A 56780-nucleotide genomic window follows, 5' to 3' on the forward strand; every position below is an offset into this window, starting at 1 on the left:
CCGTGGTCAGCGCGACCGGCACGGGCATCGCGGTCCAGCCGGGTCCCGACGTCCCGGAGTCGGTGGCCAAGGCGGTCGTGACCCTCCGCACCGACCCGAGCTACGCGGAGGCCGCGGGCAAGGTTGCCGCCCAGATCGCGACCATGCCGACGCCGTCCGAGGTGGCTGCCCGGCTGACCGAGTCGCTTTCCTGACCCGGCCCCCTGCCCTGACCCAGCCCGGTCCTGACCCAGCCCTCAGGTCGAGCAGCTGGGTCAGGACGGCGCCGGCCCCGTCGAGCCCCGCCAGATGATCGTGTTCAGCGGGCCGCCCGACGCCGCCTCGGCCCCGCGGGCGGTCTCCGCGCCCGGCTGGAGCGTGGCGACCAGCCGCGCCATCGCTGCCCGGCCCAGCTTGCGGTGGTCGACGTTGACCGTGGTCAGCGTGGGCTCCAGGTACGCCCCGAGCTGGTTGTTGTCCCACCCGGTCACACTGAGGCCGCCCGGGATCGTCCAGCCGCGCTCGCGAGCGCCCAGCACCACCCCGGCCGCACCGACGTCGCTCGCGGCGATGACGGCGGTCGGGTGGTCCTCCTCGGGCAGGGAGAGGACGGCCGCGCGTGCGCCCTCGGCCGACCAGTCGCTCTCCAGCACCAGCGCGGGCCCCAGCCCGAGCCGTTCGACCGTGGCGACGAAGACGTCGCGGCGGCCGCGGGCGGAGGCGTAGTCGAGCGCGCCGGTCACGTGCGCGAACCGCCGGTGGCCCAGCTCGGCCAGGCGCACCACGAGGTCCTCGACCGGTGAGCCGTCGGCGAGCTCGCCCACGCCGCGGAACTTGTCGTCGTAGTCCGCGGACACGACGATCGCGGCCCGCTCGGGGAACCGCCCGCCGGAACCGGGCGGCAGCGGCGCGAGCGCGAGCACGCCCTCGACCTGCCCGGAGTCGGCGAGCTCGAGGACCCGCTCGAAGCGGTCGGCCGGCGATCCCTCGACGCTGAAGGCCTCAACGGTGTACCCGTGCTCGTGGGCCACCTCCATCACGCCGCTCAGGATCTGTGGCGGACCGTACGTGGCGACCGCGGGCAGCAGCACCGCGACCCGGCCGCTGCGCCGGGTACGCATGGACCGCGCGGTCAGGTTGGGCCGGTAGTCGAGCTCCTCGACCGCCCGCTGCACCCGGGCCACCGTCTCGGGCCGCATCTTCGCGTCGTTGCGCAGATAGCGCGAGACGGTCTGGTGGGAGACGCCGGCGGCCTTCGCGACCTCCCAGATCGTCGCGCGGCGTCGCCCCGTCGACGTGCTGGTCGAGCCATCCGCCGGGCTGTCCGTCGAGCCGTCGGCCGAGCCGTCCGTCGAGCTGCGCGTCGAGCTGTCGTTCTCCATGCCCCATCCTCGCTGATCATCGGGGCCTTCCGGACACCGCCCGGTGCGAGACCCTTGCGAAGTGATCGATCACCTCCTAGCCTAACCCGCGAACGGTGATCGATCACTCTGCAACGGAGCAGCCGTGGAACAACGATGTACCAGGCCTCCTGCCGTAGTCCACGGCACGGGACCTGCAGCACGCGACAACCAGCAGCGCGCGACGACCAGCACAGCCCGGACCTCGTCCGGGAGATCGTCCGCGCCCGGGGCACGCCCCCGGGCCGCCTGCCCGATCACCGAGGAGCATCACGATGCCCGAACCCTTGCCTGAGAGCGCGCCCGGATACGCGCGGCCGGTCCCGCCACTCGCGGTGCTGCCACTCGCAGCCCTGCCGGTCACAGCCCTGCCGGTCACAGCACTGCCCGGGACTCTGCCGGCAGCGCTGCCCGCGACTCCGCCCGTACCCGGCGTGCCAGGGATCGCGGCATGACCGCGGTCGAGGAGCCCCGCGCGGGGACGCTGCGTTCGAGCTCAGCCGGCCCCGGATCACGCAGCCGGACACCGAACGACGGCTCTCCGCAGCCCGTCCGCCGCCGGCAGTCGTGGTGGCAGCGTCTGGTGCGCGACCGCGCCGTCCTGCTCCTGGCGCTGCCCGGCATGGCTGTCATCATCGTCTTCCAGTACCTGGCGCTCGGCGGCAACGTCATCGCGTTCCAGGACTACCAGCCGTACCTCGGCATCGAGCGCAGCCTGTGGGTCGGGTTCGAGAACTTCCAGATCCTGTTCTCCGGCGACCCGGAGTTCCTGAGCGCGCTGCGCAACACCCTGGTCATCACGCTGCTGCAGACGGTCTTCGTCTTCCCGGCGCCGATCATCCTGGCGCTGCTGCTGCACAGCCTGGTGTCCAACCGGGTGCGGCAGATCGTGCAGTCGGTGCTCTACCTGCCGCACTTCCTGTCCTGGGTGATCGTCGTCGCCGTCTTCCAGCAGGTGCTCGGCGGGGCCGGGCTGCTCAACAACTTCCTGCGGTCGCACGGGTGGGAGCCCATCGACATCATCGGCAACTCCGACGCGTTCTACGCGCTGATCACCTCGCAGGTGATCTGGAAGGACACCGGGTGGGCCACCATCCTGTTCCTCGCGGTGCTCGCCGGCATCGACAAGTCGCTGTACGAGGCCTCGGCCGTCGACGGCGCCTCCCGCTGGCGGCAGACCTGGCACATCACCCTGCCGGGCATGCGGCCGATCATCATCATGCTGCTCATCCTCAAGCTCGGTGACTCCCTGAGCGTCGGGTTCGAGCAGCTCATCCTCCAGCAGCAGGCGGTGGGCCTCGGTGTGTCCGACGTGCTGGACACCTACGTCTACAACCAGGGCGTCCTGGGCGGGTTCTGGGGTGTCGCGGCCGCCGTCGGACTCGTCAAGGGCCTGATCGGGCTGGCCCTGGTCCTCGTCGCCAACAAGACCGCCCACGCCTTCGGCGAGGAAGGGGTGTACCGAGCATGAGCGCGAGCACCACTGCCAGGACCACCACGGCCAGGACCACCACAGCGGGAAGGCCCGGCGCGACAGGACCGGGCGGCGGCCGACGTCAGCGCACGCGCCCCGTGATCGACGGGGTCGCCATGCCCGGCCCGTTCGAGCGCACGGTCAAGGGCGTCGTGCTGACGCTCGCCTGCGCGCTGGTGATCCTGCCGTTCGTCGGCATCATCTCCACGAGCCTGGCCACGCCCGAGCAGGTCACGGAGGCGGGCGGCTTCGTGCTGCTGCCCACCGGTATCGACCTGAGCGCCTACCGGATGATCTTCGCCGGCGGTGTGGTCACGCAGGCGCTCTGGATCAGCATCCTGGTCACCGCGATCGGCACCACGCTGAGCCTGGCCCTGACCACGACGCTCGGCTGGGCGCTGAGCCGCAAGGGCGCGTTCGGCGTGCGGGCGATGCTGCTCGTGGTGCTGATCAGCCTGCTCTTCAACCCCGGGATCATCCCCAGCTATCTCGTGGTCCAGCGGCTCGGTCTGCTGGACACGCTGTGGGCGCTGATCATCCCGACGTCGGTCTCCGCGTTCAACGTGGTGGTCGTGCGGGCGTTCTTCGTGCAGCTGCCGAACGAGGTGATCGACGCCGCCCGGATCGACGGCGCCACCGAGTGGCAGCTCTTCTGGCGCATCGGCCTGCCGCTGTCCAAGCCCGTGCTCGCCGTCGTCGGCCTGTTCTACGGCGTCGGCTACTGGAACGCGTTCTTCAACGCTCTGCTCTACATGTCGGACGCGACCAAGTGGCCCCTGCAGCTCGTGCTGCGCACCTACGTGGTGGACGGCGCCCAGCTCGGCTCGCAGGACCTCGGTATCGACGCCGCCGCCCTGCCGCCCCAGACGTCGCTGCAGATGGCGATCCTCGTGGTCTCCATCGTGCCGGTGCTGCTGGTCTACCCGTTCCTGCAGCGGCACTTCGCCAAGGGCATGCTCACGGGCGCTGTGAAGGGCTGACCCGGCTTTCTCTCCCCGCTTTCCCTTCCCGCTTTCCCTTCCTGCCCTCCCTTCCTGCCTTCCCTTCCCTGCTTTACCCCGCTCGTTTTACCCCGCTCGATGAGGAGTAGTCATGAACCGTTTGCTCACGGAGACCACCATCAGCCGCCGGAGCCTGCTGATGGGCGGCATGGGCCTCGGCGCGTTCGCCGTGCTCGGCCTCGCCGGCTGCAGCAACGAGGGCCGCGGCGGCGGCGCCCTGACCGGCAACGCCACCGTCGCCCTGCCCACGTACGTCCCGTACGACGGCGTGCCGATGGACATCAAGGGCACCGACGGCGTGCCCGACACGATGCTGAAGTACCCCGCCAGCCCCCAGAAGGTGACCAGCGGCCAGCCCGGCGACGGCGAGGACGTCGGCATCTTCGGTCTGACCAACACGCCGGTACCGCCAGGGGCCGACAAGAACGAGTACTGGCAGGCGCTGCACGAACGGCTCGGCTTCGCCCTGACGATCGCGCTCACCCCGGCCGGCGACTACTCGGACCGGTTCCAGACGACGGTGGCCGGCGACCGGCTGCCGGACATCTTCGAGATGTTCCCCGGCGACGTCCCCGGCCTGCCGAGCCTGCTGGAGGAGCGCGCCACCGACCTGACCGAATACCTGTCGGGCGACGCCGTGAAGAAGTACCCGTTCCTGGCGAACATCCCGACCGAGAGCTGGCAGTCCTGCGTCTACAACGGCAAGATCTTCGCCGTCCCGGTGCCCCGCGGCCCCGCGCAGAGCGGCGTGTTCTACGCGCGCCAGGACTGGTTCGAGGCCGAGGGCATCGACCCGAACGTGACCTCCGCCGAGGAGTTCTACGACCTGTGCAAGGAGCTCTCGGGCGGCAACACCTGGGCGCTCGGACGCGTGCCGCTGGGGCACCTGCGCCAGATGTTCGAGATCCCGAACGGCTGGTCCGAGGACGGCGGCAAGCTCACCAGCGCGAACCTGCACGAGCGCCAGCAGGAGGCCCTGGAGCTCGGCCGGCGCCTGGTCGCCGACGGGTTCGTGCACCCGGACGGCGTCCCAGCCACCCAGCCGCAGCGCAAGACCTGGCTCGTGAACGGCACCATCCGGATGCTCGACGACACGTTCAGCGCCTGGCCCGACTTCTCGAACTACCCGATCGACGAGAACTTCCGGCTCTCCGTCGCGGCGCCCCCGCTCGCCGAGGGTGGTGGCACTGCGGGCATCCACCTCGGCGCGCCCGTGCAGAACATCACGTCGATCAGCAAGAAGTCCGAGGGCCGCGTCGAGGCGCTGCTCGACGTGATCAACTACCTCGCCGCCCCGTTCGGCTCCGAGGAGCACCTGTTCCGGACCTACGGCGTCGAGGGCGTGCACCACGAGCTCGACGGGACCGACCCGGTGCTCACCGATCAGGGCCGCACCGAGATCCAGCTCGGGCTCAAGTACGTGGTCGAGGGTCCCTGGGTCAACTTCCAGGCCGGCGACCCCGACGTCGCGCAGGCCGAGCACGACGCCCAGGCCGCCGTCGTACCGACCGCCGTCGCCAACCCGGTGCAGGGCCTGTTCAGCGACACGGCCAGCCGCAAGGGCGGCCAGCTCGGCGAGAAGCTCGCCTCCGTGGAGTCGGACATCCTGGCCGGGCGCAAGCCCGTCACCGCCTGGGCCGACGCCACCAAGGCGTGGGCCAAGGGTGGCGGCGACAAGATCCGCGACGAGTACCAGACGGCGCTGGCCGACCGCCAGGGCTGAACTTGACCCGAGCCGGGACCCGCCTCGCCGCTGAGGCGGACCCAGCAGTCGAACGTAGGGTCCGGGGGGGGCGGGGGGGGCCCGGGGCGCCCGGCCCCCCCCGCGGAACAAACCCGCCGGGCGCGCCGGGGGGGGGGGGGGGGGGCTTTTTTTTCTGGGGGGGTTTCGCTGGCCCCCCCCACCACCTGACATTCTGCCGACCACCCGACGTCTTACCGACCGCCCGCCCCGGTCAGGCGCGGAGCGCCCGGTCCAGGTCCGCCCAGAGGTCCTCGACGTCCTCGATGCCGACCGACAGGCGCAGCAGGTCCTCCGGGACGGTGTGCGCCTCGGTGCCCCAGCGACGGCGGCGCTCCAGCATCGACTCCACACCGCCGAGCGACGTCGCCGGCAGCCACAGCCCCACGGCGTCCACGACGGCGTCGGCCCGCTCGACGGGCCCCACGCCGTCGCGCGGCGCGGGCCGCACGCCGAGGATCGCGCCGAACCCGCTCATCTGCGCCTTCGCGCGCTCGTGCCCCGGGTCGGCGGACAGCGACGGGTGCCGCACCTCGGCGACGTCGGGGTGCTCCGCGAGCCGGCGGGCCAGCTCGGCGGCCGTGGCCTGGGCGCGCTCGAACCGCAGCGCGAGGGTGCGCAGGCCGCGCAGGGCGAGCCACACCTCGAACGGCCCGGCGATGGCGCCGTGCAGCGTGCGGTGCTCGCGCAGGGTGGCGGCCAGCTCGGCGTCCCGCGTGACGAGGGCCCCGAGCACGACGTCGGAGTGGCCCGCGAGGTACTTGGTGACGGAGTGCAGCACGATGTCGGCGCCGTGCTCCAGCGGGTTCTGGCCCAGCGGGGTCGCGAACGTGTTGTCCACCACCGAGCGCACCCCGGCGGCGCGCGCGGCGGCGAGCACGGCGGGCAGGTCGGCGACCTCCAGCATCGGGTTGGTGGGCGACTCGGCCAGGAACAGGTCGGCGCCCTCCAGCGCGGCGACCACGGCGTCGGTGTCCGCGATGTCCACGTACCGCAGCGTCACGCCGTGCCGCTCCGAGATCTGGCGCGCCAGCACCATGCCCGCCTGATAGGCGTGCCGCGGCAGCACGAGCGTGCCGCCGTCGGGCACCAGGGAGAAGACGGCGGCGATCGCGGCCATCCCGGAGGAGAACACGAGCGCCTCGCCGGGCTCGCCCGCCCCCGCCTCGAGCGCGGCCAGCGCCGACTCGAACGGGTGCCAGGCGTCGTTGTCGCCCCGCGCGTAGGAGAGCTCACCGGAGGTGACCACGCCACGCGACACGTACGTCGAGTTCAGCGGCACGGACGGGTTGATGTGCCCGCCCTGCTCGCGCGCCGGGCGCCCGGCGGCGACGACGAGGGTGGCGGGGGCGAGCGCGCTCGGCCCGGTGTGCTGCGCGGCGGTCTGCTCAGGGGTGGTGCTCATGGTCGGGAGAATACGACCGCCCCGCGGCGGGCGCCCCGCCCGTCCGCAGGGCGACCTGTCTCAGACGTCGGCCGGGTGACCTACACGTGCGACACGGGCGGGACGGGCTGGCGGACCCGGCGGATCACCAGCGACATGAGCGCCGCGCCCGCACACAGCGCCCCCGCGCCGTACCAGACGGCGTCGTACGAGCCGGTCATGTCGCGCACCAGGCCGCCCGCGAACGCCACGACTCCTGCACCGACCTGGTGCGACGCGAGCACCCAGCCGAACACGATGGGCGCGTCCTCGCCGTAGAACTCCCGGCACAGCGCGAGCGTCGGCGGCACGGTCGCCACCCAGTCCAGCCCGTAGAACACGATGAAGAACACCATCGGCATCTCCACGTGCGGGGCCATGAGCGAGGGCAGGAACAGCAGGGCCACGCCGCGCAGCGTGTAGTAGACACCGAGCAGCACGCGCGGCGAGTACCGGTCGGTGAGCCAGCCGGACCCGATGGTGCCGATCACGTCGACGACGCCGATCACGGCGAGCAGGCTCGCGGCCACGGTGATGGGCATGCCGTGGTCGTGCGCCCCGGGCACGAAGTGCGTGCGGACCAGCCCGTTCGTCGTCGCGCCGCAGATCGCGAACGCTCCGGCGAGCAGCCAGAACGGTCCGGTGCGGGCGGCATCGAACAGGGCGGTGACGGCGCGGCGGGCTGCGCCCCGCGTCGGTGCGGGCTTGGGCGCGTAGGTGCCACCGTAGGGCGCCAGCCCCATGTCCGCGGGGTGGTCGCGCAGCAGGAAGAGCACCAGCGGGACCGCCACGAGCGACGCGATGGCCACGGTGACCGACGCCGGCCGCCAGCCCTGGTTCTCCACGATCCACGCGAGCAGCGGCAGGAACACGAGCTGGCCCGACGCCGTCGCCGCCGTCAGGACACCGCTGACCAGGCCGCGCCGGGCCACGAACCAGCGCCCCGTCACCGTCGCGGTGAACGCGAGCGCCATGCTGCCGCTGCCCACGCCGACCAGGAGGCCCCAGCCGAGCACGAACTGCCAGGGCTCGGACATCCAGACGGTCGACAGGGCGCCGCCCGTGATGACGACGAGCGCGACGGTGACCACGGGGCGCATGCCGAACCGGTCCATGAGCGAGGCGGCGAACGGCGCCGTCAGCCCGTAGAGCACGGACTGGAGGCCGACGGCGAAGCCGATCGTGGCGCGCGACCAGCCGAGCTCCGCGTTCAGCGGGTCCACGAACAGGCCGGGCGCCGCGGTGAACGCGGCGGCGCACATGACGGTCACGAAGCTGACCAGGGCCACCCACCAGGCGGGGTGGATGCGGGGCGCGGTGCGCCGCGGTGGCCGCGCGGTGTTCTGGCCCGCCGGCACGGGGACGTCTGTCTGGGTCACGGGATCAGCATGCTGGGGCGGGACCCCGGGAAACAGTGGCCGGAGGGACACACAACGCTAGGTTCGGGCCATATGATCGGGACATGGCCCAGCACCCCCCGCCCCGGCATCGTGTGGCCGTCCTGATCCGGCCCGGCTTCATCCCGTTCGAGCTCGGCATCCCGCACCGGATCTTCGGCATCGCGCGCGACGCCGAGCACCGGCCCCTGTACGAGGTCGTGACCTGCACGCCCGGGGGCCCGGGCCTGGTGCGGTCGGACTCCGACGTGCTGGTCCAGGTGGAGCACGGGCCCGAGGTGCTGGAGACGGCGGACACCGTGGTGGTACCGGCGTCGCACACCTCCGGGCCGGACGGCACGGACCCGGCCGTCGGCGACCCGCGGCTCGAACCCGAGCTCGCCGCCGCGGTTGCCCGGATCCGGCCGGGGGCCCGGCTCATGTCGATCTGCACGGGCGCGTTCGTGCTCGCGGCGGCGGGGCTGCTCGACGGGCGCCCCGCCACGACCCACTGGCTGGAGAGCGACCGGTTCCGCCGGCTCTACCCGCGCGTGGTGCTCGACCCGGACGTCCTGTACACCGACGACGGCGACGTGCTCACCTCGGCGGGCGTCGCCTCCGGCGTCGACCTGTGCCTGCACGTGGTGCGGCGGGACCACGGCGCCGCCGTCGCGCAGGACGTCGCGCGCCGCACAGTGGTGCCGCCGCATCGCGACGGGGGCCAGGCGCAGTACATCCGCCGGCCCGTGGGGATCGAACGGGCGGTCGAGCGGGCCGCGTCCTCAGGCGCGGCCGCCGCCGGGAGCCGCGGCACGAGCACCGCCGCCGCACGTGCCTGGGCGCTGGACCGGCTGGACGAACCGCTGACGCTGTCCGACCTGGCGCGGCACGCTTCGATGTCGGTGCGCACCTTCACGCGGCGGTTCCGGGACGAGACCGGGGAGAGCCCGGCCCAGTGGCTGACCCGCCAGCGGATCGAGCACGCGCGGACCCTGCTGGAGACCACGGCGCTTCCGGTCGAGCAGGTCGCGCGGCGCTGCGGGTTCGGCACGGCGCAGTCGCTGCGGGCCCACGTGACCGCGGCGCTGGGCGTGACGCCGTCGGCCTACCGGAGGACGTTCCGCCGGGCGGCGTGACGCCGGTCGAGCGACGCCGCCGGCCGAGCTCGTCGAGATCCCGGGTCTCGACGAGCTCGACCGACGGAGCCCGATCGGTCGGGTCGGTCAGGACTCCGGGACCGGGTAGGGGAACGTGTCCGTCACGCCGATGAGGTCGTACTCCATCTTGCCGGCGTCGAAGCCGTCCTCCCAGTTGCCGTTCGTGACCTCGTTGCACTGGTAGGACTGGTACGACTGGTCGGTCGTCTCGCCCACCTCGATGTTGCTGAACGAGAAGCCGCAGCCGCCCGCGTCCATGTGGACGCCTCGGGTCCCGCTGTCCGGCATGGCGCCTGCCGGGTCCGGGATGACGTCGCCGATGACCATCTGGTCCACGGTGTTCTTCACCGGATGCGGTTCCTGGTTGGCGACGCCGTAGGTGTAGAACGCGCCCATGTCGCCCGAGTCCAGCCCCGCCTCGTCGATCCGGATGTACCGGAAGGTGTTGTTGTCGGTGTACTGCTCACCGTCCTTGACCTCCGGCCGGGACTCGAGGCTGATCCCGTACCGCGCGGAGTTGCGCACGTGGACGTGCTCCACGGTGTTGCCGCCGGTGCTCATCAGCTCGATGCCCGAGGCGTCACCGGGCACCAGCTCACCGACGTGGTGGATGTAGAGGTTGCGGAACGTGTGCCCGTGGGAGAGGTCGCCCTCGCCCGGCCAGCCGCCCTCGACCTTGATGCCGTCCGCGCCCACGTTCTCGAACAGGCTGTTCTCGACCGTGAGGTGGTCGTTGGCGAAGAGGGCGTAGACGCCCATGAACCCGGTGTCGCGAACGTGCATCCCGGTGAGCGTGATGTCGCTCGTGTTCTCCAGGGTGATCGCGCCGAACCTGTTCCGCGGCATCTCGATCTGCCGGTCGTACTCCGGGTACTTGTGCGCGTCCCCGGAGTCGCCCGCGCTGATCCAGCCCGCGCGATACCAGTCGACGAAGTCGGAGTACTGGACGCCGATCCCGTCGAACGTGATGTCGTGCGCACGGTCCTCGGGCGAGGCGCCCTTCACGTCGACCACCTTCGCGACCGTCGGCCGCATGATCGTGACGTCCTCGATGTCACCGCGCGGGATGTAGTACAGCTCGCCGGCCTCCCGGTCCACGTAGTACTCGCCCGGCTTGTCGAGGAACGCCATCGCGTTCTGGAGGTAGTAGCGCGAACCGCTCCGGCTGTTCACCATCGCGTAGCGCGTCCAGTGCTTGAGCGTGGCGAAGTTCTTGCGGTAGTCCTGGCCGATGATCGGGACCGTGTCGGTGAACCAGCTCCAGGAGCCACCCGACCACACGGTGACCTGGGCATCCTTCAGCGGATTGTGCTCGGGGGTGTCGTCCCAGGCCGGGTCCCAGTCGCCGTCCGCCCAGTAGAGCCACGAGCGCACGGCCTCCTTCTCCGGCTCACCGAGGACGGAGAACAGGTAGGGGGCCTGGGTGTCCTCCGACGTCCGGTTGGGGTAGCGCGCCAGCTCGGAGCGCTCGCCGTCCTCGAAGAGGGTGTAGAACTGCTTGCCGGCGTCGAACCGGGTCTTGTAGATGCCGTCCTGGTACTCCTCCCAGCCGGTCACCTCCTCGGCGCCCACGAGGTTGGCCTTGCCCGGGCCGTCGCTGCTGCGGTAGACGATCTGGTGCCCGCCGGCGCCCGAGTCCTCCTGAGTGAACGCGATGGTCTCCGTGACGGGGTAGTCGCCCGCCGCGAGGTTGACCGTGATGTCGCAGCGTTGCCGGCCCTCCTTGTTCAGGCCCGCCTCCCGGATGTACGCGCGGGCGCCGTCGACCGTCCTGAACGGGTCCTTGGGCGTGCCCTTGCCCTGGTCGTCGCCCGTCGGGGAGACGTAGAGCTGCTGACACCTGGCGGACGTCGCCGCGACCGCGGCGTCGGCGAGCCGGTCGAGCGCGACCCCGCCGCCTCCCGCGGCGGCGACCAGGCTCAGCGCGGCGACCGCCACGGTGCTGGTCTGAATCCAATTCCTGGACATCTGTGTCCTCTCGTGGGTGCGGTTCTTGCGGGTGGTTCGGTGAGGCGAGCCGGTCAGGGCGCCGGCTCGACGACGTACGTGGCCCCGCGCCGCGTCCGGAAGACGGCGAGGCCCTCCTCGGGCCGCTCGACGTCGACCGGGCCGCCGGGGCCGGAGACACGGACCGGACCCTGCGTACGCAGGCGGATGGTGTTGCCTGCCAGCGACTGGATCCGGGCGGACCGCAGGACGCCGTCCTGCCAGGTCAGGGCGAGCTCGAAGGCGCCACGCGCGCGCAGCCCGCGCACCTTCCCCTCGGGGAAGGCGGCCGGCAGGCACGGCAGCAGCCAGACCTCGCCGGAGTGGCTCTGCACGAGGGTCTCGTTGATCGCCGAGGTACCCCCGAAGTTGCCGTCGATCTGGAACGGAGGGTGCAGGTCGAACAGGTTCGGCGCGGTGCGGCCGGGCGAGAGGAGCTGCTTCAGGTGGGTGTAGACGCCGTCCCGCTGGAGCAGCCGGGCGCGGATGTTCATCTTCCACGCGAGCGACCAGCCCGCCGTGACCGCGGGACCGCGCAGCTCGAGCGAGCGGTTGGCCGCCGCGGCCAGCTCGGGCGTGCGGCGCGGGGTGATCTGGTCGCTGGGGAACACGCCCCACAGGTGCGAGACGTGCCTGCTGGTCTCCTGCGCGGCCTCCTCCCAGTCGATCAGCCACTCCTGGATCTGCCCCAGGAAGCCGATCTGGTTGGGCGGCAGCTGCTCGCGCGCCGCCAGCGCCTGCGCGGCCATCTCGCGGTCCTGGCCGAGCACGGCGGACGCCCGGTCGAACGCCGTGAACAGGTCCCGCAGGATCTGCATGTCCATGGTCGGGCCCGCGCACATGCTCACGCCCACGTTGTCGATGTCGTGGTGCTTGAGCTCGGGCGAGTGCGAGGGGCTCGTCACCAGGTAGCCGGTCGCGGCGTCCTGCACGAGGGTGTCGAGGAAGAACTCGACCGACCCCCGCAGCACCGGGAAGTACTCCCGCAGCACGTCGAGATCGCCGGTGTACTCGTAGTGCTCCCAGAACAGCAGCGAGAGCCAGGCACCGCCGGTGGGCCAGACGCCGTAGTACGCGAAGTCCACGGGCGCCGACCCGCGCCACAGGTCGGTGTTGTGGTGTGCCACCCAGCCCTTGGCGCCCCACATCTTCTGCGCGGTCCGGGCGCCGGACTCGGCCAGCTCCTCGATCATCGCGAAGAGCGGCTGCCAGCACTCGGCCAGGTTCGCCGGGCCGGCGGGCCAGTAGTTCATCTGGCAGTTGATGTTCAGGGTGTACTTCGACTGCCACGGCGGCAGCATCTGGTCGTTCCACAGGCCCTGGAGGTTGGCGGGCTGGCCCGGCGTCCGCGAGCTGGAGATGAGCAGGTAGCGGCCGAACTGGTAGTACAGCGCCGCGAGCTGCGGGTCCTGGCCGTCGCGGAAGGCGGCGACCCGCTGGTCGGTCGGCAGGTCGACGGACGCCGAGGTGCCCAGGTCGATGTCGACCCGGCCGAACATCTCCTGGTGGTCGCGCACGTGGGCGCGCCGCAGGATGCCGTACCCCTGGTCCGGCGTCCGCTCCAGCGGGGCTAGGGCCGCCGCGAGGTGGTCGCCGCCGACGTCGAGGTAGTTGCGGTGGCTGGTGCCGATGGAGACGACCAGCGTGACGGCGTCGGCGCCTCGCACGTGCAGCCCGGTGTCGTCGCAGGTCACGGCACCGCCCTCGGGCAGGGCACGGGCCAGGCTGACGAACCGCACCTTGCCCTCCAGGCCCTCGGCCTCACCGCTGATGCCCTCCAGGGCGAGCGTGCGAGCGTCGTGCGCGTACGTCGACGTCTCCTGGAGCGACTGGTAGCCGGCGTCGAACGAGATCGCGCCCCGCTCGCTCGCGGTCAGCCGCACGACGATCACCTGGTGGGCGTGGCTGCCGAACACCTCGCGGGTGTGACGCACGCCGTCGGCCACGAACGTGGTGGTCGTGACGGCCGTGCTCAGGTCGAGCGACCGCCGGTAGTCCGTGACGTCGTCGGTCAGTCCCGGGAAGTCGGGCCCGGCGAAGTCGAGGAGCAGGTCGCCGACCGGCTGGTACTGCATCTGCTCCGTGGGACGGCCCATGAACCGCTCGTCGGCGAGGTTCTGGGCCTCGAGCCACTTCTCCTCGCTGATCAGCCGGCGGATCTCCGGAAGCGCCTCGTGCCCGAGCGGGTCGGCGTAGTCGTGCGGGCCGCCCGCCCAGACCGTGTCCTCGTTGAGCATGAGCTTCTCGGCCGCGACACCCCCGAACACCATGGCGCCGAGCCGGCCGTTGCCGATGGCCAGCGCCTGCAGCCACTCCTGGGCCGGAGCCGTGTACCAGAGCCGCATCGGGTTGGTGTCGGGGGCCCCAGGCTCCTCGGTGGGGTCTGCCGGCTCTGCGGCCGCCACCGCCGGGGCGTGCCCGGCGAGCGCGAACGCACCAGCGGTCAGGCCGGTGGTGCGCAGGAGATCTCTTCGCGTGATCGGATTCATCGAGCGACTCCTTTGTCCTCTTGGTCAGCACAGGCGACACAGCCGGCGCTTCGCCATCACCGTTGAACGACGCGGGGCTAAATGTAGTACGTCACATGTATCACAAGTCAAGAGTGCGAGGGCAGGAGCGCAGGGTCAGGAAGTGCGGGCCCGGAGGAAAGTGGCCGTCTCGTGACCCCACCGTCGGCGGACCTGCGCCTACGCTGGGAGCATGGGACGAGCCGGACACCGCACCGCCCTGACCACCACTGCGCTGACCACCAAAGTGCTGACCACCAAAGCACTGACCAGCGCAGCGGCGATCGCCGCATGCGGCCTGCTCCTGGCCGGGTGCACGAGCCCGCAGCAGGGGCCCGGGGGCGACGGGTCCGGGCCGGCGCCGGTCGCCTCGGGGCCCGACGCGTCGCAGGAGCCGACGGAGCCGGCGGGCGGGGGCGACAGCGCGAGCGAGCCCGCCGAGCTGGAGCCCGAGCCGGCGACCTCGGCCACGGAGACCGACTCCGGCCCGGCCTTCGCCGCGAACACCAGGCCCGACACCGCGGAGCCGTCCGGCGCGGGCGACACGTTCCTGACCGTCACGGACGTGCGCGTCGCCGCGCACGAGGGCTACGACCGGGTCGTCTTCGACCTGGACGGCACGGGCAGCGGCAGGCCCGGCTGGCGTGTCGAGTACGTGGACCAGGCCGTCGACGACGGCTCCGGGGACACCGTGCGGGTGGACGGCGACGCGATCCTGCGGGTGTCGATCTCGGGCACCGCGACCCCGACCGACAGCGGCGTCGACGAGTTCTCGGGTGACCGCATCGAGCCCTCGGGCACCAGGGCGATCGACGAGATCGTGTACCGGTACTGGTTCGAGGGGTACACGACGGCGTTCCTCGGCGTGGACGGGGCCGAGCGCCCGTTCCGGGCGTTCCTGCTGGAGGACCCGATGCGCGTGGTGGTCGACGTCCAGCACTGAGCGCCCGGCCGCACGGGCCGGGCGCTCAGGACCGGATCTGGACCGGTGTCCGGCGCCGGACCAGCAGGCTCAGCCCGCGACCTCGGACTTCTGGGGCCGCGCCAGCAGTGTCGCCGCGAGCTCGGAGAGCGGCAGCCGCCCCGCCAGCACCTCGACGACGCCGGCTGTGATCGGCATCTCGACGTCGTGCGCCCGGGCCAGCTCCAGCACCGACTCCGACGACTTGACGCCCTCGGCCGTGCCGCCGGTCGCCTTGATCGCCTCGGCGAGCGTGAGCCCCTCGCCCACGTGCTTGCCGAGCCGGTGGTTGCGCGACAGCGGTGACGCGCACGTCGCCATCAGGTCGCCCATGCCCGCCAGACCGGAGAACGTGGCGGCGTCGGCGCCCAGCGCGAGGCCGAGGCGCGTGATCTCCACCAGGCCGCGCGTGATGAGCGTGGCCAGCGTGTTCCAGCCCAGGCCCTGGCCCTGCGCCATACCGGCGGCCAGGGCGATGATGTTCTTCACCGCGCCGCACAGCTCCACGCCCACCACGTCGGTGTTCGTGTACGGGCGGAAGTACCCGGTCGAGCAGGCGGAGGCCACGAGCTGGGCCGTCGCCTCGCTGCGGGACGCGACCACGGTCGCCGTCGGCTGCCGCTCGGCGATCTCGGGCGCCAGGTTGGGCCCGGAGACGACGGCGACGCGCTCGTCGGGCAGCTCCAGCACCTCGGCCATGACCTGGGTCATGCGCTTGTCCGTGCCGAGCTCGACGCCCTTCATCAGGGAGACGACGACGGCGCCCGGTGCCGCCACCTCGTGCACCAGGTGCCTCATCGACTCCAGCGTGGCGCGGGCCACCTGGGACGGCACGGAGACGACCACGATCGACGCGCCGCGCAGGGCGGTCGCTGGGTCGGTGGTGCCGTGCATCGGGGGCAGCTGCACGCCCGGCAGGTACTTCTCGTTGCGGTGCGTGCGGTCCACGGCGTCGAGCACGGCGGCGTCGCGGCCCCACAGGGTGACCTCGCAGCCGGCGTCGGCCAGCACCATCGCGAACGTGGTGCCCATCGAGCCGGCGCCGAGCACGGCTACCTTCGGCTGCCCCTGCACGGTGCCCTCGGTCTTCGTCACGTCGCTCACGGGCGCTCCACCGGCGGGTAGTTCGTCATCTTGGCCTCGTAGTCAGGGTGCTTGCGCAGGTCGAACCGGGGCTTCGGGGCCTTCTCGCCGCGGATCTCCTCCAGCTCGGCGCTGATCGCGTCCATGATGCGGGAGGTGGCCTCGCGGAGCGTCGCGGTGTCCTGCGGCCGGTCGTAGAGATCGCTCAGGTCCACGGGCGGGCCGGTGCGGATGGTCACCTTCTTGCGCGGGAACGGCTTGGGCAGCCGGCCGTAACGCGGCAGGATGTCGGTGACGCCCCACTGCGCGACCGGGAGCACGGGCAGACGCGTCGTCAGCGCGATGCGGGCCACGCCCGTCTTGCCCTCCATGGGCCAGTAGTCGGGATCCCGCGTCAGGGTGCCCTCGGGCAGGATCGCGACGCAGGCGCCGTCGCCGAGCTGGCTCGCGGCCTCCTTCAGCGACTCGGCGGACTTCGCGGAGTCCCGGTCCACGGGGATCATCTTGGTGCCCCGCAGGGCCCAGCCCGTCAGCGGCGAGTCGAACAGACCACGCTTGGCCAGGATGCGGGGCTCGCGACCCATGTCGAAGAGGTAGTGCGCCAGTGTCAGCGCGTCGAGCTCGGTGACGTGGTTGGCCGCGGCGATGAACCCGCCCTTGGCCGGGAAGTTCTCCTCGCCCTTCCACTCGTACTTGCACAGCGCGAACATGAGGTTCCGCACGAGGAACGCGACGAAGCGATACATGCGCGACTCGGGGCGTGGGATGGACACGGCCGAAAGGATACTCGGCCGAGCACGCCTCCCTGGCCGGGTGGGGCCGAACGTAGGCCTGGTCGTCTCATGAGAGCTCATGAGACGACCAGGCCTACGTTCGCCGGCGTGGTCCGCCTGGTCAGCCGCGGACGACCTCGGCGCCCAGGGCCTCCAGCTTGTCCTGGAAGTTCTCGTAGCCGCGGTCGATCAGGCCGATGCCGCGCACCGTGGACTGGCCCTTGGCGGCCAGCGCCGCGATGAGGTGGGAGAACCCGCCGCGCAGGTCCGGCACCTCGATGTCGGCCGCGGACAGCGGCGTCGGGCCGGAGACGACGGCGGAGTGGTGGAAGTTGCGCTGGCCGAACCGGCAGTCGCGACCGCCCAGGCACTCCTTGTAGACCTGGATCGTGGCGCCCATCTTGCGCAGGGCGTCGGTGAAGCCGAACCGGTTCTCGTACACGGTCTCGTGCACGATCGACAGGCCGGTGGCCTGGGTGAGCGCCACGACGAGCGGCTGCTGCCAGTCCGTCATGAAGCCCGGGTGGACGTCGGTCTCCAGGACGATGGACTTGAGGTCGCCGCCGGCGTGCCAGAAGCGGATGCCGTCGTCCTGCACCTCGAAGCGGCCGCCGACCTTCCGGAACGTGTTGAGGAAGGTCATCATCTCGGGCTGCGTGGCGCCCTTGACGGTGATGTCGCCGCCCGTGGCCAGGGCCGCGGAGGCCCAGGAGGCGGTCTCGATGCGGTCGTTCAGGGCCGTGTGCGTGTAGCCCTCGAGGCGGTCGACGCCCTCGATGCGGATCACGCGGTCGGTGTCGACCGAGATGATCGCGCCCATCTTCTGCAGCACGGCGATGAGGTCCATGATCTCGGGCTCGATCGCCGCGCCGGAGAGCTCGGTGATGCCGTCCGCGCGGACCGCCGTCAGCAGGGTCTGCTCGGTGGCGCCCACCGACGGGTAGGGCAGCGAGATCTTGGTGCCCTGCAGGCGCCGCGGCGCGCGCAGGTGGATGCCGTTGGGCCGCTTGTCCACGACGGCGCCGAACTGACGCAGGATGTCGAGGTGGTAGTTGATGGGCCGGTCGCCGATGCGGCAGCCGCCCAGGTCGGGGATGAACGCCTCGCCGAGACGGTGCAGCAGCGGCCCGCAGAACAGGATCGGGATGCGGCTGGAGCCGGCGTGGGCGTCGATGTCGGCCACGTGGGCGGACTCGACGTTGGACGGGTCGAGGTCCAGGATGCCGGCGTCGGTGTCGTACTTGACGTTCACGCCGTGCAGGTCCAGGAGCCCCGAGACGACCTTGACGTCACGGATCTGCGGGACGTTCCGCAGCACGCTCGGGGTCTCCCCCAGCAGAGAAGCCACCATGGACTTCGACACGAAGTTCTTTGCGCCTCGAACGGTGATGGTCCCGTTCAACGGGTTGCCGCCGTTCACATACAGCAGATCGTTCATATCCTCGTCGTCGTCTCGTTCGTTCCGATGATGGATTTCCGATGGCGGAGCCTCCGGGGGCGCCCGGTCGATCCTGCCCCTCACCGCCGGTCGTGCCAACACGGCAACCAGTGGGAGTATTCACCGTTCACCACACCTTCACTCGCGACGCACCAGGCCGCAGTTCGACACGCCGTGTGTGCACATCGCTCACGCATGACAGGCCGCGCATGACAGCCGCTTGCCGACGGCCGCAGCCTACGTCAAGACCCCATCCGCATCGCGAGACGCCCTTCCCGGATGGCGGACGGCGCGCCTAATCTCGCGGGCATGAGCACCTCCGCAGCACCGACCGCCGGGACCCCCGGCGGCAAGGAGAGCGCGACGCCGGCCGGCAATCCCCGCGGCCGCGTCGTCGTCGCCTCCCTCATCGGTACCTCCATCGAGTTCTATGACTTCTACATCTACGCGACCGCGGCCTCGCTGGTCTTCCCGGCGCTGTTCTTCCCGAACGCCGAGGACCCGACCACGCAGCTCCTGTCGTCGTTCGCCGTCTTCGGCGTCGCCTTCGTGGCGCGGCCGGTCGGCTCGGTCCTGTTCGGGCACTTCGGTGACCGGATCGGCCGCAAGGCGACGCTGGTCGCGTCGCTGCTCACGATGGGTATCGCGACGGTCCTGATCGGCCTCATCCCCGCGGCGTCGACCCCCGGCTGGGCCCTGGCGGCCCCCGCGGTGCTCGTGCTGTGCCGGTTCTGCCAGGGCCTCGGCCTCGGCGGCGAGTGGAGCGGCGCCGCCCTGCTGGCCACGGAGAACGCGCCCGAGGGCAAGCGCGCCATCTACGGCACGTTCCCGCAGCTCGGTGCGCCGATCGGCTTCATCCTCGCCAACACGGTGTTCATCGCCCTGTCGACGTCGCTCACGCCGGAGCAGTTCTCGGCCTGGGGCTGGCGCATCCCGTTCATCGCGTCGGCGATCCTGGTGATCGTGGGCCTCTGGGTGCGGCTCTCGCTGCTGGAGACCCCGGCGTTCCGCAAGGTGCTCGCGGCCGAGGCCGTCAGCAAGGTGCCGGTGGCCCGCGTCTTCCGCACGTCGTGGAAGCAGATCATCTCGGGCACGTTCATCATGCTCGCCACGTACGTGCTGTTCTACCTGATGACGACCTTCACGCTGAACTACGGCGTGGCGGTCGCCGAGCCGGCCGACGGCTCCCCCGCCGGCCTCGGCTACGAGAAGATCGACTTCCTCTGGATGCTGATCGTGGGCGTCGTGTTCTTCGGTGTCTTCACGCTCGCGTCCGGCCCGATGGCGGAGAAGTTCGGCCGCCGCAAGCACCTCATCTGGGTCACGGTGGCGATCATCGTGTTCGGTGCCCTGTTCGTGCCGCTGTTCGCCGCGGGCGACCTCGGCGTGCAGTCGCTGCTGATCCTCGGCTTCACGCTCATGGGCCTCACGTTCGGCCCGATGGCGGCCGTGCTGCCCGAGCTGTTCCCGGCCAACGTCCGGTACACGGGCTCCGGCATCGCGTACAACCTGTCGTCGGTGCTCGGTGCCGCCGTGGCCCCGTTCATCGCCGTGTGGCTGTGGGCCAAGGGCGACGGCTCGCCGGTGCTCGTGGGCGTCTACCTCTCCGCCATGGCCGTGATCACGCTGGTCGCGCTGCTCCTGGAGCGCGAGACGCGCGACATCGACTACGCGGACAACGTCGGGGACTGATCCCCGCTGCCCGACGCCGTCGCGCGCCTTCCGGAAGGGAGGCGCGCGGCGGCGTCTCGCTCTCTCAGCCGTCCTGCTCTCTGCCGTCCTGCTCGCTCAGCCGTCCTGCTCGCTCAGCCGTCTCGGGTCGTGATGCGGGCGTAGGCCAGGGACATGCCGATCACGAGGTAGCACAGCGACCGGAACGCCCCCTCGCCCAGGCCGTCGAACGCCAGCGGGTCCCGGATCAGGTCGGCCAGGCTCGCCAGCGACGTCGGCAGCAGGTACGGGTGGAGCCAGTCCAGCGCCGAGATCTGCAGCAGCACGCCGGACACGATCAAGCCACCCAGCACGCTCACCACCACGAGCATCGGGTGCTCGGTCGACGCCGAGATCGCGAGCGCCACCGCGCCGACCGCCATCAGGTACACCGTGGCCCAGGCGACGGCGATCACGAGCCGCCACAGCACGTCGCCGACCGAGAGCTGGGTGCCCGACATCGACACCAGCCCGTCGGTCCCCGACAGGACGAGCCCGGTGACCAGCCCGGACGTGGCCACCAGCGTGGCCGCGACCAGAGCGACGACGAGCACGCCCACGGCCTTGACCAGCAGCAGCCGGCCACGGGCGACGGGGGCGAGCAACCAGCCGCGCAGCGCGCCGGTGGACTGCTCGCCGGCCAGCGCGTCGCCGCTCGCCATGGCCACGGTGAGCGGCAGCAGGAGCATCAGGAGCGTCATCAGCGAGCCCAGCGGCAGCACGAACGCGCTGCTGGCCATGGTCACGAAGATGGGTGGCCCCTCGCCGGGGCCGCTCCCGCCCGGGCCGGGTCCGGCGGTCGGGTCGGGTGCCGCCGCACCGTCGAACGTCAGGTCGACGGCGATGCCGGTGATCACCGGCAGCACGGTGAGCAGCGCGAGCACGACCAGGGTGCGCGGCCGCCGGAAGATCCACCGCAGCTCCGAGCGCAGCAGGCGGCCGAGCGGCGCGCGGCGGCGGGCGGGGAGCACGCCGCCGGGGTCGAGGCTCGGGCTCGCGGCGAGGTCCGGGGCGGTCATCGGTCGGCCCCCGATCCGGCTCGCGCGCCGGCTGGCGCGTCGGCTGGTGCGCCGGCTTGCTCACCGGCACCCTCCGTGGCACCGGCACCGGCACCGGCACCGGCACCGACGTCGTGGGTGAGCCGCGCGAAGACCTCCTCCAGCCCGGTGCGCTCCCGCCGGGCCTCGTCCACGCCGATGCCCGCACCCACCAGGACCTCGATCACCGTGGCGGGTGGCGTGGTCGCGAGGTCCACACGGACGCCGTCCGGGGCGAGCCGGGCAGGGATGCGGCGGCCCCGCAGCACGTCCACGGCGCGGGCGCCGTCGGGCGTGGACACGAGCAGCGCCGGGCTGCCGGACTCCAGCAGGTCGTCCAGCGCGCCCTGCGCGACGACGACGCCCTCGTTGAGCACGACCACGTGGGTGCACGTGGCCTCGACCTCGGCCAGGAGGTGCGAGGACACCAGCACCGTCACGCCGCCGGCGTGCAGCTCGGCGATGATCCGGCGGATCTCCTGCGTGCCGGCCGGGTCGAGACCGTTCGTCGGCTCGTCGAGCACCACGAGCCGACGCGGCACCAGGAGCGCCGAGGCGAGCCCCAGGCGTTGCTTCATGCCGAGCGAGTAGGCGCGGTACTTGCGCCGGGCGGCGTCCGCGAGGCCGACCCGCTCCAGGGCGGCCGACACCGCGCCGTCCACCGCCCGCCCGGACAGGAAGGGCTCCGCCGCCGCGAAGCGCAGCAGGTTCTCGCGGCCCGACAGGAACGGGTGGAACCCCGGGCTCTCCACGAGAGCGCCGACGTGCGGGAGCACGCGGTCGGCCGCCCCCGGCACCGGCGCCCCGAGCAGCTCGATCTCGCCCTCGGTCGGCTGGACGAGCCCGAGCAGCATGCGGATCGTCGTCGTCTTGCCGGAACCGTTCGGGCCCAGCATGCCGACCACGGCGCCCTCCGGCACCTCCAGGTCGACGCCGTCCACGGCGACCGTGCCGCGGTAGACCTTGCGCAGCCCGCGGGTGCGGGCCGCGAGGGCGGCGGTGCCGGTGGCCGGCGGCACCGGCTCGGCGCCGCCTGCGGTCACTGCTGGTCCAGGGCGTCGACGAGCACCTGCTCGGGCACCGCACCGGCCGCGACCCGGCCGTCGTCGGTCACGATCACGCCGCCTACCCTGATCTGCACGTGGGTCCCGGTGCCGAAGTCGCCGGACACCCGCTGCCCGATCCGCTCCAGCGCCCCGCTGAGGTCCTGCTCGCCGCCCGTGAACGCACCGGGCAGGTCGCCGGACGCCGCGCCGTCGGACATCCCGGCGGGCATCTTCGGCAGGTCGGCCGGCAGCTCGGCGATCACCACGGTGTCCCAGCCGTCGCCGACCGTCGTCACGCCCTGCTGGGCCATGCGGTCGGCCATGTGGTCCTCAGGCCCGGGCTTCCCGGCCCGATGCGCTGCGGCGTCGCCCGCGTCGGTGGTCTCGACCTTCGTGCCCTGCGGCGGCGTGAAGTCGAACAGCGCCGGATCCTGCGCGCCGAGGTCGAGCTCGACGAACCCGAGCGAGAGCACGGGCTCGGACCGGCCGTTGGCGTACACGTCGAACGCGAGCGGCATGCGCGTCTGCTCGTCGATCGCCACGGTGACCTCGCGCAGCAGCGTCTTCTCCGACGGCTTGGGCGTCAGCACGAGCTCGTAGGCGGCCCGGCCGGCGACGCGCGCCGTCCCGTCCACGGTGATCTCGCTGGTCGGCCGGAGCTGCTCGATGATCTCGGCGGCGGCCCGAGCGGGGTCCGCCAGCTGGGCCTCGGCATGCTTCCGGGCGGCCGCGGCGTCGGCGTCGTCCCAGGTGAGGTGCTCCGCCGTCCGCTCCTGCGAGTCGTAGGCCCAGACCTCGTCGGGGTTCTTCACGAACGTCACCTCGGACGTCGCCTTCTCCAGCTGGACCCGGGCGCTCTCCTGGCCGTCGTGGAACACCCGCGCCGACTCGAAGTCGAGGTCCGGCGTGCCGGGCAGGGCGGGCAGCCCGAGCTCGTTGCTCACCTCGGCCTCGCCGGAGAAGGCCTGCGGCTCGGCCGCCAGGACCGAGGCGACCAGGGCCTCCGGTTCGACGGCGGGGAGCACCGGATCGTCGTCCGCGCCCGCGGGCAGGGTGGTCAGCGCCAGGCCCGCGAGCCCCACGGCGATACCTGACCCCGCGGCGACCAGCGCCTTCGTCCTCGGCCTCATGTCGGCTCCTTCGCTCCCGTGGACCGTGCCCGGCCCCGTCGTACGTGACCTCGTGCCTGACTTCTTCCACCATGCGCCCTCGCGGCTGAGACCGCGCTGAGAGTCACCGCGCCCGTGCGGCGAACCGGCCCGTCGGCACCCCCGCGAGGCCGGCCGTGCGGCATGCTGGCAGGCATGAGGCCGCAGATCCTCGTGGTGGACGACGAGCCCGGCGTGCGCAAGGCGCTGGACCGCGGCCTGCGCGCGGAGGGCATGGACGTCGCCCTCGCCGCCGACGGGCCGACGGCGCTGCGGCTGGCCCGCACCGGGTCGTTCGACGCGATCCTGCTGGACATCATGATCCCCGGGCTGTCCGGTTACCGCGTGCTGCAGGAGCTGCGCGCCGCCGGGATCACCACGCCGGTGCTGCTCGTCTCGGCCAAGGACGGCGAGGTCGACCAGGCCGACGGCCTGGACCTCGGCGCCGACGGCTACCTGGTCAAGCCCTTCTCGTTCGTGGTGCTGCTCGCGCAGGTGCGCGCCCTGCTGCGCCGGGCGGCGGCGGGCGCCGTCCGGACCCGCATCCTGGTCGGGCCGCTGACGGTGGACCGTGCCTCACGCACCGTGCGGTACGACGACGTCGGCGTCCCGCTGAGCCCGCGTGAGTACAGGCTGCTGGAGGCGCTGGCCTCGCGGCCGGGCACCGTGTGGACCAAGCAGGAGCTGCTGACCGAGGTCTGGGGCGACGAGCAGGCCGCGACCCGGAACGTCGTCGAGGTGTACGTGGGCTACCTGCGCCGCAAGCTGGCCGCCGTCGGCGCCGGGGACCTGGTCCGGACCGTCCGGGGGCACGGGTACCAGCTCGGGGACGCGCTCCGGTGAGCGCGCCGCCGAGGGCGCCGTCGGGCGGGCGCTGGTCCGGGGTCTCGCTGCGCCTGCGGATCACCCTCCTCGCCACAGCGGTCACGCTGGCCTGTCTGCTCGGCCTGGCGACGGCGGCCGGCCGGGGCCTCGGCCCCGTGCTGACGGACGCCGTGGACGACGAACTGCACGTGGCGCTGGCCACCGCGGCCGGCGACGTGGCGGCCGGCCGGACGCCGGACTCCGCCGACGGGCTGGAGGTGCGGGTGCTGGACACCGCGGGGGACGCGGCCGGGGACGGCGCCGGGGTCGCTGCCCCCGCGCCGGTCCTGACGCGGGACCAGGTGCGCGCCCTGAAGGCCGGTACCCCGGTCACCGCAGGCGGCGCGCAGCCAGTGCGCTGGCACGGCGTGGTCACCACCGCACCCGACGGCAGCCAGCGCCTCGTCGTCGCGGGCACGGGACTGGTGGGGCAGGCGGCCGCCAGGGCGTCGGGCGGCCGGTGGCTGCTGGTGACCGCGCTGGTCGGGGCGCTGGTGGCGGGGGTAGCGATCTGGTTCGCCGTCGGCTCCGCTCTGGCGCCGGTCGCCCGCATGCGGGAGTCGGTGCGCCGGCTCGCACCCGGTGCCCGCGTGGCGGTGCCCGGCGGCGCCGCGCGCGAGCTGCACGCCCTGGCCGACGACTTCAACGTGCTGCTGGACCGCCAGGACGCCACCGCCGAGCGGCTGCGCCGGTTCACGGGCGACGCCGCGCACGAGCTGCGCTCCCCCGTCGCGTCGATCCGCGTGCAGTCCGAGGTCGCCGTCGCGAGCCCCGACCCGCGGCTCTCGCAGGAGGTGCACGCCGACGTCCTGGCCGACGCCGAGCGGCTGTCCGCGCTGCTCGACGGTCTGCTGGCGCTGGCCCGGTCGGACGCCGGCGAGCTGCCGCCCGCGGAGTCGATCGACCTGGTCGACGCGGTGCGGTCGGCGGTGGCGCGGGCGGGGGCTCGACCGGAGGCGGGGCGGGACGGCGGCGAGCCCGTGCCGATCGTCGTCAACGCCCTGACCGATCGGGCCTGGGCGGCCGCGGCGCACACCGAGACGGAGCTGGTGCTCGACAACCTGCTGCGCAACGCCGCCCGGTACACCCGCACGCGGGTGGTGGTGACGGTCCTCGCGCAGCGCTCCACGGTGCGGGTGCTGGTCGACGACGACGGGCCGGGCGTGCCCCCGGAGCACCGCGCCAAGGTGTTCGACCGGTTCTACCGGGTGTCGGACGACCGCGCCCGGACCTCCGGCGGCGCCGGGCTCGGGCTGGCTCTGGTCGCCGAGCTGGTGCGGCGCCGGGGCGGCGAGGTCACCGTCGGGGAGTCGCCCGACGGCGGGGCACGGTTCACGGTGGTGTGGCCCCGGGCGCGGTGAGCGGGTGCGGAGACCGGGCACGGGGCGGCGGCCGGAGGGTGATATTCCTCGCACCGGCACCGCCCCTGATCAGGGTTAGCGTGACGAGGTGGACACGACGGCCCTGATCGCAGCCTGCATGGCCGTCGTCCTCGGGGCCGGCCTGCAGCGCGTCGCCGGGATGGGCGTCGGCATGGTGGCCGCGCCGGTGCTCACCGTGTTCCTCGGTGCCTCGGTAGGCGTGCTGGTGAGCAACGTCGCCGCGATCGTCACGGCCCTGCTCATCCTGCGCGCGCTGCGCGACGGCGTGGACTGGCGGCGCGTCGTGACGATCCTGCCGCTGATGCTGGTGGGCTCGGTGCTCGGTGCGCTCACGGTCCGCGAGGCCGACCCGGCCTGGCTCGACGTGATCGTGGGCGGTTCGGTGCTGCTCGCGCTCGGCGCCTCGGCGATCCTGCGGCGCCGGGTGCGCATCCAGGGCCGCTCGGTGGCGGTCGCCACGGGTCTGGCGGCGGGGTTCATGAACACCACCTCGGGGGTCGCCGCACCGGCCTGGACCGCGTACGCGCTGGCCACCCGCTGGGACCACAGGTCGTTCGCGGCGACGATGCAGCCGCTGCTCGTGGTCATGAACGCCATGTCGGTGGCGACCAAGCTGGGTTTCGGCGCCATCCCGTCCGGCTTCGCGCCGGCGTGGTGGGTCTGGCCGGTGCTGCTGGCAGCAGTGCTGGCCGGCGTGTCGGTCGGCAACTTCCTGGCCCTGCGGATCTCGACCCGGGCGGCGTCCCGGACGGCCCTCGCGGTGGCGACGGCGGGCGCCGTGACGGCCCTTGCCCGGGGCCTCCTCACGCTCTGACGGCGCGCTCGACGTCCGCTGTCCGAGGGACCCGCCCCGCACGTGTCAGACGTACAGCTCACCCAGGTGACCTGTGTGTCTGACACGTGCGGGAGTGTCAGTGGTGTCCGGAATACTGACCGCGTGATCCGAGTCGTCCGCTCCCTCGCCGTGGGTTTCGCCCTCGCGTGCCTCCTCCTGATCGGCCTCCGCCTCGACCACGGCGCCCCGGGCTGGTGGCTGCCCGTGGCCCTCGTCGTGAGCACCCTTGCTGTCGCGCTGACGTCGATGGCGACCGCGCTCCTGGGGATCGGCGGGACCAACGCGCTGCGGACCACGCCGCCGGTCGACGTCGTGGTCACCGCCGAGCGCGAGGGGCGGCTGCACCTGGCCAAGGTGCTGGACATCTCGTCGACGGGCACCGAGATCAACGACGACCCCGTGGCCGAGCTGCGGCTCGCCGTCGACGCCCGGACGCGCACCAGATACACGACCACCACGCGCGTGCTGATCGACCGGACGCGGCTCCCGCAGTTCCAGCCCGGCGCCGTCGTCGTGGTGCTGCAGGAGAAGGCGGACGCCCCCGGCGTGACCCTGCTCCAGTCGCCGCCGCAGTCCTGGCGGGAGAAGGCCGCGCAGGCAGCCGCGGACGACCGGGTCGCCCGGATGGACGAGCCGCCCGAGTGGGCGACGCCCGTGCCGGCCGGCCGGGACGCGCGCGGCCTCGTGAAGATCCCGGCCGCAGTGCTCGCCCTGCTGGTGCTCGTCGGGTTCGCCGCGCGGCTCTACCCCGTGCGCGAGGACATCACGGCGGTACTCACCGGCACCCCGCTCCTGGAGGTCTCCGCCGCCCAGGAGCGGCGCGTCGAGCAGGAGGCCAGCACACTGGAGCCGGCGCGCGCCCAGGAGGTGGTCGCCGCGTTCGTCGCCGAGGCCGGGCACAGCGGGTTCCTGAGCGTGGGGCTCGGCAGCACGACTGCCACCGCGACGATGCCGGCGGAGCCGGGCTCCGACCACACGGACGAGCTCTGGTGGTCGCGCGGCGACATCACGCGGCACGAGCCGTCGTCGATCCAGCCGCGCGACGACGAGCTGCCGCTGGAACCCTTCGACGCCGCCGACGTCGACTGGGGCGCGCTCCAGGAGCTCGCGGAGCGGCTGCCGCGACAGGCGGGCTTCGAGCCGGAGGACTTGGTCACCGTCCAGGTCCGGGTGCCGACGTCCGCCTTCGACGACGCCGGCCTGCCCTACGAGATCATCGTCTGGGGCTCCGGCCCGTACGACGACGCCTCGGTGACCTACGATCCCGACGGCGAGGTCGTCGACATGTACGGCGGAGCGAAGGGGTCCGAGATCGCGACGTGGGAGGCCGAGCACTGACGACGGCGGGGCTGGTCAACGGCAGGGCTCGTCAACGGCAGGGCTGGTCAACGGCGCAGGCGCCGGTCGACGAGCAGCAGTCCGATGACCGTCAGCGCGATGATCACCACGAGGCCGATCCGGTCCACGGTGGTGTGCGCCATGATCACCAGCCCGCCCACGGAGTGGGCCACGAGCGCCCCGCCGATCAGGGCGAGCGTGTGCCGCGGTGTCCAGGCCGGGGAGGACGCCGTCCGCATCAGGTAGTGGTAGCAGGCCACGACGCCGACCGCGGTGACCGCCATCGGGATCAGCACCGTCAGACCCTCGGTGAACGCCGGTTGCTCGGCCCCGAACACCGGGAACGAGAGCCCGAAGAAGACCAGCGTCGCCAGGCCGGACGCCGCGGCGAGGTAGCCGAGGGACGGGACCGGCGCCGCGCCCGACGAGCCGGGCCGGCCTGCCGAGACGTCCTGCCGGCCCGGTGCGACCGTCCGGACCCGTGGGGCCGGCACGACGAACAGGGCGACGATCCCGAGTGCGAGCACCAGCACGACCACGCCGAGCACGAACGCGGTCGGCGCCTGGTAGCCGGGGTCCTCCGAGAGCGTCACCGTGCGGAGCAGCCCCACGCCGAGCACCGCGACGACGCCGGCGACGACCGTCCCCGGCACGCCGAGATACGGGCGGCCCCGGTGCGCGGGGAAGAGCAGGTTCGTCAGCGCGATCGGGATGCAGACGGTGAACACGGCGTGGTAGATCGCGTTCGCCTCGAAGTACGGCAGGTTGACGCCGAGCACGCGGGCACCCCACGACGCGGCGTCGTACAGGTGCGGGCTGGTCAGCGCCTGCAGGCCGATCCCGTCCTCGACCAGCTCGTAGGCCAGGGCGAGCAGCAGGATGCTGGGCCAGCCGCGCCCGCGTCGCGCGACCAGCTCGCGGATCAGCAGCACGCCCGCACCGTAGACCGGCATCCAGAGCAGCACGAGCCACGCCATCCGGACCGGAGTGGACCCCAGGGCGAGCTCGGCGATCAGCGGGGTGAGTACCACGAGCGTCCAGGCGGCGCCCCGGTTCCGCAGGCGCAGCGGGCGGGTGGGACTCGGTGTGTGCGCGTTCGTCATCGCTGCTCCCCCTGACGGATTGCCGCCATCTCTCTGTCACTTCCCGGGCAGCTCCATGTCCCGGGCAGTTCCTTATCACTGATAAGTATCACTGATAAGGAGCCCCCTGGCTAGAGTCGGGCCATGCCGCGCACCCGACCTGGACTCGACCGCCCGACGATCGTCGCCGCGGCCATCGAGACGCTGGACGAGCGCGGCCTGGACGGGCTGTCCAGCCGCAACGTGGCGCGCCGGCTCGGCGTCCAGCAGCCCGCGCTGTACCACCACTTCCGCAACAAGGCGGAGCTGCTGAACGCCGTCGCGGCCGAGGTGCTCGACCGCCGCCACACCGACCGGCTGCCCGGACCCGACGAGGGCTGGGACGCGTTCCTGCTGCGCAACGCCCGCAGCCTGCGCCGCGCCATGCTCTCCGTGCGCGACGGCGCCCGCCTGATCGCCTCGACCGGGCCGCGGGCCCCGAACCTCGCCAACTCGGTCGCGCAGGTCGCTCACCTGGAGGCGCAGGGGTTCGCCGGGCCGGACGCCGTGCTGGCGTTCATCGCCGTCTCCCGGTACACGATCGGGGCGACCCTCGAGGAGCAGACGACGCCCAGCGGGCAGTCGATCCTGGCCGACGACACCGGCACCGTCGAGGGCGCCGACCGGCTCGCTCTGGCCGTCCGGGCCGTCACCGAGCTGGGCCCCGAGCACGAGTTCGAGGCCGGGCTCATCGCCCTCGTGCGCGGCCTGGCCCCGGGCGGAGCCTGAGCGCGGGGCTTCGGCCGGCATCCGCCGGGAGCCTGGCCGGCGCCGCTCCTGCACCGCTCCGGCACCGCGGGTCCGGGCGGCGGGACGCGGTCAGACCGGGAGCTCGTCCCTCCCCCGTGCCGGCTCAGGCCCCGCCGGCGGCTCGACGAGCGCGCGGGCGGGCCTGTCGGCGTCGTACCGGAGGCCCACCTGGTCGCCGACGGCGTGCACGGCGCCCCAGGTGATCTCGGTGAGCGTCTGCTCGCCCGCGAACGGGTGCCGCCAGCGGACCGTCGTCGCCGTGCGGGGCCGGCCGTTGTAGACCACCTTGCCCGCCGGCCGGACCTCCGTGACCGTCCCGGTGGCGCGCTCGCCGGTCCGGGCCAGCCGCGCGCGGGCGGCCCTCCGCACCCGGACGCGCAGCACCGGGATGCCCGCTCCCGCGAGCGCCAGGGCGACCAGCCCGAAGATGGTCTCGAGCCAGTACCCGTAGCTCGCGTCGAGACGGGCTTCGCCCGGGTCGGCGGGGTCGTACAGGACGGTGACCCCCTCGCCGACGTCGTACCGGGGCGGGTTGGTGCCGGTGCGGTCGGTGAGCTCGTACTCCCGGCCGCCCACGTCGTACGCCACGACCGCGTGGTACGTGTGGCTCGAGGAGCCGTTGTCGCTGCTGCTGTACTGCTCGTCGAGCCCGACGACGACGCCGTCGGCCGGCCGCGCGTCGGCCAGGAAGCTCGCGGTGCGCACCGCGAGGAAGGCCGCGACCGTGCCGAACACCGCCGCCATGACCAGCAGTCCGACGGCGACGAGGAGCAGGGCGCGAGATCTCATCCGGGCATCGAACCACGGGCTGTCGGTGCACACGAAGCCGTGAGCGACGTGCCGAGCGAGGCTGTGCGCCCGCCCGGCGCACAGCGTACGGGGGCTAGACGCCGACGCGGTCGCGGACCATCGCCACGACCTTGCCCATGTTGACCGCCCAGCCGACGCCGAAGACGCGCGGCCCGATCACGTGCTCGGCCTCGGGGTCCCAGAGCCGCTCCTTGGCGCGCTCCATCGTGGGGAACCGGAAGTCGTACGGCACCACGGCCGCCACCTTGCCGTTCCACGTGCGTTCTTCCTCCGGGAGGCGCAGCTCCTTGACGACCGCCGCGACCGCCAGGCCGATGGTCACGAGGGTGACGAACCGCTTCAGGCCGCCTCCGCGGTGCTTGTCCTGGCCACTGCCCGACTTGCTGGAGCCCACGACGTCCTCCGGTCCTCGCGGCACCGCCGCTGATCGCGGTGCCTGTCGCCACCATCCTGGGCCACCGTGCGGGAGGTCGCGAACGCAGCAGGGGGCGATGCGGGGCGGGTCCGGGACGGGTCCGGCGGGTGTCAGAGGCGGGTGGCATGCTCGGTGCCCATGGGCCTGATCACCGACTACTTCATCGCCGGCTCCGACACCGAGGCGGGACGGTTCCTCGACGGCGGCGTCTACGGCGCGGGGCTCGACGACGACGACCTGCACGCGGCCAAGGGCATCGATCCCTTCGTCATGCTCGGCACCCTCGAGGCGGCGCTGACCGAGCTGCCGTACGCCGAGATCTCCGGGGACCGGACGCCACCGGTCGGTATGGGCGACAGCGGCGAGTCCGGCATCGTACGGGTGCGCGGCACGCTCACCGCCGCCCTCGCCGACCTGGACCCGGGTCGCGTGCCCGAGGTCGCGGAGTCCTGGGGCAGTACCGAGGAGTTCGGTCCGGACGCGGACAAGGAGGCGGTCGCGGATTTCCTCCGGAGCATGACGGGGCTGGCACGGCGCGCGGTGGCGCAGGGGCGGGCGATGTACTGCTGGTTCTCTGTGTGATGAGCTGGTTCTCTGTGTGATCAGCTGTGTGATCAGCTGGTTCTCTGTGTGGTCAGCCCAGCGCGTCGAGCAGGCGGGCGCACCGCGGCGGGTCCTGCGTCAGGCCGTGCGCCAGCCCCCACAGCCGGTAGTCGGTGACCCGCCAGACCGCCCACGCCCGTGCCAGGCCCTCATCGAGCCCGGCGGCCTCAACGAGCACGTCGAACCAGCGCGGGATCTCCCGGTCGGACATCTCGTCGACCCGGTGCCAGAGCACGTTCACCGCTGTCCGCTCCGCGTCGCCGCGCCGCAGCACCGGGTCGACGACGCACCATCGGCCGCCGCCGTCCCGCAGCACCTGGTCGAAGTGCAGGTCGGCGTTCACGGCGACCGGGTCCCGGTCACCGGCGAGGATCACGGCCGCGGCGTCGGCCGCGCGGTCGAGGACTCCCCCGTCGAACGGCCGGCCCAGGCGTTCCCAGGCCGGTCGCTGCAGCGGGGTCAGGGTCGCGACGTCGTCGGCCGTGTGCCCGACGCCGGCCGCGACGTCGTCGCCCGCCGGGACCGCGAGGCGGCGCGCGATCCGGCCGATCTCGGGGACCGCGACGGCCAGGGGCTCGCTGGTGAGGGCGCGGTCCGGGTCGAGCCGGTCCAGCAGGAGGGCGCCGGCCGCGGGATCGGCCTCGAGCTCCGTCACGACGCCGTGGCCGCGCCAGAACTCCAGCGCCGTCGAGAGAGCCGCGACGTCGTCGTCCGGGGGCGTCAGGCGCAGCGCGGCGGGCTGTCCGGCGCGGCGGACGGGGACGACCAGGGCGTTCGACCCGTGCCGGGGCGGCCCGTCGACCGTGAGTGCCCAGCGCCCGCACCAGGTGTCCACGAGGCGCGGGAGGTCGGTCAGCCAGCGCTGCTCCGCCGCCGTGGCGGACCACCAGCGCGGCATCGCGAGGAACGACGCGGGCACCTCGATCGCGCTCAGGAGCCCTCCGTCACGGTGTCCTGCGCCTCCGCGAGCAGCGCGTGCCGGTTGGTCCGCACGAACGCCTTGAGCGCGGTGGGCACCAGGTCGAGGCCGGCCAGGGCGGCGTCGTCGCGCAGGTCCACGCGCTCCACCTCGTAGGTGCCCCGGGTCGGATCCTGGAACTCCGGGCCGGACCGCAGCGCCAGGTCGAGCGACCTCAGGCGCGCCAGGAAGTAGTGGTGCACCGCCACGCCCGTGTCCTTGGGCTGGGACGTCAGGAACACCTGCCGGACGACGTCCGCCGTGGCGCCCAGCTCCTCGAGCAGTTCGCGGCGCAGGCCGGCCTCGACCGAGGCGTCCTCCGGCTCGACGCGGCCGCCGGGCGTCACCCAGTACGGCGCGCGCCCACGGACGGTGCGCTTGATGAGGACGAGACGGCCCGCGTCGTCGAGCAGGACCGCGCGCGCCGAGCGGCTCACGACCGTCGGCGGGACGGTCCGGGTCGCGTGGATCTCGTCCATCACGGGCGCCTGGCGCAGGTATCCCTCGAACAGCGGGCCGCCGGCGGCGTCGAGGGTGGCCCGCGCGACGTCGACCATGGCCTGGTCGTCGTGCCGCGCCGCCACCCAGCGGGCGGCGTAGCCGAGGTCCCAGGTACGCAGCTCGCGCAGCAGCCACTTGCCGCCGCCGTCCCACCGTCCGGCCGCCGCCAGGGCGAGGTGCCCCACCCGCTCCCACAGCACGGAGCGCACCACGTCGGCCTCGCCTCCGTCGCGCGCGTAGGCGAGGTCGTCCAGCAGGTCGGTCACGACGTACCGGGCGTCCTCCAGCGCGGCGTCGGACGCCGGACCGGGGCCGGCGTCGAGCAGCGCGCTGCACTCGGCCTGCAGGTCGTCGACGGCGCCGGCGGGCCCCGCCACGAGCACGCCCGTGGCGATCATCCGTGCCAGCGTGGGCTTGCGCCGCGCCGTCTCCGTGGTGATGAACCAGCGGTGCCCGGCCTCGGTGTTCACGAACAGCTCGACGGGCCAGCCACGCCAGCGCAGCGCGTCCCGGTGCCCGACGGCGTCGTCCGGAAGACACACGACGATGTCGAGGTCCGAGCCTGCGGTCCGGGCGCCCGGGTCGAGGACGCTGCCGGCGAGCAGCGCCCACCGAGCCTCCGGGTAACGGTCGGCCACCAGGGCAGCAGCGTCTGCTCGCGGGTCCACGCCCGTCATCCTTGCGCACGGCGCGCGGCCGGAACACCCGTTTTCGTGAAGAAAGGCGGCGGTACGCCAGGAGCGATCAGGTGCGCGCGGCGTGACCGGTCTCGATCGCGGGGTAGAAGTCGACCAGCCAGTCCCAGAGCACGTCCGCCACCTGCGCGGCCTCCCGCCCGGTGGTATCGATGACCAGGTGGGGATCCGGCGACTGGGGCGGCCGGCGGTTGTGGAAGAGCGAGAGCCCCGCCGGGTGCTCGTGGCGGCGCTGCCGGTCCTCGAGATCGCCGTCGGCGGCTCGGAGCTCGACGATCGCCACGGCTGCCGCACCCTCCCGGGCGAGCTCGGCGAGCCGCGCCTCGAGGTCCTGGTTGGCCTCCGGCTCGAACGCCTGCCCGTCAACGATCACGCCCTGGCCGGCGCGCAGCATCGCCACGACAGCGACGTTCATCGCGCCGAGCATCCGCTTGCCGTCCGCGCCCGTGCGGATGCGGCGCACGCCGGGCTCGACGTCCTCGTAGCGAAAGCCCAGGTGGGAGTGCCGGGCACCCGGAAGCCCGCCGCCCCAGTGGTCGGGGATCATCCGGAACAGCTCGTCGAGACCGAACCGCAGCAGGGGCCGCTCCGAACGGTCCTGGACCGCCGTCGTCAGGGTCGACTTCCCGGCGGCCGAGGGACCGTTGATGACCAGGCACAGGGGCGGCACGGTCTGGTTCACGCCGGTCCGGGCAGCATCGGTCTGGTGCGCGCCCACGTCAGCCCACCGCCGTCCGGCGCCGGACGCGGGTCACGATGCTCCTGGTCGCGAGCTTGTGGAAGCCCGAGTCGATCACGAGCAGCCGGTACACCGCCCCGGGCACCCCGGGGAAGGTCGCGTCGGTGTGCGCCTCGAGCCGGGTGCCTCCGTCGCCGTCGGGCAGCAGGGCGAACGTGAGCGTGTAGGTCGAGAACCGGTGCACGCCGTCGAGCACGAGCCGGGCCGGTGGGTCGGCCGCCGCGACGTGGAAGCCGGGCACCACCGAGCCCGCCGTCAGCGGGCGCGGGCCCAGGTGCCGCTGGTCGCGGCAGCCGATCAGGCGGACGTAGGAGGCCGGGCGCCCGAGCACCTCGACCTGGTCCAGGACGGCCTGCCAGACGACGTCGGGCGGGGCATCGATCAGCGTCGAGCGCACGTCGCGGTACCGCCGGGGTCCGACCATGCCTGGACCCTACCCGCGCCCGCGCACGCACCCATGCCGCACCCGGGCAAGCCCCCCGCCACCTCACCCGCTATCCGGGACCAAAGGCCCTGACGCGCCACCCCCGGCGGACGGAAACTGCCGGTTAGGCGACTGGATCGTCCACGGAGGTACGCCATGTCCGCCAGGCAGCACGACAACAGCAGACAGCACGACAGCAGAGGGCCGCACACCGGCAGACGGCAGCGGATCGGCCGCGGGCTGGCCGCCGCCGTCGGCGCCCTCGCGGTACTGGTCGCGGGCCTCACCCTCCCGGCCGCCGCCGAGCCGGAGACGCCGGTGGTCTACACCTCGGGCTCGACGGCGACGCGGGCCAACGGCCTGGGGTTCGACACCTGCGACGCTCCCTCGCTCGCGGCCCTGAACGCCTGGCGGGGCACATCGCCCTACGACGTGGTGAACATCTATTTCGGCGGCATCAACCGAGGCTGTGCCGCCCAGCCGAATCTCACCCCGACCTGGGTGCGCGGGGCCGTCTCGGCGGGCTGGAAGCTGCTGCCCACCTACTTCGGGTACCAGCCGACCTGCATGTTCGGCACAAAGGAGCACCGCTACACCGCGACCGACGCGACGGCCCGCGGGAGCTCGGACGGCGCCGACGCCGTCGCGCGGGCCAAGGCCCTCGGCGTTCTGTCCGGCAGCGGCCTCTACGCCGACGTGGAGCACTACGACCGCACCGACACGTCGTGCCGGACGGCGGTGCGGCGCTACGTCTCCGCATGGACCAAGGCCCTGCACGGTTCGGGGTACCTGGCGGGTGTGTACGTGCACCAGGACTCGGGGCTGCGGGACCTCTCCGACACGTACAGCTCGACCTCGTACGCCCGGCCCGACGCCGTCTGGATGGCCCGCTGGGACGGCAACAGCTCGCTCACGGGCTGGCCGACCGCGCCGGACTCGCAGTGGTCCTACTACCAGCGCGCGAAGCAGTACCAGGGCGACCACAGCGAGACCTGGGGCGGGGTGACCCTCGACATCGACTCCGACAACGTCCGGGCGCCGGTCGCCACGACCGCGCGCAGCTACTCGGTCACCAGCACGTCGCCGCTGAACGCGCGCAGCGGGCCGGCGTCGTCCTACTCCGTGGTGCGCACCTACGCACCCGGCGCGACGCTGGCCGTGGTGTGCCAGGCCAGCGGCCAGCGGGTCGACACGACGTCCGTGTGGGACAGACTGACCGACGGCACCTGGGTGAGCGACCGGTATGTCTCGACGCCGTCGAGCACCGGGTTCTCCTCGACGCTGCCGCGGTGCGCCTACCCCGGTCAGGTGACCGTGGACCTGCTCACCGCGCGCACCGGTCCCGGCACCTCCTACCCGGCCGCGGGCAGCCCGCTGCCCCGCGGCACGCTGGCGTACGTGACGTGCCAGAAGGTGGGAACCCTGATCCGGACGAGCAGGGTGTGGAACCAGCTGCGCAACGGGACCTGGGTCAGCGACTACTACGTCTCGAACCGGTCGAGCACGACCTGGAGCGCGCCCGTGCCCCGCTGCCCGTGACCTGGCCTGGTCACGTCTCCGCGCGGCTGCGTGGCGTGAAGAGCAGCGTCAGGCCGTCGAGCAGGCGTTCGAGCCCGAACGAGAACAACGACTCGAGGTCGAGCTCCGTACCCGGCTCCGTGACCCGGGCGATCAGTGGGCCGTCGACGGCAAGCCGCGCGACGGTCCACTGCTTGCTGGTCATCCCGGTGTCGAGCTCGGCTCCGGTCTCGGCCTCGATGTTCACCGCCGTACCCCGCACATAGTTGACCAGGGCGCCGTAGACGTGCAGCCGGGTGGTCGGGTCCAGGTCGAGGCCGTCGAGCGCGCGCAGGGTCCAGACCCCGTACTCCAACAGCCCCGGGAGCGTGGCCGGCCGGATGATCGAGACGAGGCGAGGCAGCCACGGGTGGCGTTGATAGGTCGCCCACTGGAGCTGGGCGGCCAGCCGCAGGTGGGCGCGCCAGCCCTGCGGCGCCTCGGGGTACTCGATCTCGGCGAACGCAGCGTCCGCGATGAGCTGGGTGAGCTCTGCCCTGGCGTCGAGGTGCCGGTGGAGCGTCATGGTTGCCACCCCGAGCTCGGCCGCCACTGCCCGCAGGGACAGTGCGGCCAGGCCGTCGGCGTCGGCGATCCTCAGCGCCGCCCGGACGATGTCGTCGCGGTCGAGCCCGCCGGCCGAACGGGACGGCAGCCGCCGGGCGGCGACCACCGCGCCGACCCGGGGGACCGTCTCGATCGCGCCCGACTGCCTGAGCGCGGCGAGAGCCTTGGAGGCGGTCGCCATCGCGACGCCCCACTCGAGCATGATCGCCCGGGTCGTGGGGACGCGGTCGCCGGGTCGGAGCTCGCCGTCGGCGATGCGCCGCTCGAGGTCGGCGACGATCCGGAGGTACCGCGGCAGGTCGGTCACGGCGTCATCGTGCCACGCCTCAGCGGTCCGGCAGCCAGCTGCCGTGCAGGCCGAGCGGCACCCGGACCGGCAGGTGGATCCGGGCGACCGGAGCGGCGGTGAAGTCCTGTGCGGCAAGGATCACCAGGTCGCTGGCGTTGCGCTCCGGGTTGTGGACGTAGGTGAGCAGGTAACCCTCGTCCTCGCCGTACCCCGCCGTGGCGAACACCGCCTCACCCACGGCCTCGTCCCGGCCGAACCGGTGCACCTCGGCCGTGCCCCGCTCCAGGTCGTGCTTGACGAGAGCGTTCGTGAAGGTGTCGTCCGCCGGTACGCCCTCCGCCTCGAACGGGACCCCGTAGAGCGCGGTCGCCGCCGAGTAGCCGTAGCGGTACGGAAGGGTGAGACGGGACTCGTTGACACGCGGGAAGTCCTGCGGCCGGTCGTCGACCCGCTGCTGGCGGATCGAGTCCGGCCCGATGGTCCAGCGGTCGAGCATCGGGCGGATCGCGCCGGGGTCGGACGGATCGAACGGTCCCTCCGCGGTGACCACGTCGACAACCACCGAGTCACCGTCGTCGTAGGCGTTCAGCGTGTGGCTGACGTGGACCGGATCGATGTCCAGCCAGCGGACGTCACCCCCCGACCGGGGCATGACCCCGACGCGGGTCGGGTGGTCGGGCAACCAGCGGCAGTCGTAGCCGTCGAAACCGAGCGGCGTGTCCCAGAGCACCACGTGGTTTTCGGTGAGCGCGAAGTCGTGCATGAAGGGTGAGCGCGACATCGGGATCATGGTGGTCCCGGTGACGGTCCCCTTGGCGTCGGTCACGATGTGCTGGACGACGTCCCTGCCCATCATGTACGACAGCGAGTGCAGCTCCCCCGTGAGCGGGTCGTGCTTCGAGTGCGCCCCGGCCGTGAAGCCCTCTGCGGTGCCACCGAGGGTGCAGGTTCCCACCGTGCCCAGCTCGTCGTCGAGCTCCGCGGGCGGGAGTCCACCCTCGGCCAGGGCGAACGTGCGTTCCGCGTGCTCGATGACGTGAACCATGGGCGCGAAGCCGGACGTGCGGACGAAGCGGTTGCGGTACCACTCGGCCCTGCCGTCGCGCAGCCGCACACCGTGGACCATGCCCTGGCCCATTCCCCAGATGTGCACGCTCGGGTCCTCGACGCCCAGGGCGTTGGGCCCGTTACGCAGGTAACGGCCGTTCAGCTCGGCCGGGATCCGCCCGGTGACGGGCAGACCGTAGGCGGTGATCTCTTCGGTGACGGGCGCGAAAGGCCCTTCCAGGTAGCGCATACGAGCACCGTAGGGAAGCAGGGCCCTGAGCTGGGTGGACGGTGGAGATCGGGGCGCTGTGCACTAGTGCACGGTCCCCGCCTGCCGCGCGTTGCCGCCGAACCCGATCTCGTTGCCCTCGGGGTCGCGGTAGATCATCTTGCGCACGCCGCCCTCGAAGGTCTCGTGATCGTCCGGCTCCAGGCCACGAGCGGCGATCTGGCCGACCCTGACGTCGAGGTCGTCCACGAACAGCGTGTGCGTCGCGAGGCCCGCGCGCTCTGGGCGCTGTTCCACGACGATCCAGCGGTGCGGGGCGACCTCCCACACCGCCTCTGTCGGCGTCGCCTTGAAGGTGGGCGGGCTGCCCAGCAGCGTCTCCCACCAGGGGTAGGCGGTGGCGTAGTCGCGGACGCACGCGACCGCGAAGAGCTCGGGTCCGTCGGAAAGAAATTCGCTCATGGCAGGACGGACGCCGCGCTGGTGCCGAACTCATCGGTGGAGCCGAGCTCATCGGTGGAGCCGAACTCATCGGTCGCCGCCCGGCCCGGGGACCGTCACACCGGTCGGAGGTTCGCGAACAGGTCGTTGAACGCCTCGGTCATGGACGGGTGCGTGTAGATCTCGTCGCGCATCTCGCTCGCGGTGACGCCGTGCCGCATCGCGAGCGCGACCGTGTTGATCGTCTCGTGGGCGTCGTGGCTGAGCATCGTGACCCCGAGGATCTGGTCGGTCTCGGCGTCGACGACGGCCTTCATGACGCCGCGCGGGTCGTGCACGATCCGCGCCCGGGGCACGGTCGCCATGTCCGCGACCTTGCGCGTCGCGACCAGGAGCGGCCGCCCGGTCGCGCGGGCCTCCGCCTCGGTGAGGCCGACGCGCGCCAGGGGCGGGGTCATGAACAGCGCCGAGGCGACGGCCCGGCGGTCCGTGGTGGTGCGGCGGCCCTCGCCCGTCAGGTGGTCGAGCACGACGCGGTAGTCGTCGAGCGAGACGTACGTGTACTGCGGCCCGCCGTTGACGTCGCCGATCGCGTAGACGTGCGGCTGGGTGGTCCGCAGGTGCTCGTCGACGACGACGGCGCCGCGCTCGTCCGTCTTGATCCCGGCGGCGTCGAGGCCGAGGCCGGCGGTGTGCGGGCGGCGGCCCAGCGCGGCGAGGACCGTGTCGCCACGCACCGTCTGCCGGTCGCCGCCCGCGTCGGTCCAGGTCACGACGGCGGCGCCGTCGACGTCCTCGATCCCGGTGACGGTGGCGCCGGTCCGGACAGTGACGCCGGCGGTGGTGAGGATCTCGACGGCGGTGGCCACGACGTCGTCGTCCTCGGCACGGAGGATGCGCGGACCCCGGGCCAGGAGGGTGACGCGCGCGCCGAACGCGGCGTGCATGGCGGCGAACTCCACGGCGACGTAACCGCCACCGAGGACGACGAGCTCGTCGGGCCGTTCGGTACGGGCGAGCAGCTGGGTGCTGGTGACCACGCGCTCGCTCTCGCGCAGGCCCGGGAGCGGCGGGAGCTCCGGGTCGGCGCCGGTGTTGACGACGACGGTCCGCGCGGTGACCCGCAGCGTGTCGTCGCCGGCCCTGACGACCAGGGTGTGCGGGTCGGCGAACGCCGCGGTGCCGGTGATCACCGTGACGGTGTCGAGGGTGTCGAGCATCGCGAAGTTCTTGCCGCGCAGCAGCGTGGTCAGGGCGCCGGTGCGCTCGGCGGCGCGGCGGTAGCGGTCCGGCCCGGGGACGTCGGCCGCGCCGTTCTCGGCGTCGTGCACGAGCGCCTTGGTGGGCACGCAGCCGATGTTGATGCACGTGCCGCCGTACATCTGGTCGGACTGCTCGATCATCGCGACCCGGGCGCCGCGCCGGGCCATGGTGGCCGCGAGGGTCTTTCCGCCCTTGCCGAATCCGACGACCGCGAGGTCGACGTCGAGCTCGGGACCGGCGTCCCCGGTCCGGACCGTCATGGACTCGTCAGCGAGATCGGTCATGCGTCGATCTTGCCGGGTACCCCGGGGCTCCACCAGTGCGCCGGGGGTGAACCTGCCGGATGCGACGATTGAGCCCGTGGAGCACATGATCGACCCTCTGGTCGCGACGTTCGTGATCCTGGCGCTGGCCGTGCTCGGTTTCGCGACCAACCGGGTGCCGCTCGTGATCGTGGCCCTGTTCGTCCCGGTCGCCCTGTGGGCCACGGGAGTCCTCCCGCTGGGCGAGGCCCTGGCCGGCTTCAGCGATCCGGTCGTCCTGTTCATCGCCACGCTGTTCGTGCTCAGCGCGGGCCTGGAGACCACGGGCATCACGGCATGGATCGGAGCGCAGCTCGAGAGGTGCTCGTCGTTCGGGCGCACCGGGCTGCTCGCGACGATGGTCGGCGGCATGGCGCTCCTCGCGGCCGTCATCAGCATCAACGGAGCGGTCGCGGCGCTCCTGCCCGTCGCCGTCGTCGCCGCCGCGCGGGCCGGCATCGTGCCCTCGCGGATGCTGATCCCCGTGGCGTTCGCCGCCAGCGCGGGCTCGCTGCTGACACTCACCGGAACCCCGGTGAACGTGATCATCTCCGAGGTCGCCGCCGAGTCGGGCGGCCGGGAGTTCGGGTACTTCGAGTTCGCGCTGGTGGGCCTGCCGCTCGTCCTGGTCACCATGGTCCTCGTCGTGACCCTGGGCCAGCGCCTGCTGCCGGAGCGGGTTCCCGAGCGCCTGGCCGACGTCGCCGCCGATCCGCGCGAACGGGTGCGTTCGTGGCAGGAGAGCTACGCCGAGGAGCTCGACGCGACCAATCTCTTCACCGGCACCACCGGCGTCGTCGAGGTGCTCATCGCGCCGCGCTCGACCCTGATCGGACGTCGTGTCAGCCCCGGGATGACGACGCGGGACGAGGATCTGGTCGTGGTCGCGCTGCGCCGCGGCAGCGAGTCGTCGAACGGTCCCGACGCCTCTGCCCCGTCCGGGGCCCTGCCCCTGCAGGCCGGCGACTCCGTGCTGGTTCGCGGCCCGTGGGAGGCGCTGCACCGCTACACCCGGTCGCCGGACGTCATCGCCGTCGAGGCGTCGCAGAGCCTGCAGCGGAGCGTGCCGCTCGGCGTCGGCTGGAAGCGGTGCCTCGGTGTGCTGGTCGCGACGATCGGGATCCTGGCCACCGGTGCCGTTCCTCCGGTGATCGTCGGGCTGCTCGCCGCAGTGGCCCTCGTGCTGCTGCGCGTGGTCACGGTTCCGCAGGGCCTGCGCGCGGTCTCCTGGGACACGGTGATCCTCATCGGCGCGCTCATCCCGTTGTCGGCGGCGTTCGTGTCGTCGGGCGCGGCCGAGATGATGGCTGAGCTGGTGATGCGGGTGACCGGGAGCGGGTCGCCGTACGTCGCGCTCCTGGCGGTGTGCGCCCTCACGCTCGTGCTCGGACAGTTCATCTCGAACGTGGCGACCGTGCTGGTGATGGCGCCCGTCGCGGTGTCCTTCGCCCAGACGCTCGACGTGAGCGTGCAGCCGTTCATGATGGCCCTGGCGGTGGTCGGGGCAGCCGCGTTCCTCACCCCGATCGCGACACCGGTCAACCTGATGGTGCTGCAGCCCGGGGGCTACCGGTTCGGGGACTTCTGGCGGCTGGGGCTGCCGCTGGCGCTCGTGTTCCTCGCGGCGGCGGTGCTGTACGTGCCGCTGGTCTGGCCGTTCTGATCTGGACGTTTCTGATCTGGACGTTCTGATCTGGCCGTTCTGGCCGGGCTTTCTGGCGGGGCTTCTCAGCCAGGCCGGCGCGCTACTGCAGCCGGCCCTCGCCCTCCGGCGAGTACCGCCAGGCCCACTTCTGGTCGTCGGACTCCGCCAGCGGCAGGTGCAGCGTGCGCAGCGCCGGCGAGTGGACGTTGCCCATCATGCCGCCGAGGCAGTACCGGCCGCCGTCGATCGGGTCGCCGGCCGCCGTCCAGTAGTGCCAGCCCGACGCCGCGCGCTCCAACGTCACCGGTTCGCGGCAGAACACGCAGAACTTCCTCGTTCCCACCGCGGGCATCGGGGCGTAGAGACCCGACAGCGGGTTTCCGGCGTTCATGAACAGTAATCATCCCCGAACATCAGCGGCACGCGCACATCACCAGGGCACTGCGCGACGTCCGTTATCGAACCGGGACACAGCAGGGGCCGACGCCGTCGGGGCACACGAGAAACGGCGACCGACACCGCACGACGCCATAGGACGAAAGTGCAGGTCAGCCGCCGCTTCCAGGGGCCGCCGCGGGGCCGGTCAGGCGATCAGAAGTTGATCATGTGCCCGGCGATGCCGTGGATCGACTCCTGCAGCGCCTCCGACAGCGTCGGGTGGGTGTGCACGTTGCGCGCCATCTCGTCGGCCGTGAGGTCCCACTTCTGCGCGAGCGTCAGCTCCGGCAGCAGCTCCGAGACGTCCGGGCCGATCATGTGGGCGCCGAGGATCTCGTTGTACTTGGCGTCGGCGACCAGCTTGACGAAGCCGGTCGGGTCGCCCAGGCCGTGCGCCTTGCCGTTGGCCATGAACGGGAACGAGGCGACCTTCACGTCGTAGCCCTCGTCCTTGGCCTGCTGCTCGGTCAGGCCGAACGATGCGATCTGCGGCGAGCAGAACGTCGCGCGCGGCATCATGCGGTAGTCACCCAGGGTCTGGGTCTCGGCCCCGGCGATGGTCTCGGCGGCGACGACGCCCTGCGCCTCGGCAACGTGCGCCAGCATGAGCTTGGCCGTGACGTCACCGATGGCGTAGATGTGCGGCACGTTGGTGCGCATGTAGTCGTCGATGCCGATGGCGCCGCGGTCGGTGAGCTGCACGCCGGCGCTCTCCAGGCCGATGCCCTTGACGTTCGGCGCGAAACCGACGGCCATGAGGACCTTGTCGACCACGAGCTCGCCCGGCTTGTCGTCCTTGACTCCCTTGTAGGAGACGGTGACCGACGAGCCCTCGTCCTTGACGGTCTGCACGGCCGTCGAGGTCAGGACCTTGATCCCGAGCTTCTTGTACTGCTTGGCGATCTCCTTGGAGACGTCCGCGTCCTCGTTCGGCAGGGCACGGTCGAGGAACTCGACGATCGTGACGTCCACGCCGTAGTTCTTCAGGACGTAGCCGAACTCCATGCCGATCGCGCCGGCGCCGACGATGGCGATCGACTTCGGCAGGTCGCGCGTGAGGATCTGCTTCTCGTACGTGACCACGTTCTCGGACAGCTCGACGCCGGGCAGCAGCCGTACCTCGGAGCCGGTCGCGATGATCGCGTTGTCGAAGGTCACGGTCTCGGTGCCGCCCTTGTTGAGGGCCACCTCGATGGTGTTGGCGTCGCGGAACGTGCCGCGGCCGTCGAGCTCGGTGATCTTGTTCTTCTTCATGAGGAAGTGCACGCCCTTGACGCGACCGTCCGCGACCGTGCGCGAACGGTCCCAGGCCTTCCCGAAGTCGAACGTGACGTCCCCGGACATGCCGAAGAAGTCCTTCTGATGGGTGAAGATGTGGGCCAGCTCGGCATTGCGGAGCAGAGCCTTGGAGGGGATGCAGCCCACGTTGAGGCAGACACCACCCCAGTACTTCTCCTCGATGATCGCAACGGACTTGCCGAGCTGGGCAGCGCGGATAGCGGCGACGTAGCCGCCGGGGCCCGCACCGAGGAGTACGACGTCGTAGTGGGAAGCCATGGGTCAAGGGTATTGGTGCGCGCGAATCGTGGTGACGTGACTTCTGTCTCGTTAGGCGGACGTGCCGCCCGACGTGCCCGGGACCTGCTCTGGGCTTGCTCTGGGCTTGCCCCAGGCTTGCGTCAGCGCACGCTGTCGACACCCTTGTTCGCCAGCGCGTCGGCCCGCTCGTTGCCCGGGTCGCCGGCATGGCCCTTGACCCAGACCCAGCTCACCTCGTGCTTGGCGACCTCGGCGTCGAGCTCCTGCCACAGGTCCACGTTCTTGACGGGCTGCTTGCTCGCGGTCTTCCAGCCGTTCCGCTTCCAGCCCACGATCCAGCTCTTCATCCCGTTCATCACGTATGACGAGTCGACGTGGATCGTGACGGTCGCGGGCCCCTTGAGCGCCCGCAGAGCCTCGACGACGGCCTTCAGCTCCATGCGGTTGTTCGTGGTCACCTTCTCGCCGCCGAACAGCTCCTTCTCGTGCGTGCCGGAACGCAGCAGCGCGCCCCACCCGCCCAGGCCCGGGTTGCCCTTGCAGGCTCCGTCGGTCCACATCTCCACGGTCGGGGTGGTCGTGCTCGTGCTGGTCACGGGGCTCACCCTAACCGCCGGGCCCGACGACGCACGCCGTCGCGGGGCTGGGTGCGGCACCGAGTGTCAGTGGTGCCGCCTAACGTGTGAAGCGACGTGGGGAAACGATCCCAGACCTGCCGCACCAGGAGGAACGATGAAGTTCGGGTTCATCAGCAGCTTCGGCACGATCGACCAGCACGTGGCGCTCGCGCGGGAGTGCGAGGAGCACGGCTGGGACGGCTGGTTCACCTGGGACGCCGTCAATCTCGGCGGCGAGTGGGCCATGCCCGTGTACGACCCGTTCAGCCTCCTGGCGGCCGCTGCAACGGTGACCGAACGCATCACGCTCGGCGCGATGGTCTTCGCCGTGCCCCGGCACCGGCCGTGGGAGCTCGCACAGCGCGCGCTCACGGTGGACCGGCTCTCGGGCGGGCGCCTGGTGCTGCCGGTCGGAGTCGGTGTGACGGACGACCGCGGCTTCACGTCGGTCCCGGGCCAGCCCATGGAGCTGAAGGACCGCGCGGCCCTGCTGGACGAGACCCTGGAGTGGCTCGAACGGTCCTGGACGGGCGAGGAGTTCGAGGCCTCGGGCGACCACATCACCACGGGCCCGTTCCGGTTCCCCGAGCCGCCGGTGAACGGCCGGATCCCCGTGTGGCCGGTGGGCGTCTGGGACGCCGAGCGGCCGCCCACCAAGAACCTGCGCCGTGCGCTGCGCTGGGACGGGATCGTCCCGCAGCTCCGGGGCACCGCGGACGACCTGACGACGAACGACATCGCCGGGCTCGTCGAGTGGCTCAGGGCGCATCACCAGGAGGACGCCGCGGGCCGCCCGTTCGACGTCGTCCTGCAGGGCAAGCTCTCCAGCGACCCGGACCAGGCGGCCGAGCAGGCGCGCGCCATGGCCGACGCCGGGGTCACGTGGTGGATCGAGTCCTGGTGGGACCCGGCCCAGGACTCGCCGGAGTCGCTCCTGGAGAAGGTGCGTCAGGGGCCGCCCGAGATCTGACCGGTAGCATTTCCGGATCTAGGACATACAACACATCGCGGACGCCGACGGGGGAGCTGACGCCGACGGAGATCCGACGTGCCCGACGAGCGCCGATCCACCCCGACCCGGCCCCTGCGCGCCGACATCCAGGCGCTGCGGGCCGTGGCCGTGGTGGCGGTCCTGCTGTTCCACCTGTGGCCGGACCGGGTCCCGGGCGGCTACGTGGGCGTCGACGTGTTCTTCGTGATCTCGGGCTTCCTGATCACGTCGCACATCGCACGCGACGTGGACGCCGGCCGGTTCTCAGTCGCCGAGTTCTGGTCGCGGCGGATCCTGCGGCTGCTGCCCGCATCGACGCTCGTGCTCGGGGCGACGGCGGTGGGCGTCTGGGCGCTGGTCCCGGTGCAGCACCGGGAGCAGTGGTTCCGTGAGATCGCGGCCTCCGCGCTGTCCGCCCAGAACTGGGTGCTGGCCGACGCCGCCGTGGACTACCTCGCGGCGGGCGACCTGGCGTCGCCCGTGCGGCACTACTGGTCGCTCTCGGCCGAGGCGCAGCTCTACCTGGTCTGGCCGCTGCTGATCGGCGGGTGCCTCGTCGTCAGCCGGTGGCTCCGTTCGGGCCCCCGGCCCACCGGCCACTACACCGGCCATTACACCGACCACGCCCGGCACGGGGCCGGGTGGCGGGCGGTCGCGGCCGGGGCGCTGGCCCTGGTCGTCGTCGCGTCCCTGGTCACGTCGCTGCTCTGGACGGACGCCGACCAGGCGTACGCGTACTTCGTCACCCCGACGCGCGCCTGGGAGTTCGGCGCAGGTGCCCTGCTGGCGTTCGCGCCGTCGCTGTCGTCCGGGCCCTCGGCATCCGGGCGTTCTGTGTCCGGGCGTTCGGCGTCCAGGCGTTCGGCGTCCGGGCGTTCACTGTCGCGCCGTTCGGCGCTGCCCGGGACGCCCGCCGGCTCCGCCGTCCTGCCGAGGGCCTCGACGTGGGCAGGACTGGCCCTGATCGGGGTCGCGGCCGTCGCCCTCACGGACGCGACGCCGTTCCCCGGGGTCTGGGCGGCGCTGCCCGTGCTCGGCACCGTCCTGGTCATCGGGGCTCGGGTGACCAACCGGTCCCCCGGCAGCCTCACCAGCCGCCTCGCCGCGTCATCCCCGGTGCGGTTCCTGGGCGACGTGTCCTACGCGGTCTACCTGTGGCACTGGCCCCTGGTCGTGCTGGTCCCCTACACCACGGGGCACGTCCTGCGTACCGGCGACAAGCTCGCGGTCCTGCTCGCCACGCTGCTGCTGGCCTGGGCCACCCGGCGCTGGGTCGAGCTGCCGGTGCTCCGGCTCCGGGACTCGTCGCGCCCCCGGGGCACGTTCGCGGCCGCCGCGGCGGTCGGCACCGTCGTCGTCGCTGTGGCCCTCACCGGGGTGCACTCGGCGCAGAAATACGTCCGGAGCGAGCTCGCCGCCGCCGAGGCCGCCGCTGACGACGGGGCCGGTGCCGGATGCTTCGGCGCGGCGGCCCGACCCCCGGGTGGTGAGCCCTGCGCGGACGACGACCCGGCCGGGACCGGCATGCCGACCGTCAACCCGACCACCATCCCGACCAACGTCCCGGCCGTCAGCCCGACCAACGTCCCGACCAACGTCCCGACCAACCTGGCGGCCCTCGCACCAGCCCCGGTGCCGGCCCCTGTGCCGGTCCCGGTGCCCGCCCCCGAGGCAGCCGCCGAGGACATGCCCGCGCCGTACGCCCTGGGCGCGGACATGTGCTCGACCACCGACCGCGAGGAGGCCGAGCCGATCGCGTGCGAGCGCGGCCACCGTGGTAGCGGCGTCCGGGTCGCCCTGGTGGGCGACTCCCACGCCGCGCACTACGCGAGCGCCCTGGTGGGCGCGGCCGAGGCGAACGACTGGGCCCTGGACATCTACGTCAAGGCCGGCTGCCCGTTCTCCGACGCGATGCGGGTGCAGGACGACGTCCTGACCGCGACGTGCGCCGAGTGGGTCGACCGCACGGAGCGCCTGCTGATCGACGGCGACTACGACCTCGTCGTCACCTCGCAGATGAGCGGCGTCGACTGGGCAGCGCCGACGAGCTGGGACGGCAACCAGGAGACGTGGGCCGAGGCGGGACTGGCCGGCCTGTGGGCGCGGCTCGCCGACGACGGGACGCCGGTCGCCGCCGTCGCCGATGTGCCCCGGGCCGACCCGGAGGTGATCGAGTGCCTGACCGCGCCCGACGCGGCCTCGGAGAACGCCACCGCCTGCCGCGTCCCGCGCCCCGTCGCGACCCGCGCCTTCGACCCGCAGCGGGGCGCCGTCGAGCGGCTGCAGCGGCCCGACGTCGTCCTGGTGGACTTCACGGACGTCTACTGCGACGCCCGGGAGTGCCGGCCGGTGATCGGCGGCGTCACGGTCTACCGGGACGCCGACCACCTGACGGACACGTTCGCGGGAACGCTGGCGCCGTTCGTCGCGAACGCGGTCGCGCCCCTCCTGGGGCCAGGATCCTGACCACGGATCCTGATCTCAGAAGGGGCGCGAGCCGTACGACAGCGCTCAGGCCGAGCTGTTACCTCCGACCGGGCAGCGCTGAGACGCGAGCGGTGCGTCAGACCGGGCGGGCCGCCTCGATCTCGACGGCCGGCAGGTGCCGGGCCGGCAGCGTCTTCGGGCGCCACGACGCCCGGGTCTCCTCGAACGCGGTGATCTTGTCGGCCTCCTGCAGGGTGAGCCCGATGTCGTCGAGCCCCTCCATGAGCCGCCAGCGCGTGTAGTCGTCGATCTGGAACGGCACCGTGACGTCGTCGGCCGTGGCCGTCCTGGCCTCCAGGTCGACGGTCACCTCGGTGCCCGGCTTGGTCTCCAGGATCTTCCACAGGATCTCGATGTCCTCGGGCGAGACGACGCCCGCGACGAGGCCCTGCTTGCCCGAGTTGCCGCGGAAGATGTCGGCGAACCGCGAGGACAGCACGACGCGGAAGCCGTAGTCCTTGAGCGCCCACACGGCGTGCTCGCGCGAGGAGCCCGTACCGAAGTCCGGCCCGGCGACGAGCACGGACCCCGCGGAGTACGCCTCCTGGTTCAGGACGAACGACGAGTCGCCCCGCCACGCCGCGAACAGCGCGTCCTCGAACCCGGTGCGCGTGACCCGCTTGAGGTACACGGCGGGGATGATCTGGTCGGTGTCGACGTTGCTGCGCCGCAGCGGGACGCCGACGCCGGTGTGCGTGGTGAACTTCTCCATGGTCAGTGGTCCTCTCAGCGCAGCGCGGGCTGGCCGGCGACGGGGATGGGCAGGTCGACGACGACGGACTCACCCAGCGGGGAGGCACCGACGCCGTCGAGCGGCGTGCCGTCGAACGTGGTGATGTCGATGTCGAACGGCAGGTCCAGGTCGCTGACGCTGGAGAGCGTGCCCCGGATCGCCGTGGCGGCCGCGACGAGCGGCGACACCAGGTGGGTGCGACCGCCCTTGCCCTGCCGACCCTCGAAGTTGCGGTTCGACGTCGAGGCCGACCGCTCCCCCGGCGCGAGCTGGTCGGGGTTCATGCCCAGGCACATGGAGCAGCCTGCGTTGCGCCACTCGGCGCCGAACTCCTTGAAGATCACGTCCAGGCCCTCGGCCTCGGCCTGCAGGCGCACGCGGGCCGACGACGGAACCACGAGGACCCGGACGTCCGAGGCCTTCTCCTTGCCCTTGACGACCTTGGCCACGGACCGCAGGTCCTCGATGCGACCGTTGGTGCAGGACCCGATGAACACGGTGTCGACCTTGATATCGCGCAGCGGCGTACCGGCGGTCAGGCCCATGTACTCCAGCGCCTTCGCCGCGGTCTCGCGCTCCCCCTCGTCGGCGATGTCCGCCGGGACGGGGACGGACGCCGACAGGGGCAGGCCCTGGCCCGGGTTGGTGCCCCAGGTGACGAACGGCTCCAGGTCCGTCGCCTCGAGGACGACCTCGGCGTCGTACTGCGCGTCGTCGTCGGACCGGAGGGTCTTCCAGTACTCGACCGCCTCGTCCCAGTCCGCGCCCTCGGGGGCGTGCGGGCGGCCCTTGAGGTACTCGAACGTGGTCTCGTCCGGCGCGATCATGCCTGCGCGGGCGCCGGCCTCGATCGACATGTTGCAGATGGTCATGCGCGCTTCCATGGACAGTGCCCGGATGGCCTCGCCGCGGTACTCGAGCACGTAGCCCTGCCCGCCGCCGGTGCCGATCTTGGCGATGATCGCCAGGATGATGTCCTTGGACGTCGCGCCTGCGGGCAGCGCGCCGTTGACCGTGATCGCCATGGTCTTGAACGGCGCGAGCGGCAGCGTCTGGGTGGCGAGCACGTGCTCCACCTCGGACGTGCCGATGCCGAACGCGAGCGCGCCGAACGCGCCGTGCGTGGACGTGTGCGAGTCGCCGCACACGACGGTGAGGCCCGGCATCGTCAGACCGAGCTGGGGTCCCACCTGGTGGACGATGCCCTGGTCCGCGTCACCGAGGCTGTGCAGCCGGACGCCGAACTCCTTGGCGTTGGCGCGCAGCGTGTCGATCTGGGTTCGGCTCGTCAGATCGGCGATCGGCCGGTCGATGTCGAGCGTGGGGGTGTTGTGGTCCTCGGTCGCGATCGTCAGGTCGGGTCGCCGCACCTGCCGTCCGGCAAGGCGCAGTCCCTCGAACGCCTGCGGGCTCGTGACCTCGTGGACCAGGTGCAGGTCGATGTAGAGAAGATCAGGCGAGCCGTCCTCGCCTCGACGCACCAGGTGCGCTTCCCAGACCTTCTCCGCCAGCGTGCCGGCCATTGCGGTTCGCCTCCCTGTCAAAACTACCTCTGTCAGAAACAACTGTGTGGAACTACTTGGGGAACAACTCGGGGAACAACTCGGAACAACTTTGGGCCTCGACTTGCAATCTCACGTTCCGAGACGGCAATATCGCGGTATGGACGATACTAGCGGAGTCGGCGTCTTGGACAAGGCGGCGTCCGTCCTCGGGGCACTCGAGGCCGGCCCGGCCACCCTGGCGCAGCTCGTCTCCTCCACCGGCCTGGCTCGCCCGACGGCGCACCGCCTGGCGGTGGCTCTGGAGCATCACCGCCTGGTGGCACGGGACATGCAGGGAAGGTTCGTGCTGGGACCGCGCCTCAACGAGCTGGCCACGGCCGCCGGTGAGGACCGCCTCCTGGCAGCAGCGAACCCCGTGCTCATCGCGCTGCGCGACCACACGGGCGAGAGCGCGCAGCTCTACCGCCGGCAGGGCGACCACCGCGTGTGCGTCGCCGCCGCCGAGCGCCCGGTAGGCCTGCGCGACTCGATCCCCGTGGGTGCCACGCTCAGCATGAGCGCGGGCTCCGCGGCCCATGTCCTGCTCGCCTGGGAGGAGCCGGACCGCCTTCACCGCGGCCTGCGGGACGCGACCTTCACGGCCACGATCCTCTCCGGCGTCCGACGCCGCGGGTGGGCCCAGTCCGTCTCGGAACGTGAGCTCGGTGTGGCATCCGTCTCGGCGCCGGTGCGCGGCCCGTCGGGGCGCGTCGTCGCCGCCGTCAGCGTGTCGGGTCCGGTGGAGCGGCTCTCGCGCCAGCCCGGCCGGCTGCACTCGGCCGCCGTCGTCGCCGCGGCGAACAAGCTCACCGAGGTACTCCACCGGTCCGGCGAGTAACGGTCTGGCGGGTAACGGTCGGGCGGGTAACTGCCGGGCGAGCAGCAGTTCGATGAGTGCGGGCCCGGCGGGATCCCAGGGGATCCCGCCGGGCTCCGCCCGCATGTTGCTGCCGTCGGCCGTGCTCTGGCCGTGCGCTCTGGCCGTGCGCTCTGGCCGTGCGCTCTGGCCGTGGGCCCGACCGTGCTCACCCGGTGTGCGCCGGGTGAGCGGTCCGTGAGTGTTGGTCCGCCACGCCGAGCCAGGTCATTCCCCAGGTCGGGGTGGTGTCAGTAGTCTCGTCCGCGACGTGCGCACACCCGGTGCGTGCGCACCAACGTCGGAGGAATCTGATGCCGCCTAAGGTGAGACTCATCATCATCTGGGTCGTGGTGATCTTCCTGCTCTACTCGGTCATCAACGACCCCGAGCGATCCGCCGACGTCGTGCTCGCCCTCTGGGACGTCATCTGGGGTGCCATCGCGAACATCGGCACGTTCTTCGAGGAGCTCTTCACCGGGTCCATCGGCCGCTGACGACGTAGGGTCAGCGGGCGGGACTCGGCGACGTCGAGCACACCCGTCACCAGGAACATCCCTGTCAGGACCAGTCCCGACAGGCCTGTCACGCACAGGACCGTTCCGGACAGGGCCATTCCGAACAGGACCAATCCGAACGCACCGGGGAGACCCGCATGAGCGCAACAGCGGACTTCGTGATCCGCAATCGCGCCCTGCAGCGGTACATCCTCGCGGACGAGAAGATCGTGACCGCCACACGCCGGCACTGGGCCAGGCTGTGGGAGCCGATCCTCACGACCACTGGTGCGTTCGCCCTGGGCCTGGCGATCCTGGTCGCCGTCGACCCGAACGTCCGCGACCAGCTCGCGTGGGTGTGGCTGCCGTTCCTGGTGCTCGGCGCGCGCCTGCTCTGGAAGTGGCTGGACTGGCGGGCCGAGTGGTTCGTGATGACCGACCGCAGACTGATCCTGCTCACGGGGTTCCTGGTGCACCGGGTGGCGATGATGCCGTCCGAGAAGGTCACCGACCTCGGGTACGAGCGCACCCCGATGGGCCAGGTGCTCGGCTACGGCACCTTCATCTTCGAGACCGCAGGGCAGGACCAGGCACTCGACCGCATCACGTGGGTCCCCCGCCCCGACTCCCGGTACCGCCTCATCATCGCGACGCTCTTCCACCCCGACGCCGCCGAGGCCGAGGCCGCTGCCCAGTCCGGCCCGGGCGGACGGCCGGAGGCCGTCGCACCGGCGGAAACCCCGCCGCCCGTCGCTCCGCCGGCGCTGATGCCACGGATCGGACGGCGCAGCAATCCCCCGACACAGCGCATCGAGCTGCCGCACCTGCGCGAGCAGACGGGCTCGGGCGGGGACGGTTCGGGGAGTGCAGGGTCGGGGGGTGCTGGTTCGGGAGGCGCCGGTTCAGCGGGGGCCGGTGTCGGCGCCGCGTCCGGCGCGACCTCGGGCGACGGGGTTCCGGCAGGCACGGGCACGGGCAGCACCGGTCCAGGCAGCGCCGGTCCAAGCGGCGCGGGCACCGGCGGTACGGGCTACGGCGGTGCGGGCCACGGCGGTGCGGGCTACGGCGGTGCGGGCTACGGCGGTGCGGGCTCCTTCGGGGCGGACTCGAGGCCGGACGGCGACCAGGCCGGACACGCGAACTGGCCTTCGACTGCCGGCGCGGCCACCGCGGCGTCGTCGGGCGGAGGAAGCGCGCCCGGCCGGACCAGCAGCGGCAAGGGGGGCGATCACGTGCCGGGCGGGCCGACGTCGGCGACCGACGGTTCCGACTCCCTGCCGAGCCCGTTCATCGAGGGCGGCAAGGACCCGAAGATCCGCTGACGCTCCGCCTCTGCGAGCAGGATCACACCGGAGCCGAAGCACGCGCACGCCCGCGTGCCGACGTCGCGAGACGCGCAACGCGAGGCACACGAGCGCTCGCCGGGTGAACGTAGGTTTGGTCGCCGCAAGGAGCCTCAGAGAGCGAGCAACCCTACGGTCGACCGCGGGGACCGGTTGCGGTCGGCGGAGGCGCTGCATAGCGGTGACGGAGCGATGCGCGGGGCAGGGCAGGGCAGGGCAGGAGCCTGACACGGACGACGGGCGTCCGGGACGGACGACGGACGACGGACGACACGAGCCTGACACGGACGGCGGATGTCCGGGACGGACGGCGGACGTCCGGGACGAGCGGCAGACGCCTGGTGTCCGAGCCACGCCGCAGGTGCCTGGTGTCTGGTACCTGGCGCCTGGTGCCTATCCCTAGTGGCCCGGCGGCTGATGTCCGAAGGCTGATGTCCGAACCCGGCGCCTGCTGCCCGGTGTCATGCGACCCGCGCCCGGAACGGCGAGAGGCCCGGTCCGCGTGGACCGGGCCTCTCTCGCTGTACCCCCAGCGGGATTTGAACCCGCGTTACCGCCGTGAGAGGGCGGCGTCCTAGGCCGCTAGACGATGGGGGCCTTGAACATCCGTCAGCCGAAGCTGGTGGACTGCGTACCCCCAGCGGGATTTGAACCCGCGTTACCGCCGTGAGAGGGCGGCGTCCTAGGCCGCTAGACGATGGGGGCCTGAACTACCGGTTATGGACCGGCACCGTGAGAACGATAGCGCACCCTGCACCTGACCTGCGTCAGTGAGGATGCGCAGTGCTCTGCGCTGGGGTACCAGGACTCGAACCTAGACTAAGTGGACCAGAACCACTCGTGCTGCCAATTACACCATACCCCATGGGGGTATGACCTCCTGGACACACCTGTCTCCGACCGGTGTTCCGTGGGGGTCCTACCGCTGGAGAACACTACCTGACCTCGGACGGTGGGCAAAACGGAATGAGCGTGCCGTCCGTCACGCGGGTCGGATCGAGTCAGTTTCAGCGCCCTGTGCCGTACCCGAGGGCGGCCGGGAGCTGGGCCAGCGTCTCGATCACCACGACGCCCGCCGCCCGCAGCGCCTCAGGATTCTGCGGGTCGCCGGCAAGGGCCGCACGCTGCGCGGCGTTCGGCTGGACCGCATCGGACGCAACCGCATCCGACGCAACCGCATCCGACGCAACCGCACCGGACGCATCCGCATCCGACGCAACCGCATCAAATGCAGCCGCACCGGACGCAACCGCACCGGGAACCGCGCCACCGGGCCACGCACCGCCGCTCTGGGCGTGGGCACCGTAACCCGGGCCCCGGCGGTGGCCCGCGCGGTCCAGCCAGACACCCGTCAGGCTCGCCTGATGGGCCGCCAGCGCGTCGACGGTGGGCTCGTCGCCCACGTACGCCGTCCGGGACGGCTCGGTGCCGAGCCTGCGCGCCCCCTCGAGGAACACGCGGGGGTCCGGCTTCCCGAAGCCCAGGGTGTCGACCCCGACGAGCACCGGCAGGTCGCCGAGCCCGGCTGCCTTCAGCTTGCGCTCCTGCAGCTCCGTGGCGGCGTTGGTCACCACGCCGACGCTCAGCCCGGCGGCGACGACCGCGTCGATCGCGGCTCGGGCGTCGTCGTGCGCGGTCCACGAGCGCTCGAACGTGCCCCAGAACAGCGCGTCCCACGCCTCGAAGGACTTCTCCGTCACCGGCGCCGCGCCGAACGTCTCGTGCAGGAGCGCCGCCCGGTGCCGACGCTGCGTCACGTGGTCCATCTCGCCGCGCGTGTAGCGGCTGTAGAAGCCGCCCGGGTCGGTGCGCCAGTGCGACAGGATCTCCGGGTCACGCTCCGCCGGGACGTGCGGCAGATGCTCGGCCCGCACCGCCTCCAGCGCCCGGGCGAAGGCGCCCTTGGTGTCGACGAGGGTGTCGTCGACGTCGAACAGGATGCCGTCCGTCGTCATGCCATCTCTCCCTGTGCAGGTTCGCGCTCCACCACAGTCTTCTCCATCGGGGCCGCGCCCGACGCCGGGACGCTCGCCACCACCGGGTCCGGCACCACCAGCGCGGGCGTGCGCCGGTGCGCCCACCACAGCAGCACCGCCGTGGTGATCAGGGTGGTGCTGATGCTGGCCACGCCCTCGACGGGTGCCACCTCGGTGATCAGCAGCGAGTCCGCGAGACCGTCGTAGGCGATGGCCAGACCGAACGCCAGCAGGTTGTTGGCCGCGTGCAGCGCGACGGCAACTTCCAGTCCCCCGGTGCGCCACACCAGCAGGCTCGCGACCAGGCCGAACACCAGCCGGTCGGCGAACAGCCACGGACTCTGTGCACCGTGTGCCATGGCGAACAGGACTGCGGACACCACGGCAGGCACGATCACCGCGAGCCAGCGCCAGCGCAGCAGGCTGCCGATCCACTGCGACATCCAGCCGCGGAAGAAGTACTCCTCGCCGGCCGCCTGCAGCGGTGTGGTCAGCAGGATCACGAGCGCAAGCGCCACCCAGCCGGCGGCCGGAGTGAGCGGCCACAGGCCGGTGTCGTCGGCACCCGAGCCGGCGTCACCGGCCGGCCCGAGGCGGGAGACCAGGATGCTGCTGCCCAGCGTGAGCGGCACCAGGAGCAGCAGCGACACCCCGAGCCCGCCGAGCAGCAGGCGCCAGCGCACGCGACCCAGCACCGATGACACGAGGCCGCCGCGCCGCGCCTGCGCCCACGTCGCGACCAGCGCGACCGGGATGCCGAGCGCCAGGCCGAGGTTCGTCACCAGCAGGCCCGACGGCGACACGAACCACGCATCGGTGAGTGACGACGGGTCCGGGAGGTCCAGTCCGGCCAGCTGCCCCACGACCAGCAGGAGCAGGTACAGCAGCATCGCCCCGAAGACGACGACCAGGCACGCGGCGATCGCGACCAGGCCGAGCAGCGGCCGCCACCACCGGAACCAGGGCCCGCGCAGGGCCTGCGGGTACTCCCGCGGTGCGTACGACGACGCCGCGAGGACCGGCACCCCGGGCGCTCCTGGCATCCCGGGCACCCCGGGCCCTTCCTCCCCCGGGAACGACGACGCCGCAGCCCCCCGTGTCAGGGACTGCGGCATCGGCTGCTGTGCGGTCTCGAGCGGCGCGGTCTCGAGCGGCGCGGTCCCAGGCTGAACCGGCCCAGGCTGAACGGCGGTGGTCGGGTCGGTCGTGGGCGGCACGGCGTCAGGTGTCATGGCGTCGGTCACGCCGCTCACGTTAGACCACTTCGCTGGCGGCTTCCCGGAGGGTTTCCGGACCGTCCGCCGGCCCAGGTCCGGATCACTCGCCGACCGTGGCGCCGACACCCCGTGAGACCGGTCCGGGACACCGCCGTGAGCTCACTCCGCCACGGCGGGCACCCCGGCTGCGTCGGAACCCGCACCGGCACCAGCACCTGCACCCGCACCCGCGCCCAGACGGGCCAGCGCGGCGTCGACCCGCTCGAGGGTGCGCTCCTTGCCGAGCACCTCGAGCGACTCGAACAGCGGCAGGCCGATCCGGCGTCCGGTCACGGCCACCCGGACCGGGGCCTGCGCCTTCCCCAGCTTCATGCCGTGCTTCTCACCTACCACGGTGACGATGTCCTTGAGCGGCTCGGCCGTCCAGGACTCCTCGGCGGCCAGGGCCTCGCGGACGTCGGCGAGCAGCTCGGCGGCGCCGGCCTTCATCGCCTTGTTCCAGGAGTCCTCGTCCACCAGGGGGGCGT

At 72.3% G+C, this 56780-nt stretch carries 50 protein-coding genes and 3 tRNA genes (2 of these 53 running past the window's edge); 20 read left to right on the forward strand and 33 right to left on the reverse strand.

Features of this window, described 5'->3' with window-relative positions:
• Positions 1-194, forward strand: partial view of a glycosyltransferase gene (locus ACH47X_RS06950; protein ID WP_397402703.1) — the end only. Its footprint begins 964 nt before the window's first position; the window shows 194 of its 1158 coding nt (coding positions 965-1158); its start codon lies off the left edge, out of view; the stop codon is at positions 192-194.
• A gap of 60 nt (positions 195-254) precedes the next feature.
• Here the strand turns inward: ACH47X_RS06950 and ACH47X_RS06955 are convergent, their stop codons facing one another.
• Complete coding sequence (locus tag ACH47X_RS06955) at positions 255-1361, reverse strand: LacI family DNA-binding transcriptional regulator (RefSeq protein WP_397402705.1); 1107 nt, start codon at positions 1359-1361, stop codon at positions 255-257.
• 469 nt (positions 1362-1830) lie between these two features.
• Between ACH47X_RS06955 and ACH47X_RS06960 the strand changes: the two genes are divergently transcribed.
• The 3 genes from ACH47X_RS06960 to ACH47X_RS06970 all read left to right on the forward strand — a co-directional run bounded on the left by ACH47X_RS06960 (position 1831) and on the right by ACH47X_RS06970 (position 5577).
• Positions 1831-2850 carry an ABC transporter permease gene (locus ACH47X_RS06960; RefSeq protein ID WP_397402707.1) on the forward strand — a complete coding sequence of 340 codons (1020 nt, stop codon included), beginning with the start codon at positions 1831-1833 and terminating at the stop codon, positions 2848-2850.
• Complete coding sequence (locus ACH47X_RS06965) at positions 2847-3833, forward strand: carbohydrate ABC transporter permease (RefSeq protein WP_397402709.1); 987 nt, start codon at positions 2847-2849, stop codon at positions 3831-3833. Before ACH47X_RS06960 ends, ACH47X_RS06965 begins: the two co-directional genes overlap by 4 nt.
• 112 nt (positions 3834-3945) lie before the next feature.
• Positions 3946-5577: a hypothetical protein gene (locus tag ACH47X_RS06970; RefSeq protein ID WP_397402711.1), complete on the forward strand. Its 1632-nt coding sequence runs from the start codon at positions 3946-3948 to the stop codon at positions 5575-5577.
• Between the two features lie 232 nt (positions 5578-5809).
• On the opposite strand, the gene ACH47X_RS06975 is transcribed toward ACH47X_RS06970, so the two are convergent.
• Both ACH47X_RS06975 and ACH47X_RS06980 read right to left on the reverse strand, forming a co-directional pair.
• Positions 5810-7000, reverse strand: coding sequence for a trans-sulfuration enzyme family protein (locus ACH47X_RS06975; protein WP_397402713.1), 1191 nt, complete (start codon positions 6998-7000; stop codon positions 5810-5812).
• Between the two features lie 80 nt (positions 7001-7080).
• A complete protein-coding gene (locus tag ACH47X_RS06980) occupies positions 7081-8397 on the reverse strand; it encodes an MFS transporter (RefSeq protein WP_397402715.1) in 1317 nt (438 codons plus the stop codon).
• An 83-nt stretch (positions 8398-8480) separates the two neighbouring features.
• On the opposite strand from ACH47X_RS06980, the gene ACH47X_RS06985 reads away from it, so the two are divergent.
• On the forward strand, positions 8481-9530 hold the full coding sequence (locus ACH47X_RS06985) for a GlxA family transcriptional regulator (protein ID WP_397402717.1): 1050 nt from the start codon (positions 8481-8483) through the stop codon (positions 9528-9530).
• A gap of 87 nt (positions 9531-9617) precedes the next feature.
• On the opposite strand, the gene ACH47X_RS06990 is transcribed toward ACH47X_RS06985, so the two are convergent.
• Both ACH47X_RS06990 and ACH47X_RS06995 read right to left on the reverse strand, forming a co-directional pair.
• A complete protein-coding gene (locus tag ACH47X_RS06990; RefSeq protein WP_397402719.1) occupies positions 9618-11519 on the reverse strand; it encodes a right-handed parallel beta-helix repeat-containing protein in 1902 nt (633 codons plus the stop codon).
• Between the two features lie 53 nt (positions 11520-11572).
• On the reverse strand, positions 11573-14026 hold the full coding sequence (locus ACH47X_RS06995; protein WP_397402721.1) for a glycoside hydrolase family 95 protein: 2454 nt from the start codon (positions 14024-14026) through the stop codon (positions 11573-11575).
• Positions 14027-14237: 211 nt separating this feature from the next.
• Here ACH47X_RS06995 and ACH47X_RS07000 point away from each other — a divergent pair, with 211 nt between their 5' ends.
• Positions 14238-14987 carry an AMIN-like domain-containing (lipo)protein gene (locus ACH47X_RS07000; RefSeq protein WP_397402723.1) on the forward strand — a complete coding sequence of 250 codons (750 nt, stop codon included), beginning with the start codon at positions 14238-14240 and terminating at the stop codon, positions 14985-14987.
• Positions 14988-15056: 69 nt separating this feature from the next.
• Here ACH47X_RS07000 and ACH47X_RS07005 read toward each other — a convergent pair whose 3' ends face one another.
• The 3 genes from ACH47X_RS07005 to murA all read right to left on the reverse strand — a co-directional run bounded on the left by ACH47X_RS07005 (position 15057) and on the right by murA (position 18299).
• The gene (locus tag ACH47X_RS07005) at positions 15057-16109 is read right to left on the reverse strand and encodes an NAD(P)H-dependent glycerol-3-phosphate dehydrogenase (protein WP_397402725.1); all 1053 of its coding nucleotides are present in this window, start codon (positions 16107-16109) and stop codon (positions 15057-15059) included.
• Positions 16106-16861, reverse strand: coding sequence for a lysophospholipid acyltransferase family protein (locus ACH47X_RS07010; RefSeq protein ID WP_397402727.1), 756 nt, complete (start codon positions 16859-16861; stop codon positions 16106-16108). The genes ACH47X_RS07005 and ACH47X_RS07010 overlap by 4 nt, the downstream gene beginning before the upstream one ends.
• Positions 16862-16982: 121 nt before the next feature.
• A complete protein-coding gene (gene murA / locus ACH47X_RS07015; RefSeq protein ID WP_020013735.1) occupies positions 16983-18299 on the reverse strand; it encodes a UDP-N-acetylglucosamine 1-carboxyvinyltransferase in 1317 nt (438 codons plus the stop codon).
• Positions 18300-18608: 309 nt separating this feature from the next.
• Here murA and ACH47X_RS07020 point away from each other — a divergent pair, with 309 nt between their 5' ends.
• Positions 18609-19991 (forward strand): MFS transporter, encoded by a 1383-nt coding sequence (locus ACH47X_RS07020; RefSeq protein ID WP_397402729.1) that lies wholly within the window; start codon positions 18609-18611, stop codon positions 19989-19991.
• Positions 19992-20104: 113 nt separating this feature from the next.
• On the opposite strand, the gene ACH47X_RS07025 is transcribed toward ACH47X_RS07020, so the two are convergent.
• From ACH47X_RS07025 to ACH47X_RS07035, 3 genes are read right to left on the reverse strand one after another with little or no spacing between them, the layout of a single operon-like run.
• The gene (locus tag ACH47X_RS07025) at positions 20105-21028 is read right to left on the reverse strand and encodes an ABC transporter permease subunit (protein WP_397402731.1); all 924 of its coding nucleotides are present in this window, start codon (positions 21026-21028) and stop codon (positions 20105-20107) included.
• Positions 21025-22089 (reverse strand): ABC transporter ATP-binding protein, encoded by a 1065-nt coding sequence (locus ACH47X_RS07030; RefSeq protein ID WP_397402733.1) that lies wholly within the window; start codon positions 22087-22089, stop codon positions 21025-21027. Before ACH47X_RS07030 ends, ACH47X_RS07025 begins: the two co-directional genes overlap by 4 nt.
• Complete coding sequence (locus ACH47X_RS07035; RefSeq protein ID WP_397402735.1) at positions 22086-23222, reverse strand: outer membrane lipoprotein carrier protein LolA; 1137 nt, start codon at positions 23220-23222, stop codon at positions 22086-22088. Before ACH47X_RS07035 ends, ACH47X_RS07030 begins: the two co-directional genes overlap by 4 nt.
• 174 nt (positions 23223-23396) lie before the next feature.
• On the opposite strand from ACH47X_RS07035, the gene ACH47X_RS07040 reads away from it, so the two are divergent.
• The 4 genes from ACH47X_RS07040 (at position 23397) to ACH47X_RS07055 (ending at position 27659) form a co-directional block, all read left to right on the forward strand.
• Positions 23397-24083 (forward strand): response regulator transcription factor, encoded by a 687-nt coding sequence (locus ACH47X_RS07040; RefSeq protein WP_397402737.1) that lies wholly within the window; start codon positions 23397-23399, stop codon positions 24081-24083.
• On the forward strand, positions 24080-25465 hold the full coding sequence (locus ACH47X_RS07045) for a sensor histidine kinase (RefSeq protein WP_397402739.1): 1386 nt from the start codon (positions 24080-24082) through the stop codon (positions 25463-25465). Before ACH47X_RS07040 ends, ACH47X_RS07045 begins: the two co-directional genes overlap by 4 nt.
• A gap of 88 nt (positions 25466-25553) precedes the next feature.
• Positions 25554-26300, forward strand: a complete 747-nt coding sequence (locus ACH47X_RS07050) for a sulfite exporter TauE/SafE family protein (protein WP_397402741.1) — start codon at positions 25554-25556, stop codon at positions 26298-26300.
• A 123-nt stretch (positions 26301-26423) separates the two neighbouring features.
• Entirely contained in the window at positions 26424-27659 is a 1236-nt protein-coding gene (locus ACH47X_RS07055; RefSeq protein ID WP_397402743.1) for a hypothetical protein, read from the forward strand.
• Positions 27660-27706: 47 nt separating this feature from the next.
• Here the strand turns inward: ACH47X_RS07055 and ACH47X_RS07060 are convergent, their stop codons facing one another.
• Positions 27707-28762, reverse strand: coding sequence for a hypothetical protein (locus ACH47X_RS07060; protein WP_397402745.1), 1056 nt, complete (start codon positions 28760-28762; stop codon positions 27707-27709).
• 123 nt (positions 28763-28885) lie between these two features.
• Here ACH47X_RS07060 and ACH47X_RS07065 point away from each other — a divergent pair, with 123 nt between their 5' ends.
• Positions 28886-29509, forward strand: a complete 624-nt coding sequence (locus tag ACH47X_RS07065; RefSeq protein WP_397402747.1) for a TetR/AcrR family transcriptional regulator C-terminal domain-containing protein — start codon at positions 28886-28888, stop codon at positions 29507-29509.
• Positions 29510-29599: 90 nt separating this feature from the next.
• On the opposite strand, the gene ACH47X_RS07070 is transcribed toward ACH47X_RS07065, so the two are convergent.
• Positions 29600-30319, reverse strand: coding sequence for a DUF3592 domain-containing protein (locus ACH47X_RS07070; RefSeq protein ID WP_397402749.1), 720 nt, complete (start codon positions 30317-30319; stop codon positions 29600-29602).
• A 94-nt stretch (positions 30320-30413) separates the two neighbouring features.
• A complete protein-coding gene (locus ACH47X_RS07075) occupies positions 30414-30758 on the reverse strand; it encodes a DUF5808 domain-containing protein (RefSeq protein WP_397402751.1) in 345 nt (114 codons plus the stop codon).
• Positions 30759-30893: 135 nt separating this feature from the next.
• On the opposite strand from ACH47X_RS07075, the gene ACH47X_RS07080 reads away from it, so the two are divergent.
• Complete coding sequence (locus tag ACH47X_RS07080) at positions 30894-31337, forward strand: hypothetical protein (RefSeq protein WP_397402753.1); 444 nt, start codon at positions 30894-30896, stop codon at positions 31335-31337.
• Positions 31338-31389: 52 nt separating this feature from the next.
• On the opposite strand, the gene ACH47X_RS07085 is transcribed toward ACH47X_RS07080, so the two are convergent.
• The 4 genes from ACH47X_RS07085 to ACH47X_RS07100 form a co-directional block, all read right to left on the reverse strand.
• Positions 31390-32277 carry an aminoglycoside phosphotransferase family protein gene (locus tag ACH47X_RS07085; RefSeq protein ID WP_397402755.1) on the reverse strand — a complete coding sequence of 296 codons (888 nt, stop codon included), beginning with the start codon at positions 32275-32277 and terminating at the stop codon, positions 31390-31392.
• A gap of 11 nt (positions 32278-32288) precedes the next feature.
• Positions 32289-33485: an NUDIX hydrolase gene (locus ACH47X_RS07090; protein ID WP_397402757.1), complete on the reverse strand. Its 1197-nt coding sequence runs from the start codon at positions 33483-33485 to the stop codon at positions 32289-32291.
• Positions 33486-33561: 76 nt separating this feature from the next.
• Positions 33562-34230, reverse strand: a complete 669-nt coding sequence (locus ACH47X_RS07095; protein ID WP_397402759.1) for a phosphotransferase-like protein — start codon at positions 34228-34230, stop codon at positions 33562-33564.
• 1 nt (position 34231) lies between these two features.
• Positions 34232-34675, reverse strand: a complete 444-nt coding sequence (locus ACH47X_RS07100; protein WP_397402761.1) for a hypothetical protein — start codon at positions 34673-34675, stop codon at positions 34232-34234.
• 156 nt (positions 34676-34831) lie between these two features.
• Between ACH47X_RS07100 and ACH47X_RS07105 the strand changes: the two genes are divergently transcribed.
• The gene (locus tag ACH47X_RS07105) at positions 34832-36214 is read left to right on the forward strand and encodes a glycoside hydrolase domain-containing protein (RefSeq protein WP_397402763.1); all 1383 of its coding nucleotides are present in this window, start codon (positions 34832-34834) and stop codon (positions 36212-36214) included.
• A 10-nt stretch (positions 36215-36224) separates the two neighbouring features.
• Here ACH47X_RS07105 and ACH47X_RS07110 read toward each other — a convergent pair whose 3' ends face one another.
• The 4 genes from ACH47X_RS07110 to ACH47X_RS07125 form a co-directional block, all read right to left on the reverse strand.
• Positions 36225-37106, reverse strand: coding sequence for a GntR family transcriptional regulator (locus ACH47X_RS07110; RefSeq protein WP_397402765.1), 882 nt, complete (start codon positions 37104-37106; stop codon positions 36225-36227).
• 19 nt (positions 37107-37125) lie between these two features.
• Positions 37126-38385 (reverse strand): carotenoid oxygenase family protein, encoded by a 1260-nt coding sequence (locus ACH47X_RS07115; protein WP_397402767.1) that lies wholly within the window; start codon positions 38383-38385, stop codon positions 37126-37128.
• 63 nt (positions 38386-38448) lie between these two features.
• Complete coding sequence (locus tag ACH47X_RS07120) at positions 38449-38826, reverse strand: VOC family protein (RefSeq protein ID WP_397402769.1); 378 nt, start codon at positions 38824-38826, stop codon at positions 38449-38451.
• Positions 38827-38921: 95 nt separating this feature from the next.
• The gene (locus tag ACH47X_RS07125; RefSeq protein WP_397402771.1) at positions 38922-40352 is read right to left on the reverse strand and encodes an FAD-dependent oxidoreductase; all 1431 of its coding nucleotides are present in this window, start codon (positions 40350-40352) and stop codon (positions 38922-38924) included.
• An 85-nt stretch (positions 40353-40437) separates the two neighbouring features.
• Between ACH47X_RS07125 and ACH47X_RS07130 the strand changes: the two genes are divergently transcribed.
• Complete coding sequence (locus ACH47X_RS07130; RefSeq protein ID WP_397402889.1) at positions 40438-42033, forward strand: SLC13 family permease; 1596 nt, start codon at positions 40438-40440, stop codon at positions 42031-42033.
• A gap of 82 nt (positions 42034-42115) precedes the next feature.
• Here the strand turns inward: ACH47X_RS07130 and ACH47X_RS07135 are convergent, their stop codons facing one another.
• The 3 genes from ACH47X_RS07135 to rnhA all read right to left on the reverse strand — a co-directional run bounded on the left by ACH47X_RS07135 (position 42116) and on the right by rnhA (position 44552).
• Positions 42116-42406, reverse strand: coding sequence for a hypothetical protein (locus ACH47X_RS07135; RefSeq protein WP_397402773.1), 291 nt, complete (start codon positions 42404-42406; stop codon positions 42116-42118).
• Between the two features lie 200 nt (positions 42407-42606).
• A complete protein-coding gene (lpdA, locus tag ACH47X_RS07140; RefSeq protein ID WP_142038732.1) occupies positions 42607-44010 on the reverse strand; it encodes a dihydrolipoyl dehydrogenase in 1404 nt (467 codons plus the stop codon).
• Positions 44011-44132: 122 nt separating this feature from the next.
• Entirely contained in the window at positions 44133-44552 is a 420-nt protein-coding gene (rnhA, locus tag ACH47X_RS07145; RefSeq protein WP_051433515.1) for a ribonuclease HI, read from the reverse strand.
• Positions 44553-44724: 172 nt separating this feature from the next.
• Here rnhA and ACH47X_RS07150 point away from each other — a divergent pair, with 172 nt between their 5' ends.
• Together ACH47X_RS07150 and ACH47X_RS07155 are read left to right on the forward strand one after the other, a co-directional pair.
• Entirely contained in the window at positions 44725-45579 is an 855-nt protein-coding gene (locus ACH47X_RS07150; protein WP_397402775.1) for an LLM class flavin-dependent oxidoreductase, read from the forward strand.
• Positions 45580-45657: 78 nt separating this feature from the next.
• Positions 45658-48066 carry an SGNH hydrolase domain-containing protein gene (locus tag ACH47X_RS07155; protein ID WP_397402777.1) on the forward strand — a complete coding sequence of 803 codons (2409 nt, stop codon included), beginning with the start codon at positions 45658-45660 and terminating at the stop codon, positions 48064-48066.
• 97 nt (positions 48067-48163) lie between these two features.
• Here ACH47X_RS07155 and leuD read toward each other — a convergent pair whose 3' ends face one another.
• Both leuD and leuC read right to left on the reverse strand, forming a co-directional pair.
• Positions 48164-48799, reverse strand: a complete 636-nt coding sequence (gene leuD / locus ACH47X_RS07160; protein WP_020013708.1) for a 3-isopropylmalate dehydratase small subunit — start codon at positions 48797-48799, stop codon at positions 48164-48166.
• Positions 48800-48813: 14 nt separating this feature from the next.
• Positions 48814-50343: a 3-isopropylmalate dehydratase large subunit gene (gene leuC, locus ACH47X_RS07165; RefSeq protein WP_036971378.1), complete on the reverse strand. Its 1530-nt coding sequence runs from the start codon at positions 50341-50343 to the stop codon at positions 48814-48816.
• A gap of 139 nt (positions 50344-50482) precedes the next feature.
• On the opposite strand from leuC, the gene ACH47X_RS07170 reads away from it, so the two are divergent.
• From ACH47X_RS07170 to ACH47X_RS07180, 3 genes are all read left to right on the forward strand, one after another.
• Positions 50483-51202: an IclR family transcriptional regulator gene (locus tag ACH47X_RS07170; protein ID WP_026365378.1), complete on the forward strand. Its 720-nt coding sequence runs from the start codon at positions 50483-50485 to the stop codon at positions 51200-51202.
• Positions 51203-51546: 344 nt separating this feature from the next.
• Positions 51547-51717, forward strand: a complete 171-nt coding sequence (locus ACH47X_RS07175; protein ID WP_020013705.1) for a hypothetical protein — start codon at positions 51547-51549, stop codon at positions 51715-51717.
• A gap of 158 nt (positions 51718-51875) precedes the next feature.
• Positions 51876-53039, forward strand: coding sequence for a PH domain-containing protein (locus ACH47X_RS07180; protein WP_397402780.1), 1164 nt, complete (start codon positions 51876-51878; stop codon positions 53037-53039).
• A 545-nt stretch (positions 53040-53584) separates the two neighbouring features.
• Here ACH47X_RS07180 and ACH47X_RS07185 read toward each other — a convergent pair.
• The 6 genes from ACH47X_RS07185 to gltX form a co-directional block, all read right to left on the reverse strand.
• A tRNA-Glu gene (locus tag ACH47X_RS07185) sits at positions 53585-53657 on the reverse strand.
• 35 nt (positions 53658-53692) lie between these two features.
• Positions 53693-53765: transfer RNA gene (locus ACH47X_RS07190), tRNA-Glu, on the reverse strand.
• Between the two features lie 88 nt (positions 53766-53853).
• Positions 53854-53925, reverse strand: a tRNA-Gln gene (locus ACH47X_RS07195).
• 142 nt (positions 53926-54067) lie between these two features.
• Complete coding sequence (locus ACH47X_RS07200) at positions 54068-55015, reverse strand: HAD-IA family hydrolase (RefSeq protein ID WP_397402783.1); 948 nt, start codon at positions 55013-55015, stop codon at positions 54068-54070.
• The gene (locus ACH47X_RS07205) at positions 55012-56280 is read right to left on the reverse strand and encodes a CPBP family intramembrane glutamic endopeptidase (RefSeq protein ID WP_397402785.1); all 1269 of its coding nucleotides are present in this window, start codon (positions 56278-56280) and stop codon (positions 55012-55014) included. Before ACH47X_RS07205 ends, ACH47X_RS07200 begins: the two co-directional genes overlap by 4 nt.
• Positions 56281-56412: 132 nt before the next feature.
• Positions 56413-56780, reverse strand: partial view of a glutamate--tRNA ligase gene (gene gltX, locus ACH47X_RS07210; protein WP_397402787.1) — the end only. Its footprint extends 1150 nt past the window's final position; the window shows 368 of its 1518 coding nt (coding positions 1151-1518); the start codon falls outside the window, past its right edge; the stop codon is at positions 56413-56415.

Source organism: Promicromonospora kroppenstedtii, from assembly GCF_044389675.1.
GTDB lineage: Bacteria > Actinomycetota > Actinomycetes > Actinomycetales > Cellulomonadaceae > Promicromonospora > Promicromonospora kroppenstedtii.

Coding starts and splice junctions, on each gene's coding strand:
- ACH47X_RS06955 (WP_397402705.1), bottom strand. CDS start 1,361: ATGGAGAACGACAGCTCGACGCGCAGCTCGACGGACGGCTCGGCCGAC.
- ACH47X_RS06995 (WP_397402721.1), bottom strand. CDS start 14,026: ATGAATCCGATCACGCGAAGAGATCTCCTGCGCACCACCGGCCTGACC.
- ACH47X_RS06990 (WP_397402719.1), bottom strand. CDS start 11,519: ATGTCCAGGAATTGGATTCAGACCAGCACCGTGGCGGTCGCCGCGCTG.
- ACH47X_RS07100 (WP_397402761.1), bottom strand. CDS start 34,675: ATGGTCGGACCCCGGCGGTACCGCGACGTGCGCTCGACGCTGATCGAT.
- ACH47X_RS07040 (WP_397402737.1), top strand. CDS start 23,397: ATGAGGCCGCAGATCCTCGTGGTGGACGACGAGCCCGGCGTGCGCAAG.
- ACH47X_RS06985 (WP_397402717.1), top strand. CDS start 8,481: ATGGCCCAGCACCCCCCGCCCCGGCATCGTGTGGCCGTCCTGATCCGG.
- ACH47X_RS07070 (WP_397402749.1), bottom strand. CDS start 30,319: ATGAGATCTCGCGCCCTGCTCCTCGTCGCCGTCGGACTGCTGGTCATG.
- ACH47X_RS07200 (WP_397402783.1), bottom strand. CDS start 55,015: ATGACGACGGACGGCATCCTGTTCGACGTCGACGACACCCTCGTCGAC.
- ACH47X_RS07115 (WP_397402767.1), bottom strand. CDS start 38,385: ATGCGCTACCTGGAAGGGCCTTTCGCGCCCGTCACCGAAGAGATCACC.
- ACH47X_RS07125 (WP_397402771.1), bottom strand. CDS start 40,352: ATGACCGATCTCGCTGACGAGTCCATGACGGTCCGGACCGGGGACGCC.
- leuD (WP_020013708.1), bottom strand. CDS start 48,799: ATGGAGAAGTTCACCACGCACACCGGCGTCGGCGTCCCGCTGCGGCGC.
- ACH47X_RS06965 (WP_397402709.1), top strand. CDS start 2,847: ATGAGCGCGAGCACCACTGCCAGGACCACCACGGCCAGGACCACCACA.
- ACH47X_RS07000 (WP_397402723.1), top strand. CDS start 14,238: ATGGGACGAGCCGGACACCGCACCGCCCTGACCACCACTGCGCTGACC.
- leuC (WP_036971378.1), bottom strand. CDS start 50,343: ATGGCCGGCACGCTGGCGGAGAAGGTCTGGGAAGCGCACCTGGTGCGT.
- murA (WP_020013735.1), bottom strand. CDS start 18,299: ATGAACGATCTGCTGTATGTGAACGGCGGCAACCCGTTGAACGGGACC.
- ACH47X_RS07035 (WP_397402735.1), bottom strand. CDS start 23,222: ATGAGGCCGAGGACGAAGGCGCTGGTCGCCGCGGGGTCAGGTATCGCC.
- ACH47X_RS07060 (WP_397402745.1), bottom strand. CDS start 28,762: ATGACGAACGCGCACACACCGAGTCCCACCCGCCCGCTGCGCCTGCGG.
- ACH47X_RS07130 (WP_397402889.1), top strand. CDS start 40,438: ATGATCGACCCTCTGGTCGCGACGTTCGTGATCCTGGCGCTGGCCGTG.
- ACH47X_RS06975 (WP_397402713.1), bottom strand. CDS start 7,000: ATGAGCACCACCCCTGAGCAGACCGCCGCGCAGCACACCGGGCCGAGC.
- ACH47X_RS07020 (WP_397402729.1), top strand. CDS start 18,609: ATGAGCACCTCCGCAGCACCGACCGCCGGGACCCCCGGCGGCAAGGAG.
- lpdA (WP_142038732.1), bottom strand. CDS start 44,010: ATGGCTTCCCACTACGACGTCGTACTCCTCGGTGCGGGCCCCGGCGGC.
- rnhA (WP_051433515.1), bottom strand. CDS start 44,552: ATGTGGACCGACGGAGCCTGCAAGGGCAACCCGGGCCTGGGCGGGTGG.
- ACH47X_RS07180 (WP_397402780.1), top strand. CDS start 51,876: ATGAGCGCAACAGCGGACTTCGTGATCCGCAATCGCGCCCTGCAGCGG.
- ACH47X_RS07065 (WP_397402747.1), top strand. CDS start 28,886: ATGCCGCGCACCCGACCTGGACTCGACCGCCCGACGATCGTCGCCGCG.
- ACH47X_RS07025 (WP_397402731.1), bottom strand. CDS start 21,028: ATGACCGCCCCGGACCTCGCCGCGAGCCCGAGCCTCGACCCCGGCGGC.
- ACH47X_RS07105 (WP_397402763.1), top strand. CDS start 34,832: ATGTCCGCCAGGCAGCACGACAACAGCAGACAGCACGACAGCAGAGGG.
- ACH47X_RS07080 (WP_397402753.1), top strand. CDS start 30,894: ATGGGCCTGATCACCGACTACTTCATCGCCGGCTCCGACACCGAGGCG.
- ACH47X_RS07150 (WP_397402775.1), top strand. CDS start 44,725: ATGAAGTTCGGGTTCATCAGCAGCTTCGGCACGATCGACCAGCACGTG.
- ACH47X_RS07170 (WP_026365378.1), top strand. CDS start 50,483: ATGGACGATACTAGCGGAGTCGGCGTCTTGGACAAGGCGGCGTCCGTC.
- ACH47X_RS06970 (WP_397402711.1), top strand. CDS start 3,946: ATGAACCGTTTGCTCACGGAGACCACCATCAGCCGCCGGAGCCTGCTG.
- ACH47X_RS07135 (WP_397402773.1), bottom strand. CDS start 42,406: ATGAACGCCGGAAACCCGCTGTCGGGTCTCTACGCCCCGATGCCCGCG.
- ACH47X_RS07120 (WP_397402769.1), bottom strand. CDS start 38,826: ATGAGCGAATTTCTTTCCGACGGACCCGAGCTCTTCGCGGTCGCGTGC.
- ACH47X_RS06960 (WP_397402707.1), top strand. CDS start 1,831: ATGACCGCGGTCGAGGAGCCCCGCGCGGGGACGCTGCGTTCGAGCTCA.